41 protein-coding genes and 7 pseudogenes are annotated in these 40,671 nt (G+C 69.0%); 21 read left to right on the top strand and 27 right to left on the bottom strand.

Annotated elements, in window-relative coordinates:
• Positions 1 to 172, bottom strand: a pseudogene (locus ACZ5ON_RS33555) (IS5/IS1182 family transposase); the annotation flags it as partial.
• A 35-nt stretch (positions 173 to 207) separates the two neighbouring features.
• Positions 208 to 819: pseudogene (locus tag ACZ5ON_RS33550) on the bottom strand (UDP-glucose 6-dehydrogenase); the annotation flags it as partial.
• Positions 820 to 829: 10 nt separating this feature from the next.
• Here ACZ5ON_RS33550 and ACZ5ON_RS33545 point away from each other — a divergent pair.
• A pseudogene (locus ACZ5ON_RS33545) lies at positions 830 to 1,486 on the top strand (IS6 family transposase).
• Between the two features lie 111 nt (positions 1,487 to 1,597).
• Here ACZ5ON_RS33545 and ACZ5ON_RS33540 read toward each other — a convergent pair.
• The gene (locus ACZ5ON_RS33540) at positions 1,598 to 2,173 is read right to left on the bottom strand and encodes an alpha/beta hydrolase (protein WP_465600665.1); all 576 of its coding nucleotides are present in this window, start codon (positions 2,171 to 2,173) and stop codon (positions 1,598 to 1,600) included.
• Positions 2,174 to 2,484: 311 nt separating this feature from the next.
• A complete protein-coding gene (locus ACZ5ON_RS33535; RefSeq protein ID WP_465600662.1) occupies positions 2,485 to 3,672 on the bottom strand; it encodes an alpha/beta hydrolase family protein in 1,188 nt (395 codons plus the stop codon).
• A 228-nt stretch (positions 3,673 to 3,900) separates the two neighbouring features.
• On the opposite strand from ACZ5ON_RS33535, the gene ACZ5ON_RS33530 reads away from it, so the two are divergent.
• Together ACZ5ON_RS33530 and ACZ5ON_RS33525 are read left to right on the top strand one after the other, a co-directional pair.
• Positions 3,901 to 4,038, top strand: coding sequence for a hypothetical protein (locus ACZ5ON_RS33530; protein ID WP_465600660.1), 138 nt, complete (start codon positions 3,901 to 3,903; stop codon positions 4,036 to 4,038).
• Positions 4,039 to 4,104: 66 nt separating this feature from the next.
• On the top strand, positions 4,105 to 4,446 hold the full coding sequence (locus ACZ5ON_RS33525) for a DUF6191 domain-containing protein (protein WP_465600657.1): 342 nt from the start codon (positions 4,105 to 4,107) through the stop codon (positions 4,444 to 4,446).
• 28 nt (positions 4,447 to 4,474) lie between these two features.
• Here ACZ5ON_RS33525 and ACZ5ON_RS33520 read toward each other — a convergent pair whose 3' ends face one another.
• Complete coding sequence (locus ACZ5ON_RS33520) at positions 4,475 to 6,955, bottom strand: NACHT domain-containing protein (RefSeq protein WP_465600654.1); 2,481 nt, start codon at positions 6,953 to 6,955, stop codon at positions 4,475 to 4,477.
• A gap of 228 nt (positions 6,956 to 7,183) precedes the next feature.
• On the opposite strand from ACZ5ON_RS33520, the gene ACZ5ON_RS33515 reads away from it, so the two are divergent.
• Entirely contained in the window at positions 7,184 to 7,693 is a 510-nt protein-coding gene (locus ACZ5ON_RS33515; RefSeq protein ID WP_465600651.1) for a hypothetical protein, read from the top strand.
• 289 nt (positions 7,694 to 7,982) lie between these two features.
• Here the strand turns inward: ACZ5ON_RS33515 and ACZ5ON_RS33510 are convergent, their stop codons facing one another.
• Entirely contained in the window at positions 7,983 to 8,123 is a 141-nt protein-coding gene (locus tag ACZ5ON_RS33510) for a hypothetical protein (RefSeq protein ID WP_465600649.1), read from the bottom strand.
• Between the two features lie 359 nt (positions 8,124 to 8,482).
• Between ACZ5ON_RS33510 and ACZ5ON_RS33505 the strand changes: the two are divergent.
• Positions 8,483 to 8,788: pseudogene (locus ACZ5ON_RS33505) on the top strand (IS6 family transposase); the annotation flags it as partial.
• A gap of 32 nt (positions 8,789 to 8,820) precedes the next feature.
• Here the strand turns inward: ACZ5ON_RS33505 and ACZ5ON_RS33500 are convergent.
• Positions 8,821 to 9,219 (bottom strand): annotated as a pseudogene (locus ACZ5ON_RS33500) (integrase core domain-containing protein); the annotation flags it as partial.
• Between the two features lie 545 nt (positions 9,220 to 9,764).
• Between ACZ5ON_RS33500 and ACZ5ON_RS33495 the strand changes: the two are divergent.
• Positions 9,765 to 10,907: a metalloprotease gene (locus ACZ5ON_RS33495; RefSeq protein WP_465600646.1), complete on the top strand. Its 1,143-nt coding sequence runs from the start codon at positions 9,765 to 9,767 to the stop codon at positions 10,905 to 10,907.
• 60 nt (positions 10,908 to 10,967) lie between these two features.
• The gene (locus ACZ5ON_RS33490; RefSeq protein ID WP_465600643.1) at positions 10,968 to 11,972 is read left to right on the top strand and encodes an IS4 family transposase; all 1,005 of its coding nucleotides are present in this window, start codon (positions 10,968 to 10,970) and stop codon (positions 11,970 to 11,972) included.
• Between the two features lie 2 nt (positions 11,973 to 11,974).
• On the opposite strand, the gene ACZ5ON_RS33485 is transcribed toward ACZ5ON_RS33490, so the two are convergent.
• The 5 genes from ACZ5ON_RS33485 to ACZ5ON_RS33465 form a co-directional block, all read right to left on the bottom strand.
• Positions 11,975 to 12,106 carry a hypothetical protein gene (locus ACZ5ON_RS33485; RefSeq protein WP_465600640.1) on the bottom strand — a complete coding sequence of 44 codons (132 nt, stop codon included), beginning with the start codon at positions 12,104 to 12,106 and terminating at the stop codon, positions 11,975 to 11,977.
• Between the two features lie 43 nt (positions 12,107 to 12,149).
• Positions 12,150 to 13,352 carry an MFS transporter gene (locus tag ACZ5ON_RS33480; protein ID WP_465600637.1) on the bottom strand — a complete coding sequence of 401 codons (1,203 nt, stop codon included), beginning with the start codon at positions 13,350 to 13,352 and terminating at the stop codon, positions 12,150 to 12,152.
• A 774-nt stretch (positions 13,353 to 14,126) separates the two neighbouring features.
• Positions 14,127 to 14,993 (bottom strand): NmrA family NAD(P)-binding protein, encoded by an 867-nt coding sequence (locus ACZ5ON_RS33475; RefSeq protein ID WP_465600634.1) that lies wholly within the window; start codon positions 14,991 to 14,993, stop codon positions 14,127 to 14,129.
• A gap of 36 nt (positions 14,994 to 15,029) precedes the next feature.
• Complete coding sequence (locus tag ACZ5ON_RS33470; RefSeq protein WP_465600632.1) at positions 15,030 to 15,473, bottom strand: hypothetical protein; 444 nt, start codon at positions 15,471 to 15,473, stop codon at positions 15,030 to 15,032.
• Between the two features lie 120 nt (positions 15,474 to 15,593).
• Entirely contained in the window at positions 15,594 to 16,112 is a 519-nt protein-coding gene (locus ACZ5ON_RS33465; protein WP_465600629.1) for a MarR family winged helix-turn-helix transcriptional regulator, read from the bottom strand.
• Between the two features lie 412 nt (positions 16,113 to 16,524).
• Between ACZ5ON_RS33465 and ACZ5ON_RS33460 the strand changes: the two genes are divergently transcribed.
• The 3 genes from ACZ5ON_RS33460 (at position 16,525) to ACZ5ON_RS33450 (ending at position 19,883) form a co-directional block, all read left to right on the top strand.
• On the top strand, positions 16,525 to 16,989 hold the full coding sequence (locus ACZ5ON_RS33460; RefSeq protein WP_465600626.1) for a MarR family winged helix-turn-helix transcriptional regulator: 465 nt from the start codon (positions 16,525 to 16,527) through the stop codon (positions 16,987 to 16,989).
• Positions 16,990 to 17,779: 790 nt separating this feature from the next.
• Entirely contained in the window at positions 17,780 to 19,036 is a 1,257-nt protein-coding gene (locus ACZ5ON_RS33455) for an ISL3 family transposase (RefSeq protein WP_465600670.1), read from the top strand.
• Between the two features lie 247 nt (positions 19,037 to 19,283).
• Complete coding sequence (locus ACZ5ON_RS33450; RefSeq protein ID WP_465600623.1) at positions 19,284 to 19,883, top strand: choice-of-anchor C family protein; 600 nt, start codon at positions 19,284 to 19,286, stop codon at positions 19,881 to 19,883.
• A gap of 426 nt (positions 19,884 to 20,309) precedes the next feature.
• Here ACZ5ON_RS33450 and ACZ5ON_RS33445 read toward each other — a convergent pair whose 3' ends face one another.
• Positions 20,310 to 20,807 carry a hypothetical protein gene (locus ACZ5ON_RS33445; RefSeq protein WP_465600621.1) on the bottom strand — a complete coding sequence of 166 codons (498 nt, stop codon included), beginning with the start codon at positions 20,805 to 20,807 and terminating at the stop codon, positions 20,310 to 20,312.
• Between the two features lie 160 nt (positions 20,808 to 20,967).
• On the opposite strand from ACZ5ON_RS33445, the gene ACZ5ON_RS33440 reads away from it, so the two are divergent.
• The 3 genes from ACZ5ON_RS33440 (at position 20,968) to ACZ5ON_RS33430 (ending at position 22,702) form a co-directional block, all read left to right on the top strand.
• A complete protein-coding gene (locus ACZ5ON_RS33440) occupies positions 20,968 to 21,426 on the top strand; it encodes a hypothetical protein (RefSeq protein WP_465600618.1) in 459 nt (152 codons plus the stop codon).
• 447 nt (positions 21,427 to 21,873) lie between these two features.
• Positions 21,874 to 22,314: a hypothetical protein gene (locus ACZ5ON_RS33435; RefSeq protein ID WP_465600615.1), complete on the top strand. Its 441-nt coding sequence runs from the start codon at positions 21,874 to 21,876 to the stop codon at positions 22,312 to 22,314.
• Positions 22,315 to 22,369: 55 nt separating this feature from the next.
• Positions 22,370 to 22,702 carry a hypothetical protein gene (locus tag ACZ5ON_RS33430; RefSeq protein WP_465600613.1) on the top strand — a complete coding sequence of 111 codons (333 nt, stop codon included), beginning with the start codon at positions 22,370 to 22,372 and terminating at the stop codon, positions 22,700 to 22,702.
• Here ACZ5ON_RS33430 and ACZ5ON_RS33425 read toward each other — a convergent pair.
• Positions 22,694 to 22,978, bottom strand: a complete 285-nt coding sequence (locus ACZ5ON_RS33425) for a hypothetical protein (RefSeq protein WP_465600611.1) — start codon at positions 22,976 to 22,978, stop codon at positions 22,694 to 22,696. The genes ACZ5ON_RS33430 and ACZ5ON_RS33425 overlap by 9 nt on opposite strands.
• A gap of 183 nt (positions 22,979 to 23,161) precedes the next feature.
• On the opposite strand from ACZ5ON_RS33425, the gene ACZ5ON_RS33420 reads away from it, so the two are divergent.
• Complete coding sequence (locus ACZ5ON_RS33420; protein WP_465600609.1) at positions 23,162 to 23,536, top strand: nuclear transport factor 2 family protein; 375 nt, start codon at positions 23,162 to 23,164, stop codon at positions 23,534 to 23,536.
• On the opposite strand, the pseudogene ACZ5ON_RS33415 reads toward ACZ5ON_RS33420, so the two are convergent.
• Both ACZ5ON_RS33415 and ACZ5ON_RS33410 read right to left on the bottom strand, forming a co-directional pair.
• Positions 23,533 to 23,826, bottom strand: a pseudogene (locus ACZ5ON_RS33415) (hypothetical protein); the annotation flags it as partial. The gene ACZ5ON_RS33420 and the pseudogene ACZ5ON_RS33415 overlap by 4 nt on opposite strands.
• Positions 23,826 to 24,002 carry a hypothetical protein gene (locus ACZ5ON_RS33410; protein WP_465600676.1) on the bottom strand — a complete coding sequence of 59 codons (177 nt, stop codon included), beginning with the start codon at positions 24,000 to 24,002 and terminating at the stop codon, positions 23,826 to 23,828. The pseudogene ACZ5ON_RS33415 and the gene ACZ5ON_RS33410, both read right to left, overlap by 1 nt.
• Positions 24,003 to 24,300: 298 nt before the next feature.
• On the opposite strand from ACZ5ON_RS33410, the gene ACZ5ON_RS33405 reads away from it, so the two are divergent.
• A complete protein-coding gene (locus ACZ5ON_RS33405; protein ID WP_465600606.1) occupies positions 24,301 to 24,591 on the top strand; it encodes a transposase in 291 nt (96 codons plus the stop codon).
• 5 nt (positions 24,592 to 24,596) lie between these two features.
• Complete coding sequence (locus ACZ5ON_RS33400; RefSeq protein WP_465600668.1) at positions 24,597 to 25,499, top strand: IS3 family transposase; 903 nt, start codon at positions 24,597 to 24,599, stop codon at positions 25,497 to 25,499.
• 341 nt (positions 25,500 to 25,840) lie between these two features.
• Here ACZ5ON_RS33400 and ACZ5ON_RS33395 read toward each other — a convergent pair whose 3' ends face one another.
• Positions 25,841 to 27,274: a hypothetical protein gene (locus ACZ5ON_RS33395; protein WP_465600604.1), complete on the bottom strand. Its 1,434-nt coding sequence runs from the start codon at positions 27,272 to 27,274 to the stop codon at positions 25,841 to 25,843.
• Positions 27,275 to 27,496: 222 nt separating this feature from the next.
• Here ACZ5ON_RS33395 and ACZ5ON_RS33390 point away from each other — a divergent pair, with 222 nt between their 5' ends.
• On the top strand, positions 27,497 to 27,817 hold the full coding sequence (locus ACZ5ON_RS33390; RefSeq protein WP_465600601.1) for a hypothetical protein: 321 nt from the start codon (positions 27,497 to 27,499) through the stop codon (positions 27,815 to 27,817).
• 158 nt (positions 27,818 to 27,975) lie between these two features.
• Positions 27,976 to 28,551, top strand: coding sequence for a hypothetical protein (locus tag ACZ5ON_RS33385; protein WP_465600599.1), 576 nt, complete (start codon positions 27,976 to 27,978; stop codon positions 28,549 to 28,551).
• A gap of 63 nt (positions 28,552 to 28,614) precedes the next feature.
• Here ACZ5ON_RS33385 and ACZ5ON_RS33380 read toward each other — a convergent pair whose 3' ends face one another.
• Positions 28,615 to 29,052 (bottom strand): hypothetical protein, encoded by a 438-nt coding sequence (locus ACZ5ON_RS33380; RefSeq protein WP_465600598.1) that lies wholly within the window; start codon positions 29,050 to 29,052, stop codon positions 28,615 to 28,617.
• 445 nt (positions 29,053 to 29,497) lie between these two features.
• Here ACZ5ON_RS33380 and ACZ5ON_RS33375 point away from each other — a divergent pair, with 445 nt between their 5' ends.
• Positions 29,498 to 30,484 (top strand): serine hydrolase domain-containing protein, encoded by a 987-nt coding sequence (locus tag ACZ5ON_RS33375; RefSeq protein WP_465600595.1) that lies wholly within the window; start codon positions 29,498 to 29,500, stop codon positions 30,482 to 30,484.
• Between the two features lie 771 nt (positions 30,485 to 31,255).
• Here the strand turns inward: ACZ5ON_RS33375 and ACZ5ON_RS33370 are convergent.
• Positions 31,256 to 31,447, bottom strand: coding sequence for a hypothetical protein (locus ACZ5ON_RS33370; protein WP_465600592.1), 192 nt, complete (start codon positions 31,445 to 31,447; stop codon positions 31,256 to 31,258).
• Between the two features lie 339 nt (positions 31,448 to 31,786).
• Here ACZ5ON_RS33370 and ACZ5ON_RS33365 point away from each other — a divergent pair, with 339 nt between their 5' ends.
• Entirely contained in the window at positions 31,787 to 32,182 is a 396-nt protein-coding gene (locus tag ACZ5ON_RS33365; RefSeq protein ID WP_465600590.1) for a hypothetical protein, read from the top strand.
• A gap of 210 nt (positions 32,183 to 32,392) precedes the next feature.
• On the opposite strand, the gene ACZ5ON_RS33360 is transcribed toward ACZ5ON_RS33365, so the two are convergent.
• The 8 genes from ACZ5ON_RS33360 to ACZ5ON_RS33325 form a co-directional block, all read right to left on the bottom strand.
• On the bottom strand, positions 32,393 to 33,418 hold the full coding sequence (locus tag ACZ5ON_RS33360) for an IS110 family RNA-guided transposase (RefSeq protein ID WP_465600588.1): 1,026 nt from the start codon (positions 33,416 to 33,418) through the stop codon (positions 32,393 to 32,395).
• A gap of 5 nt (positions 33,419 to 33,423) precedes the next feature.
• Positions 33,424 to 33,930 carry a hypothetical protein gene (locus tag ACZ5ON_RS33355; protein WP_465600586.1) on the bottom strand — a complete coding sequence of 169 codons (507 nt, stop codon included), beginning with the start codon at positions 33,928 to 33,930 and terminating at the stop codon, positions 33,424 to 33,426.
• Positions 33,931 to 34,147: 217 nt separating this feature from the next.
• Positions 34,148 to 34,525 (bottom strand): hypothetical protein, encoded by a 378-nt coding sequence (locus tag ACZ5ON_RS33350; protein ID WP_465600673.1) that lies wholly within the window; start codon positions 34,523 to 34,525, stop codon positions 34,148 to 34,150.
• Between the two features lie 130 nt (positions 34,526 to 34,655).
• Positions 34,656 to 35,339: a transposase family protein gene (locus ACZ5ON_RS33345; RefSeq protein ID WP_465600585.1), complete on the bottom strand. Its 684-nt coding sequence runs from the start codon at positions 35,337 to 35,339 to the stop codon at positions 34,656 to 34,658.
• 133 nt (positions 35,340 to 35,472) lie between these two features.
• Positions 35,473 to 35,904, bottom strand: a complete 432-nt coding sequence (locus ACZ5ON_RS33340) for a VOC family protein (RefSeq protein ID WP_465600582.1) — start codon at positions 35,902 to 35,904, stop codon at positions 35,473 to 35,475.
• Between the two features lie 364 nt (positions 35,905 to 36,268).
• Positions 36,269 to 36,814, bottom strand: a complete 546-nt coding sequence (locus ACZ5ON_RS33335) for a hypothetical protein (protein WP_465600579.1) — start codon at positions 36,812 to 36,814, stop codon at positions 36,269 to 36,271.
• A complete protein-coding gene (locus ACZ5ON_RS33330; RefSeq protein WP_465600577.1) occupies positions 36,814 to 39,318 on the bottom strand; it encodes a helix-turn-helix domain-containing protein in 2,505 nt (834 codons plus the stop codon). The genes ACZ5ON_RS33335 and ACZ5ON_RS33330 overlap by 1 nt, the downstream gene beginning before the upstream one ends.
• 13 nt (positions 39,319 to 39,331) lie before the next feature.
• On the bottom strand, positions 39,332 to 39,970 hold the full coding sequence (locus ACZ5ON_RS33325; protein WP_465600574.1) for a hypothetical protein: 639 nt from the start codon (positions 39,968 to 39,970) through the stop codon (positions 39,332 to 39,334).
• A gap of 190 nt (positions 39,971 to 40,160) precedes the next feature.
• On the opposite strand from ACZ5ON_RS33325, the pseudogene ACZ5ON_RS33320 reads away from it, so the two are divergent.
• A pseudogene (locus ACZ5ON_RS33320) lies at positions 40,161 to 40,499 on the top strand (HEPN-associated N-terminal domain-containing protein); the annotation flags it as partial.
• Positions 40,500 to 40,671: the final 172 nt, after the last annotated feature.

Below are 40,671 nucleotides of genomic sequence, written 5' to 3'. Positions count from 1 at the left end.
CGGGCGTCTTCTTGTTCGCGTCCAGTCCCGTCGTCTCCTTCGGCACCCCCGCCGCCACGCGCACGGACTGGGTGTCGATGATCACCGGGGACGGGACCTCCAATCGTCTGGCCCGCTCCCGCGCCTGGCAGCGCAGGATCTCCTGGATCCGCTGGTCAAAATCTTGGAGACGTCGCCGCCGGCCTTCTCGCACATGTCCGCGACGCTGTTGATGTAGCTGATCTTGAGGCCGAGGAAGGTGTTCGCCGCGCCCTTCGCCAGCTCGGCGGTCGCCGAATCAGTGATGAAGATCGGGACGCCGGCGTCCAGGATGCCGGCGTACACCGCCCGGATCGCCTTCTCACCCTCGGCGTTGACGACACCGGCGATGATCCGGTCCGGGCGCAGCGTGTCCTCGACGGCGTGGCCCTCGCGCAGGAACTTCGGGTTCCACACGACCGTCACGTCGCTGCCGGCGGGCGCCAGGCGCTGCACGAGGGCGGTGACCTCCGCAGTGGTGCCGACCGTGACCGTTGACTTGCCGATGATGGTGCACGGCCGGTCGAGGTGAGGTGCGAGCTGGCGGATGGCGCCGAAGACCTGGCCGTTGTCGTAGCTGCGGCCGTCGGCGTCGATCGGGGTGCCGACACCGATGAAGTGCAGTTCGGCGAATTGGGCGGCTTCGGCGATGTCGGTCGTGAAGCGCAGGAGGCCGCTCTCGGGCACTGTCACGTTGGCGGATGGCTTGGGATGATCTTCGGGTTGACCACGCCGGGGAGGGCTTGCCGTGGAGAGCGTGTCGTCGTCGTACAGGGGGCACCGGTACCCGGCGGAGATCATCGCGCACTGCATGTGGCTGTACTTCCGCTTCCCGCTCTCGTACCGCGAGGTCGAGGAGCTGATGCTCCAGCGCGGGGTGATCGTCTCCTACGAGACGATCCGCCGCTGGTGCCTGAAGTTCGGCCAGGCGTACGCCGACGGGCCGCGCCGACGCCGACCCGCGGCCGGGGACAAATGACACCTCGACGAGGTCTTCGTGAAGATCAACGGTGAGCGGCACTACCTGTGGCGGGCGGTCGACCAGCACTGCCACGTGCTGGACATCCTGGTCCAGTCCCGCCGGGACGCGAAGGCCGCCAAGCGGTTCCTGGCCAAGCTGCTGAAGAAGCAACGGCGTGTGCCGCGCGTCATGATCACCGACAAGCTCCGCTCCTACGGCGTCGCACACCGCGAGCTCATGCCCTCCGCCGAGCATCGCTCGCACAAGGGACTGACCAACCGGGCCGAGAACAGCCACCAGCCCACCAGGCAGCGCGAACACGCCATGAAGGATTTCCGCTCACCCGGCGCCGCGCAACGGTTCCTGTCCGCGTTCAGCGGCATCTCACCCCACTTCCGACCCCGACGCCACCTGCTCACCGCCACCGGCTACCGCCTCGAGATGACCCTCCGCTTCACCATCTGGGACCACATCACCGGCAGCGCCACCGTGCCCGCGGCGGCCTGACCACACGCCGGCACCAGGCCCCAACACGCCCCGACGACCCGTCAGGCGATCACACACCCACCAACGTGACAGCGCCGAGGGCAGCATTCTCGGGGCGGCCGCGATGGCCCGTCAGCGGATTGAGCCGTTCCCGGTCCGCTCACTGATGAAGGCGCGGACATCGATGATCTCCTGGTCGCCGATGCCGTGGGCGAGCCCCGGGTAGACCCGCTTGGTGAGGGTCGAATGGGCGGGCAGCCACTTCTGCGTCCGCTCGATCGCGTCCGCGGTGACCCCGCGATCCCCGGTTCCCCTTCCCCAGAACACGGCTGGGCGTTCGGCGGCCAGCCGCTCGTCCGCCGGCTGTGGTGCGTCCTGGACCCAGCCGGAGAGCAGGACCGTGGCCGCGACCCGGTCGGGACGGGTCCGCAGCAGCTGGGTTGCCATGAGGCCTCCCATGGAAAAGCCGACGGCGATCACCTTCGCGTCCGGGGTCAGGTGAGCGTCGATCCACTGCCAGGCGGAGTCGGTGGCCCGGGCCGGGTCCTGGTCCCCGAAGGCGATGAGCGGGAACCATGTGTAGCCGCCATGTCGCATCTCGATGGGGGCGCGCAGTGCTGCCCACGGCAGGGTCGGCGCGAGCATCGGCCCGAGCGGGGTGATATCGCGCTCGTCTGCGCCGAAGCCGTGGAACAAGATCAGTGCCAAGGGTGCGTCCGGCGCCCAGTGCGCGGATGTCTCGGCGTACAACGTGACCGGCCCGACGCTGCCTGCCATTACCACCCTTCCCGGCTTCTGGACGACCAGAGCCCATTTGTCCATTTGTTGCAACGATTTCGTGAGCCCACTCAGCTCAGTCCCGGTCCGGTTCGCTGACCGTCTCGGGTGATCTGGTCCGCGTGCGGTCGGCCGCGGCAGGGTGAGTTGGTCACCTCCGCCGCGGCCGACACTGGCGGGCCCGCCCGAGGGAGCCCGTTCATGTGGGGTCCGCTGGCCTGTCGCCGGGGTCGACGGCGGGATCAGGGGTGCTGGAAGGTGACCTCCGGATTGGCCGGTGAAGGGCCGTTGAGCACAGGCTGCGGGATGCCTTTCAGCTGCTGGTCGAAGAAGGCGCCGACGTAGATGCGGGTGATCTCCAGGGCGCGGAGCGCGGGAATCGAGCCGTTGGCGCCGGGTATGCCCGCTTGTGTGGCGAGAACGGGCACGTCGGTGAAGCTGACGTGGGTGGAGCCGGTGATGGTCAGCCAGCGCTTCCAGCCGTCCAGGTTCGGCCAGGCGGTGGACCAGCTGGGTTCGTCGCCGCCCACGTTGTGGTTGACCGGGTTGCCGAGCAGCAGCAGTGGGCGGCCGTCGAGGCCGCCGGCCGGTATCGGCGCGTCGATGGAGCCGTCCAGGTCGATGCCGGCGCGTACTCGTTTGTCGGCGACCATGGTGGTGATCGCGGCCGCGCCACCGATGGAGTGTCCCGCCATGCCGATCCGCTTCGGATCGATCATGTGCGCGTAGGGCCAGACCGGGTGACTTCCGGTCAGCTGATCGAGTGCGAATGAGATGTCCTTGGCCCGGCTCTCGTCGATGGGCAGCGGATCGTGCGGGGCCCCGTCGCAGAGGGCGCAGGTGAGTGTCTGCCCGTCGGGGAACGTCGTGCCCGAGTCCTCGTAGGTGTGGTTGACGAGTGCGACGACGTAGCCGCGGCTGGCCAGGTCCACGGCGAGGCTGGTGAGGGTGGCACGTGGCAGCGTGAAGCCGGGCGACAGCACGATAAGGGGGTACTTGCCGTGCTCCGGGCGCGCGGCGCTGTACGCATAGGTACGGGTGTCGACCAGATCCTTGGCCGGCACGGTGGTGCCGGGAACCTTCTCCATGCTCAGGAACAGGCGGGCCTCCTCGGTGGTCATGTAGGGGGCGGGCAGGCCGGTCCCGGGCCGGGCGGGGTAGTACATCGACACCATTAATTGCCTCGGGCCCGCGGCGGGGACCCAGGGGTCCTGGCGGTGCTCGTCGACAAGGTGCAGCGTGCTGCGGCCGACCGCGTGCGGGCCCGTAGGACGGGGAAGTTCCAGTCGGTCATTGGACCCGGCCAGGGGCGCGGAACGGGAGGCTGCCGAGGACCCGGGGGTGGCGAACGCCGTACCCGCCGCGGCGATCGGCAGCGGCAGGAGGAGCGCGAGTACGGCGGCTACGGCAGTGCGACGGAGTCTGGTCATGGCACCAACGCTAGGGAGACGAAGGGATGCTGACGTCAGCTCAGAGTCTGACGGCGGCCCTAGGGAGTACGGGCTCCGAGGCGGACAGGGCCCTTAAGGGGCGCGGGGACGGGAGCAGGTCCTGCCCTGTGCGCGCCGACGGCAACACAGGGGGCGGGACCGGCGCGAGAGGTCGACTGAGACGACAGCGGGTGTCCGTTCATCCGGGAACAGGCCAACCGCGCTTTCGTGGCCCGCATCGGCTGCTGGGCCCACGTCGAGCGGGTGCTGCTCACCAACGAACAGCGGCTCGCCTACGGCCTGCCGCCCGCCAAGGGCAGTATGCGCGACCCGCGCTGGCCGGGTTCTACGCCTGCGGGAGCGTAGTGGCGTTTCCTGACAGCTTCGGCGCGGGTCTTGGAACAGTCGCCTGCGCTGAACCGTTCCACCTTCATGGTGAGCTTACTGACCGGCCCGTTCGCCGTGCTGCTGATCGTGGTCCCGCTCTTCCTGGCCGCGGCCCTGAAGACGGGCGTCGCCCGTGCCCAGCGCCGTGGGCTGCTTCCCGGCCGACTGTCGGTGCACGCCGAGCCCGGGACGCGCGGCGCCGGGGCCACGGCCACCGAGGAGCTGCACGCCCTGCTCTACCCGGGCAAGCGGGTCCAACTGGAGGAACGGCGGATCGCCCTGGTGCTGCGCGACGACGAGCACGACGGCGCCCCGAAGCGCACCGGCATCGACCTCGCCGCGGGCACCGCCAGGATCACCCGGCCCTCCGGCCCCGAGCGGTCCTGAGCCCTTAGGTAAGGACCGTGAGCGCTGATCAGCCGTGTTCCGAGGTGTGGCGAGCGGGGCTGAGGCGGTTTTGGAGGCGGGCGTGGCGGAACTGGTAGACGGCTCCGACCCGGCGCAGGACTCCTCGGTGGTAGGCGTCGTCGAGGAAGGCCATGGGCGCCCAGGGGAGCCGCCCCGTCAGGGGAAGCCAGATACGGGTGAAGAGCACCCACTGGCCCCAGGCGGTGAACGCGAGGACGTAGGAGGCGGTACCGATGAGCCCGCACTCGATCCCGAGTGCCAGCCATCCCCCACGCAAATCCGGTGGGCCCAACAGGCCCTGCTTGAAGAAGAGGCCTTCGAGTGTTCTGCAGGTACCGGCGACGGCGATGGTGATCACCGGCGCGACGAGCAGGGCCTGGCGGATGACCGTGTTGCGGTTGATGGCCAGCAGGCCTGCCGGGGTCGCGGCGGACCCGACATCGAGTGGTGTCTCCAGGGCAGCCATGAGCCCGAAGGCCAGGCCTCCCGCCGTTCCGCAGATGACCGCGTACAGGAGCGAGCGGATCAGTACGGCTTCGATGCCGAGCCGTGGCCCGTGAACCAGCCCTGGGACCAGCAGCAGCCACGTGGGTCCGTACGCCAACCCTGCGGCGAGGCCGACCAGCAGTCCGGCGCCGAACGCGGTCGGGAATCTGCGGGCGGGCGTACCGGCCTTCTGCCGGCCTCGGCCTGACAGTTGCAGCCGCACGCGGGACGGCTCGAACGCTTCCTTGCCGAACGCGACGGCGATCCCGTAGCCGAGTCCCGAAGCCAGGCCGATGATCGGGCCGAGCGCGAGTCCGGTGAGAAGGCCGGTGCTCGGTTTGAACCGGGGGTCGGTACTGATCAGGTTGATGGTGCTGGACCCGAGCAGGATGAACGCGGTCGTGACTGCGGTGCAGGCGAGGACGATGGCGAGGATGCGCACGGGCAGGCTCAGGGCGCTGGACAGTTGCCACCAGGCCAGGTCCTGGCGATTGCGTTGTTCGGGCCGCTCGAGGTGCCCGGCGAGGTGGCCCAGGTAGTGTCGGGCGCGCTGTGTGTCCCACGGCCGGCGCGGGCGTGCGAAAGCGGCGTCGGGCGGGGCTGGCAGGCGCCGGTCGTAGACGGTGGGGACGAAGCCGGCCAGCAGCTGCTCTTCGATGGCTTCCGGTGTCGGGAAGCGGACGGTGTCCAGCAGGTCGGCCGGGTCCTGTCCCGGGGTGTCGCCGTAGAGGGTCCGGGCGAGCAGCACCATCAACGGGGTGCTGAGCACCGTGGCGAGGTTGGCGCTGCAGCGGCTGTCCGGCCGGCTGCGCAGCTCGTCCAGGACCGGGTCCCACACGGTCGCGGCTCGTCCGGCCTGCTCGCCCTGCCCATTCGGGCGTGCGGTGCGCGGCAGGTAGTGGGCCAGGTCGTCCGTGGTCAGGTCGGTCAGTTCAATGCCGGCGGCCTTCCTCAGCACCTCGGTCGCGACTGCGTCGGCGAACTGCTCGGTGCGACTGGTCACAAGCAGTGGCAGGGATATCGCGTTGAGTTCGCATAGGGCGGCCCCGTGAAGTCCCGTGGCGATCTCGTCGAAACCGTCGAGCACCGGCAGGATCCAACCGGCGTCGACCAGAGCGGCCGCCAGGGTCGAGCGGCCAGGAGCGCGTGCGGCGAGGTTCGGGTGATCGCGCAACAACCGGTCGATGAGCCAGTCACGCAGCCCGCTCACGGTCGGGTCCCACGATCCGACGCTGAAGACGACCGGAACGGGATCACCGCTGGAGCGCATTCCCAGATAGTCGAGGACGAACCGCAACATCAGAACGGTCTTGCCGGAACCGGCCCGGCCCAGCACCACCAGCCGTCCGGACCCAATGCGCCGGTATAACTCCGTGACCTGGGCCAGCCCGCCGTCCATGGACAACGGGCCAGACGTGGCCCCCGGGGCAGCACCGCTGATGTTGTCCCAGTGGTCCAACAGCCCCTCAGGCGCCGACCGCCACCGCACCGGCAGCGGAAACGGATCATGGATCCGACGCTGCTCCTCCTCACGCATCCAACGGCTGCGCACATCGTGTGCCAACGACTGGGCGACGTCAGCCAGGGCGCCCCAGGGCAGCAGCGCGCCGAATCCGACCGGGTCGGGCACCGGCGCGGTCAAGGGTCCGCTCACTTCGGAGGCATCCTCCGTGGTGGCACGGCCGGCAGCGGCAGTCGTGTCGCGGTACGCGGTCAGCAGGTCCTGCAAAACGTCGTCACGATCGCGCCCCAAGGCATCGGCCACGGCGTAAGCGACCTGTTTCACAGTTCCCAGCCGGGCGTCAGTGGGCTTGCCGGTCTCCAACCGGTGAAGGGTCCGCACCCCCAGCCGGGCCTGCAAGGCCAACTGCTCCTGCGTCAGCTTCGCCTCAAGCCGTAACCCACGAAGCAGAGGACCGAACTGGCTGCTCATTTCGACGCGCTCGCTCACGTCACGGATCTTCCCTTTACGGCAGATGATCACTCTACTGGGCCCGAGCACCGTACCGGGCTATCCGGCCATATCTGGCTGGTCGAATGGCATGGTGCGCTGACCGGCCAGACCACCAGCATGGTCACCAGATCCACTGGCTCACCGCCGTGCCTGGAACAGGCCCGGCTCCTGGCACTGCCTCACCGATGCTGAAGGCGCGGCCTCACCCGGGCACGCCCGCAGCATCGTCCGCCGCAGGACCCGACACCCGCGCAACCTCAAGGAGGGACACCAACCATGCGCACACACACCTGGAAACGCCGCACCGCCGCCCTAGCTCTGGGCGCGGCTGCCGCCCTTGCCCTGACCGCCGGTTCCGCCAACGCAGCCACGCCGGCAAAGGCCACCGCCTCACACGCCGCCAATTCGCAGTCTCACGCGTATCCGGCCCGCTGCACGGCCACGAGCGGTTCCAACCTCTACATCTATGGCGGGACCACCCTGCTCACCGGACTGGGCTACTGCGTCCCTGACCACGAGTTCGTGATGCAGGCGGACGGCAATCTCGTGCTGTACAACGGTTACAACCGGGATATCTGGCGGCAGCGCACCTGGAACGCCGGCGCTCACGCGGAGTTCCAGACTGACGGCAACCTCGTGATCTACAACTCCAGCGGCACTGCGCTGTGGTCGACCGGCACGTGGGGCAACCCCAACTCCCGCCTGGCCGTCCAGGCGGACGGCAACGTCGTCATCTATAACTCCAGCGGGGCAGCGATCTGGTCCACCAACACCTGGGGTCAGTGATGACCCCATGAACGGTTGACCCCGGCACGTCGACCACCAGTTCTTGAGCTCGCCAATCAGGCGACTCATCTGGTAGCCGGCGGCAGCGAGGAACAGCTCGGGGCCGGTTGGCTAGGTCGGCCTGAAGCGAGGCCCGGCTGACCTGGGAGCCGGATCACGCTGCTGTAGGCGCTGGCCGCCATCGTTGCCCACCAGTCCGCCCACCGTGTCTCGGGCGCTAGGGGACAGCAGCCCAACAGACATCGAACACGACGAAGGCCCACCCCGCTTAGGGTGGGCCTTCGTCGTTTTACTGGGATGGCAGGTATTTCTCCCAGTGCTCCTTGAGCCTGATGGCTTCGGCCAGCGCGTCCTGGTGCTCGTCCGGCTTCTCCCGGCCTGTGAGGCGGGAGCGGAGGTCGCTCCCCAGGAGGTATGCCAGCTTGTCCATCGCGGAACGAGGAGCGGCCATCTCCAGGAGCTCATGGATGCCGCAGGGCCTCCAGCTCGGAGACGCGCAGCGGGACGTTCACCCACCGCTCGTCGGGCGTCGCCGTCATCGCCGCCAAGCCGCTGCTTGGCCACCACGTCCAGAGCCTGGCCACACTGAGGCATCAGCCGCGCCCTGCGCTGCTTCGATCGCCACGTCGCAGGTTACCCGGAGGCGGACCTGCTCCTCCGTCAGATCCGAGTCGTCGTCTTCGGCCACTGCGGCCAGCGCTGATGGGTCGGGGAGGCACTGTCACGTTGGCGGATGGCTTGGGATGATCTTCGGGTTGACCACGCCGGGGAGGGCTTGCCGTGGAGAGCATGTCGTCGTCGTACAGGGGGCACCGGTACCCGGCGGAGATCATCGCGCACTGCATGTGGCTGTACTTCCGCTTCCCGCTCTCGTACCGCGAGGTCGAGGAGCTGATGCTCCAGCGCGGGGTGATCGTCTCCTACGAGACGATCCGCCGCTGGTGCCTGAAGTTCGGCCAGGCGTACGCCGACGGGCCGCGCCGACGCCGACCCGCGGCCGGGGACAAATGACACCTCGACGAGGTCTTCGTGAAGATCAACGGTGAGCGGCACTACCTGTGGCGGGCGGTCGACCAGCACTGCCACGTGCTGGACTGAGGTGACCCCCGGAACGTGGACACAGGGGTTCATGCTGCGAGCGAGAGTCTAGCGTGCGTGTGGTGTTGCTGTTCGAACTCGATCGGTGAGAGGTAGGACAGGGTGCTGTGGCGACGGCGGGCGTTGTAGTAGGTCAGCCACCGGAAGATCTCCAGTCTTGCCTGACTCATCGTCAAGAACAGCTTTCTGTACATCACCTCTCGCTTCAGTCCTTGCCACAGGCTCTCGGCCAAGGCATTGTCGTAGCTCGAGCCGACCCGGCCCATGCTCCTGCGGATCCCGTGCTGGTCGCAGACCTCGGCGAACGCGGCCGAGGTGTATTGCGAGCCGCGGTCCGAGTGGAAGATTACCCCGGTCACGTTCCCGCCCCGGGCGGCCACGGCGGCCTCCAGGGCGTCGATGACCAGCTCGGCGCGCATGTGCTTGGCCGAATCGGCACATCGAAGTGGCGGACCGAGACCGTCTACGCCGTCACCGATCTCGCTGCCCACCAGGCATCTCCCGCTGAGATCGCCGCCTGGGCGCGCGGCCACTGGCTCATCGAGAAGACCGTCCATTGGACCAAAGACGTAACCTTCGCCGAGGACTCCAGTCAGATCCGCCGCCACCGCACCCCTGCCGTCATAAGCGCCCTGCGCGACCTCGCCCGTGCCACCCTCCACCGCTCCGGACGGCCAATATCGCCAGGGGCCGACGAGCCACACCCACCCCGCAGCCGCCCTCACCCTCCACGGGGTTCCATGATCAAATCGGGCGAACGCGACTCTCCCCGGGGCCCTGTGGTGGGACCGGCCACCGACCACGGCGATCTGGTGAGCGGATCGGCCGTCCGCGCAGCAGGACTTCACGCTGGTAGGCGCCTTCGCGTGACTCGCATCATTGTGCGCAGCCAGTACCATCCTACAGAGTGTCAGTCCCTTTGTGAGATCGCCCGCATGTGGCGGTCCATCTCTGTTTATTTGAAAGGAAGCTCATGGGCAGTGGAATAAAATTGCCGCGCGCCTTCGCCGTCTTCAGTGCGGCCCTTCTTGCCGGTATGGCCGCGGTTCCGCTGTCGGCTGCCGGCGCGGCGGCAGCTGCGGCTCCTATCTGCTTGAGCGGAAATCTCCTGTATGACTACCAGTCGGCCGAAGCGGGAACGATGAAGCCGGCGAGGGTGAACCCGGTCCGTAGTGCGAACGTCGAGCTGTGGGGCAATGAGAAGCCCACCGACTCCCCGCACCAGCTCACTGCCGATTTCCAGTACACGGCGGGTGACGGAGGTTTCAACCTCTGCTATACGCCCACGACGACGACGCCGATGAGCAGTATGTGGGTGCGGTTCAAGGCCGAAAGTACAAAGCTGTGGCGGGTCAATGACACCAGCGGCGCGACTTACACGCTGGACTCCCGGACCTTGTACAACGTCTCATCCAGCGCTTCGCTGGGCACGATCAAGCCTACCTCTGACACCGCCCGGGCCTGGCACGCCTTCGACACCGTCAATCTCCTTTGGTGGAATCGCAACAACCCTGCCAGCATCTGCTGGTCATCTCACGAGACGGACGGAAACCACTGCACTGAGCTCAACATCCAGTGGACCGACACATCGACGGACGGTCCGTACTACGACATCGGTAGCCACACCATCCATCTCTCCGCCGCGGACCCTGACTCCGAGCACACCGTCCTCCACGAGTCCGGTCACTTCTTCATGAACCGCTTGTTCAATGGCTTCCCGAGCTACACAATCTGCAGCTCCCAGTACATCTACAGTCGCACTGGCAGCGGTACGTGTGCGTGGGTCGAGGGCTTCGCCGACGCCGTCGCGGCCTACCTTCTGGGTGACTACCGCTACGTCTGGTCAACCGGCACCGAGATGTCCTTCACTTACTCATCGGGCTGGGGTGCCGGCGACCAGGTCGAGGGCAATGTGACCGGCTCGCTGCTCGACCTGTGGAGGAACGTCGACGGTGGCAACTGGAACAGTACGATCACTCTGTTGACCTCTAACTCCCCGTCCACTTTCTCCGAATATTTTAATATCGACCGACCGAAAGCTGGCCCTCTGCTTTCCACCGGTTCAGACGCGCTTTCCTACCTCCACAGCCACTCCATCCAGTACGGCACTCACTAACCTCAATACCAGTGACTTAAGGATCTTTGCTGGTGGGCTGCCTGCCCAGGAGGTGCCTGGATGCCACGCCCTGGTCAGGTGAAGCCGGCGACGGACGAGCGGTTGTCGGACCGGATCGCGATCGGACTGCTGACGCGGACGTTCCCGCCCGAGTTGGTGGACCGGATCGTCGAGGAGTCCGGGAGGTCCGGGCAGCGCCAGCGGCTCCTTCCGCCCCGGGTGGTCGTCTACTTCGTCCTGGCGATGTGCCTGTTCTCCGGACAGGGCTACGAGGAGGTCGCGCGTCTGCTGACCGAGGGGCTGGCCTGGGCCAGGCGCTGGTCGGGCTCGTGGCAGGTGCCAACCACCGCGGCGATCTCGCGCGCCCGGGTCAAGCTGGGACCGCAGCCCCTGAAAGCCCTGTTCGCCGAGGTGGCCCGCCCGATGGCGACACCGTCAACTTCCGGTTCCTGGTATGGAAGTTGGCGGGTCATGGCGATCGACGGAACGACCTTCGACGTCCCCGACAGCGAGGAGAATGCCGCCCGGTTCGGCCGTCCGAAAACGCACCATGGAGAGCGGTCCGCCTTCCCGCAGGTCCGAGTAGTCGCGTTGGCCGAGTGCGGCACGCACGCGATCACCCATGCGACGCTCGGACCGTTCACCACCGCCGAAACGGTGCTGGCCCGCGAACTGTTCGGTGCCCTGGGGGAGGGCGACCTGCTCCTAGCCGACCGCGGCTTCGCCGGCCTGGACCTGTGGCGGGCGGCATCGGCGGGCGGTGCGGACCTGCTGTGGCGCATCAGGTCCCACTCCGTGCTGCCCGTCCGGCAGGAACTCCCCGACGGCTCGTACCTCTCGGACATCGTGGCCGCCCGTGACCACCGCAAACGCGCCGACCCCACCGTGGTGCGGGTCATCGAGTACACCCTCGATGACCCCGGCCGCCCGGCCCAGAGTGCCCCCTACCGCCTGATCACCACCGGGCGCAGCGCCCGCCGGGGTCGTACAGCGGTACCTCGCGTACCCACATTGCGGCGAAGCCGAGCTGGTCCGCGAGTTGGGCGAGCCGGGTGTGCCCGGTGAGGTCAGGGGCGGGCGGCGTCGCGGTGGGCCGACTGCCGTTTGGGTCCCCAGTCGTTGTCGAGGGGTGGTTCCAGCCCGAGGGTCAGTCGGCCGCCGGGGGCTGTGATCCGGTCCAGCGTGGGGTGGGTGGCCATGACGGGAGGGTCCTTCGGTCAGGGGGCGGGGTTGGGTCGTGGGTCAGCGGCCGATGAGCTTGCTGTGCATCGGATTGGGGGCGGTATCCGGGGCGGTGTGCTGGTCGCGGCGCTCGAGGGCTGCGGAGCAGAAGGCGAGAGCAAGGGCGGAGGCGGCCAGGAGTGCGCCGACCCAGTTCGGAGAGGTGTAGCCGAGGCCTGCGGCGATGACGATGCCGCCGAGCCACGCGGACAGGGCGTTGCCCAGGTTGAAGGCGCCGATGTTCACCGCGGAGGCCAAGGTGGGGGCGCCGTGGGCCTGGTCGAGAACCCGCTTCTGCAGCGGGGGCACGGTCGCGAAGCCGAGTGCGCCGACCAGCAGTACGGTGATCGCGGCCAGGATCTTGCTGTGCGCGGTCAGGGTGAACAGAGCCAGTACCAGGGCCAAGCCGCCGAGCGTGGTGTAGAGCATCGGCATTAGCGCGCGGTCGGCGAACTTGCCGCCGAGGAGGTTGCCGATGACCATGCCGAGGCCGAACAGCACCAGCAGCCAGGTGACGGATCCGTCGGAGTAGCCGGCGACGTGGGTCATCATCGGGGCGATGTAGGTGATCGCGGCGAAGACACCGCCGAAGCCGAGCACGGTCATGGCCATCGCGAGCAGAACCTGCGGGTTGCGCAGGGCGACGAGCTCATGCCGTAGGTGCACGCCTTCGGGTCGGGGAAGGGCGGGGACGAGCCTGGCGATGCCGAGAAGGCCCACGACGCCGAGGCCGGCGACGATGGCGAAGGTGCTGCGCCAGCCCGCTGCCTGGCCGACGTAGGTGCCCAGCGGCACGCCTACGACGTTGGCGACGGTCAGGCCGGTGAACATGGTGGCGATGGCTCCGGCCTTCTTCTCCGGAGCGACGAGGTCGGCGGCGACGACCGAACCGATCCCGAAGAAGGCGCCGTGCGCGAGTGAGGTGACGAGGCGTCCGACGAGCATCAGTCCGAAACTGGGTGCGAGCGCGGACAGCAGGTTACCGGCGACGAACAGGCCCATCAGCAGCATCAGCATCCGCTTGCGGGGCACCTTGGTGCCGAGCACCGTCATCAGCGGGGCACCGAAGAGCACACCGAGTGCGTAGCCGGTGACCAGCAGCCCGGCGGTGGGGATGGTGACGTGGAAGTCGGCGGCGACCTCGGGCAGCAGCCCCATGACGACGAATTCGGTGGTGCCGATCCCGAAGGCACCGATGGCCAGAGCGAGAAGCGCGAGAGGCACGGGCCAACCCTTCTTGTTTCTTGAGCGAGCTCATAACGTGCTCAAACAATAATTGCAGACGCCTGTTAGTTGCAAGCGCGGGCTAGATGCGGCTTGAAGTACTGGGAGACGGTGCCCGGGCAGGACTCCAGCCGCTTCCCGGCGCCCAGTGAGGCCCTGCCTGTGGCGCCGTACGGGGCCCGTTGAGTCCGCCTTGAGTCGGCAGACTGTGTGCGGCGAGTTCGGCCAAAGCGCGACATCGGGCGGGACAAGTGGCGCCCGGCCAGCGTCAGGGGAATGCCGTTTGAGGGGCGGGGCGCGCTGGCCGTGGGCGCCGAGGCGTCCGGTTGCGTCGCCGTCGAACGGCTCCGGGAGAGCTACCTCTGGCACGCCCGTGGGTGGCTACTCCGGCAAATGCGCGAGGCCCTCGCGCCAGACGCCGACCCTACTCCCGGACCTGACCGGCAGAGTGAACGCGGCCCGCCCCACCTCGAGGGCCCAACCACTGGGCTGTTGCAACCTGCGTCTCAGCGTCGCACCCGGCCGTCGGTCGTTCACCGCCGGACCGCTGACAAGAGGGCTGGGAACGGGGCATCGGCACCGCGCCAGTCCCCGACCCCGCTCAGGTATCACTGCCTGAGCGGGGCCAACGGGGGCGACCGTCCCCGGCGCGCCCCCGCATCATTTTGAGATCGGGCTGGCACCCCAGTCCCCGTCACTGCACCGGATCGGGTGGAGCGACGCGGTTTGCGACCTGGGAGTGCGGTGGGCCGGCCCCTTGGGCCGATGTGGTGATCAGTGGAATGCGTTCAGGTGCTCACGCAGGAATGCCTCCATGGTGCGCGGCACGCGCCCGGTCAGGCGGGTGGCGGTGTCGTCGGGGGCTTCCGGGCGAAGCACGGCGAGTTGCTGGATCTCCACCACGTGGGCGGCCAGCCAGGTGGGCATCCCGGCACGCTCGACCAGGTGCGTACGGAGCTCGGCCGGCGGCAAATCGAGGTAGCGGACGGGGCGGCCGAGCAATTCGCTCAGCAGGGCGGTGAGTTCCGGGTAGCTGTATGCCTGACCGCCGGTGAGCGGATAGGTGCCGCCGGCGAGTCCGGGATGGGTGAGGACGGCCGCCGCGACGTCGCCGATGTCACGGCAGTCGATGTAGTTGCAGCGCGCCTCGCCCATCGCCCCTTGCACCAGACCCGCGGCCGCGACACCGGGCGCGAGCAGCAGCAGTTTCTGCATGAACGCATAGGGCCGCAGGATCGTCGCAGTGACGCCGGATGCCCGCAGGTGCTCCTCGATCCGGTGGTGACCACGTGAGACGACGACCGGGGAGTCGGCTTCGGCGGCCGGCGCGGACACCTTGACGATGTGTTCGACGCCGCTGAGCAGCGCCTGGTCGACGGCCTGCAGCTCGTGCTCGACCTGGCGCGGCCCGTTGGACATGGTGAGGAAGAGCTGCCTCGCGCCGTGGAACGCCGCGCGCAGTGACCCGGGGTCGCCTGCGTCTGCGGGCACCACCTCGACGAGGCGGCGGGTGCGCTCGTCCAGGCCGGCGAGCAGACGGGCCGGCTCGCGACTGAGCGCGCGGGCCGGGACGCCGAGGTCGGCCAGGCTGCGCAGGGTGGCGCCGCCGGTGGCGCCGGAAGCTCCCATGATGACGATCATGTCGTGTTCCTTTCGGGTGGTGGGTGACGGGATCCCTCAGGGGTGTCGGCGGGTGCCGCGCCAGCGCCAGGTGATCACGGTCGCGGCGATCGCGGCGGAGACCGGCAGGTCGAGGCGGAGCCGGCCGGGCCAGGAGCTGCCGGCGAGTGCCGGGACGTGCGGCAGCCAGTGCGAGCCCGCCGAGCCGAGGAGGAACGCCAGCGCGGCGGCGCAGAGTCCTGTCCCGGCCGTCAGCAGTGCGCGTGGCGCGCGGAGCGTCCAGGATCCGTCCGGACGGTGCCGAAGCCGGGCGCCGAGCACGGCGGCGACCACGGCCGAGGTGCCGGCGATGGTCGTGAGGGCGGCGATCACCAGGTTCGGCTGGTGGGTGGCGAGACCGCCGACTCCGGCCATGGCGGCCGGCATGACATAGGCCACCAGCACCTCGCGCCACAGGACGAACGGCGGTGGTGTTCCCGCTGAGCGGTGTTTCTTGGACATGAGCCTTTCCCGAACAAGGTAATTAGGTGCCTAACTATTTGCGATTAGGCAACTAACTACATGGCTAAAAAAAGAAGGCGGGAGGTGCACGGTAGGTGCTCCCGACCCGCCGATGGGCCGTCAGTCGGCGGTCAGCGCGTCCATGCCTTCGACCAGCCTGGCCAGCAGGTCGAGAAATGTCGCACGCTCCTCGGTCGAGAGTCCGCCGACCATGTCCTGCATCCGCCGATAGTGCTCCGGCGCCAGTTCACGCAGCCGCTGGGCGCCGCGTGCGGTCAGGATGACCACATTTCCCCGGCCGTCCTCGAGCGCCGGGCGACGGGCGACCAGGCCCTCACGCTCCAAGCCGTCGACCAGGCCGGTCACCGTCGCCCGCGAGACGCCGAGACTGGCGGCCAGCTGCGAGGGCGACTTCTCTCCGCCGTGGTCCTCCAGGTCGGCCAGCAGGCGATAGCGCCCGGTGGACAGGCCGAACCGCGCGAAGTGCGCCTCCCCGGCCTGGGCCAGTCGCGCCCCCGCCGCCATGAGCCGCGCCGCGACCAGGACCGCCTGAGGGTCGGCTGTGAGACCGTAGCGGGCGATCTGCCGCCGGACCTGCTCGAGGGTGGGAGTGCCGTGCGCGGCGCCCTGCTGTGTCATGTAGATAATATGGTGCCTAATCAGTTGCCTGTCAAGCATGCGGTCTACGGCGGTCTGGCAATGCACCTTCCCGGTCTGCTCGATCATGTGAGCGCCATACACCGCGTCTTGCTGTGTCATGCAAGTAATATGTGGCCTAATTAGTTATGCTGTCAAGCATCGGCAGTCCGGTGTCGCGGATCCCCCGCTACCTTCTTCGTGGCCCCGCAGCGGGGCTCCCGGTCTTCGGTCCGACATGACTACCGCCGCTGCCCGCATCGCGATCTTCGAGTGGGTCGAAGCCCGGTACAACACGCAGGCTGCACAAGCAGCCTCGGCTGCCGCTGGCCGACTAATTGCATGCGCGGTATATTGCGATGTGATCGATGTCGGGCGATACCAAGAACGCCCGCCCGCTGCGGAGGAGAGTGCCATGACAGCCACGGACACCGCCGCGACCGGCCTTGCCCACGGCTGGTACGCCCTCTCCCTGCTGTACGGCCGGATCGAGGCGCACATCGAGCGTGCCCTGCAGAGCGGACATGACCTCAGCGTGCGGGAGTACTCCCTGCTCGATGTCCTCAGCCACCAGCACAGCGGTGAGGGCGGCCACCTGCGCATGAACCAGGTCGCCGAGGCTGTGGTACTCAGCCAGAGTGCGACCACCCGGCTCGTCACGCGCCTGGAAGACCGCGGCCTACTCACCCGCTACCTGTGTGCGACCGACCGCCGGGGCATCTACACCGACGTCACCGACACCGGACTCGCCCTGCTCGCCGCAGCACGCCCCACCCACGACACGGCCCTGCGCCAGGCCCTCGACCGCGCCAGTCACGATCCCCGGCTGGCGCCTCTGGTGGACGCCGTCGCGGCGCTGAACGGCCCTGTGTCTTCCTGACATGACCCCTGCAGGCGTTGTGGGCATCGCCGTGCAGCCCGCCACGACGTGGAGGAGGGCGGGGCACGCGTCCGGGCCTGCTCGACCAGGCGGCGGTCGTTGTCGGTGAAAGCCGAGACGGCGGCCGTGGTCGTACTCGTCCTGATCCTTCCAGCGCGCCGAGGACAAATCGGGATCCACCACCGGATCGACGAGCAGGTCCAGGATGTCGATCCCGATCCGCGTCCTGGTGGCCCGCTCCTCGGAGGTCACGTACAGGCGCAGCGGCTGAGCCGTCGCCGGGTCCTGTTGGAAGCGGGCGCAGGAAGAACATCTCCCCGTGTTCGAAGCGGGCCTGGACAAGCGTGTGCTGCCACGCCCACGGTTCCAGGGGGGCCAGGTGCCGGCCGCGAGGCCGTTCGTGCGGGCCGTGTCGTCGCTGGTGCGCAGCGCGGTGGTCCAGGTGGTCGGGGCGAGGGAGCGGATGCCGGGAGCTCGCCGTGCGCGAGGCAGTGAGTGCGCAGGCCCCCGAGACGCGCCGGTCGATGTTCTGCTGCTCGACCACCACGACCCAGCGGCCGAGAACGGCCGGGAGCTCGACCGGCGCCCAGTCGCGTCCCGCACTCGGCCAACAACTCCATTGAAGCCCCGGTCACTTTGGCTATGTTGACGAGAACCGGTTCTGGCTCAACTTCCGTGATCTGCACACGTTGAGTGACGATGTGGCGGTGTTGTCGGTGTCGGGAAGTTGCCCGGAATTCGCCAGTGGCCGGGTCGTGGTGGCCGACAGTGCGGGACCGTGGATGAGCTGATGCCCCGGTTCGAGGGGTTGCTGTTTCCGTCGGTCGCGAGTGTCGCGGTGCTGTCGGTCGACGTGGATGTCGAGTCGGTGAACGTGAGGGTCAAGTCCGCGGCGGCGGGGCACAATTGCCCGGGGTGCGGGGGCTGGTCGACCCGGGTGCACAGCTCCTACCTGCGATTTTCCGTTGATGGGCCGGTCGGGGGCAGGCGGGTCCGGTTGAGTCTGCAGGTGCGGCGTTTCGTGTGCGGCGACCCGTCGTGCGGGCGGCGCACGTTCGTCGAGCAGATCGAAGGGCTGACGCGGCGCCACGGTCGGTGGACCGAGCGGCTGCGGTCGACGGTGGCCTCGGTGGGCCTGGCGCTGGCCGGGCGGGCCGGTTCCCGGCTGGCCGGGGTGTTCGGGGTGTCGGTGAGCCGGAGCACGGTGCTGCGGCTGGTCGAGGAGCTTCCCGATCCGGAGCCGCCGGCCCCGAGAGTGGTGGGCGTCGACGAGTACGCGACGCGCAAAGGCCGCGCCTACGGGACGGTGCTGGTCGACGCCGAGACCCGCAGGCCGGTGGACCTGCTGCCCGACCGGGAGGCCTCGAGCTCGGCGGCCTGGTTGGCTGAGCGGCCGGGCGTCGAGGTCGTCTGCCGGGACCGCGCGCCGTTCTTCGCCGAGGGGGCCACCGCTGGAGCTCCGCAGGCCGTTCAGGTCGCGGACCGCTGGCACCTGTGGCACAACCTCAGCGAAGCGGCCGAGCGGGCCGTCACGCGCCACCGGCAGTGCCTCCGTGCGGTAACTCCAGCTCCAGGTAAGGCTGTTACCACCAAACCCGTACTCCAGGAAGACAACGCGGACCAGCCGTGGCCGACAGGCTTCCGGTTCGCCGACCGCACCCGGGCCCGGCACGCCGCAGTGCACGCCTTACTGGCTGCGGGCCACAGCCGACGCGCCGTCCAACGGCAGCTCGGCATGACCTACCGCACGGTCAAGGCTTTGGCCGACGCCGCGACGCCGGAGGACCTCTTCCAAGGCCAGTGGCAGAACCGGCCGTCCGTCCTCGACGACTACAAGCCCTACCTCGATGACCGCTGGAGCGAGGGCTGCACCAACGCCTGGAAGCTCTGGGAGGAGATCGTCCCCCTCGGCTACAAGGGCAGCTACCAGCGCGTTCAGGCCTACATCCGGCTCAAACGCACCTCGCCGCGGCCGGTGACCGCACCGGCGCCCTCGCCCCGTACTGTCACCAGCTGGATTCTCCGACGCCCTACGTTGCCCAGGTGAAATGACTGGCTGTTACCACGCCACGGAAGTTGAGCCAGAACCCGTTCTCGTGACTAAAGCCACGGGCCTCACGCACTAAGCCAGGATGCGGACCAGCGGCCCGGTAAACCGGCGCGCGGGAGCCCTGGGCATCACGCGAACGCCGCTGTGCCCATCTTGGCGCCGCCTGTGGCACTGCCCGACTCTTCTGTATGCGCCTGAGCCTTCGGTCACCATATGACCTGTGCTCCTCTCAGAAGGAGAACCCATGCAGTCCTCACGTACCCGCACCGCTGTCGCCGTCGCCGCTCTGCTCCTGGGCAGCGCTACCGTGCTCGCCGCCCCCTCCCACGCCGCCACCCGCGCCCTGAGCCGCTTCAACGACGGCAGCTTCGAGACGCCGACGGTCGCAGCGAACACCTTCGTTCGCCTCGGCACCGGCCAGAGCATCGGCCCGTGGCAGATCACCAGCGGGAACGTCGACCTCATCGGAGCTGGCTTCTGGCAGGCCGCCGAAGGCGACCAGTCCGTCGACCTGGCCGGCTCCGTCCCGGGCGCCATCGCCCAGACCTTCACCACCACGCCGGGCACCACCTACACCGTGACGTACGACCTCGCCGGCAACCCCCAGGGCGCACCGACCGTCAAGACCGGCCAGGTGCTCATCGACGGCCAGGACTTCCAGGACTTCTCCTTCGACACCAGCGGTAAGACCACCACCAACATGGGCTACGTGGGACGTCAGTTCACCTTCGTCGCACTCAACACCTCGACCACGCTGTCCTTTGCCAGCAACACGCCCGGCGGCTTCGGGCCGGTTGTGGACAACGTCCAGGTCCAGGCGTGCAAGGCGTGCCCGAGCTGTTAGCCGAACCTCGCTGGTGACCCGCCGCGTCGGTGGGCCAGAGGCATCCTGCTTCGGCCCGCCGACGATGGGGATCGCTGATGCGGGCGCCTGTACTACTGCCGTTCGCAAAACGGCCAGTCAGCAGCCGGGTGCGGCGTCGTCCAGGGCGGCGACCAGGCGGGCGTGGACGTCGGTGGCGGCCTCGCGGGCGGCCGGGTCCGGGGTCCTCCAGGTGGGCGGCGATCAGCTCGGCTGCCGCGGCGAGCGCGGGCGCCGGGACGGTGGCGGTGCGCAGGTGGAGCATCTGGGCGGCGGGCCGCCCACCGGGCGTGGCGGCCTGGCGGGCGGTGTTGCCACGTCAGGTATCGGCGGCGGCCGCACCGTCCGGTGTCAGGTCTGCGCGATCTGGTGCAGCATGACGGCGGTCAGGGCGGTGGCGGGGTTCGGTCAAGCGCCTGCGAAGGCACTTCTGCCGCCTGTCCACCGCGGCTGATTCTGGCCCCGGTTCCGCCGCGCCGTGAAGCGCTCGTCGAGCTCTGCCAGATATCCGGCATCGAGGCTCGGCAATGGCTCAGCGGCCAGCCAGTGCTCGACGTTCCGGATCGGGAGCCCGCACATGTCGATGTCGATGTAGATGCCGCTACAGTCCCGCGCCCACCCACCACCGCGCTCGTACATCAGGACCAAGGGCTCAAAGGGATCGGGGAGTTCCGGCGGCTCCACCCCGCGGTCGCGCAATACGGCGAAGCGCAGTGCGTAGACGCAGGTCTTCCCGACCACCGGGTAGCCGCGTGCCACTGCCAAAACCCGCTCCACCAGCGAGCCGCCTCCGCCCCGGCGCGCACGGGACGCGGCGTCGGCGCTGCCCTCGATCAGGCGAGCCGTACCCGCCGCCTCCCAGCCGACGGCCCAGGCCGTGATGCCGCAGGTGGCCCGAGCCTGCACGATCAGTTGCGGGCGCGGTGAGGGGAAAGGTTGGATCCGGGGCGCAACGCAAAGGGCCGCCCGCGGCGTCTAAGTAAGTGAGGCGCTCCGCTGCGGACGCCCTACTGACCTTATGGGGGATTTCTTGACGATTCGTCACTTCGGTTTTGCCACCGCTGGCATGGCCAGTGCCGCCCTCGCCCTGACCGCGTTCGGCGCCACCGCCGCGTCGGCCGCCCCGCAGGCCGCCCGCTCGAGCAGCGCCGTCTCGGCGGCCCCGTCAGCGAACGACTGCGGGGGCAACCCGTACCACCTGCGGATGCTGCAGGCCATCGACGCGAGCCCCGCCAGCAAGTCACTGACCGCCTGGAACACCAAGTACTTCTGCGGCGACGACGACGGCTACTTCAGGCCGATTGGCAAGCCCAAGAAGTTCACCTTCGCACCCGGCGCCAAGGCCACCCTGTTCAACGGCCTCCACGGCAAGAAGGTCAGCGTTACCGACCTCCTCCGTTGGGTCCACACCTGCAAGACCAACCCCAATGCCGCGCACTGGCCGTCCTCCTGCCGCAACCAGTACGTGATCACCGTCAACAAGGCCGGCGCGATCACCAGCATCACCCAGCCGTACCACCCCTGATCCACTCATCCGTCCGGGTGCAGGCGGGCACCCGGGCGGAGAGTTATGTGAGCGGAGGCGGGGGCCCGCCGGCATGGCGGGCCGCCGCTTCCGCTCCGGCCGTCCGGTCCGGGGCGCCTGCCAGCCTCGCCAGCGACCCGGGCGAGCACTCCGAACCCCGATCGCGGTCGCCGCGAGGCCGGACCGAGCTACGGCATCCACGCTGGCCTCGGCCTCTGGCGCGCCCGCTGGGGCACCACGGTACTGCGCCCGGCGCCCCTGGCCTCCCCGGGGACTGGACCGCGTTCCTGAAGCGGAAAGCCCGGGCGCACCATGACGTGCTGGGGCGGTCAGCGGTCGCCTCTGCTGCGGGGATCCGTAGTTGATCTTCGGGGGGATCCATGTCGTACCAGGAAGCGCCGCGGTCGGATAAATGCCGGTCCGCTGCCCAGGCGGTCGGCGGTCGGGGTGTGGACGCACTTCGTCCTGCTCTGGGTGTTCTGGCTGGCTCCGCGCTACCTGTTGCTGGTGGTCACGTTCGTCGGCGCGTTCCTCGGAGCGGGAGACGGCGGCGATGGAAGCATCATCGAGGCCGGCAAGGACGCGATCGAGCGGTTCCGCCTGGAGCGTCGAGGAACGCCCGAGCAGTGGGGGGACCGGGCCCGGAAGACCATCCAGGTAAAGGGCTACGAGATGTTGGAGGCGGTGCGCTCACGTCGCGACCGGGCCGCCGAGAAGGGCGATCCGTACCAGGAGTACGAGCCCTCCATCGAGCTCCGGCCGAAGGCCTACCGGCTCGCCGGCGCCGCCGGGGTGGCGGCCGTCGCCGCGCCGCTCGGCTGGGAGGTCGACTGGACGCGCACCGACCCCACGAACCAGATCCGTCTGGTCTACCGCCTGCCATTGTAGGACGAGATTTTCTCGGTCCCGGGTCTCACGCGCTCTGGGCTCTCGGGACCCTCTGATGAGAAAGCTCGAAGAGCCTGCGCTGGCCGCTGACAGCTTCGACGAACGTTTTCACTTCATCGGCCCCTCGATGGGCAGGCGCGAGCAGGCCGAACAGTGGTCACCGCAACTGGCCGTCCGCGAGCGCTTCCTCGTCGTCCAGTACGACCGGGTCACCCGACTCGACACCGTGCCCGAGCCGGAGATCGACGCCGCCGAGCGCACCTCCGTGTCGCACTTCTCCTTCCACAGCGGCACGGGATGGTCGCGGGCGCGGACAGCATCGACGACCTGGACGGGGTTGCCGCCGCAGCGGTCGAGACGCCGTCAAGGTATCTGTCGGCTACCTTGACGGCCCACTCGGCGTCCCGCCTGGCCCAGCTCCTCGATGAGGGCGGCGCGGTCGGGTCGGCCCGGCGTAGGCGCTACCAGCGCTGTTCGCGTTCGGCGCGGTGCTGTTCGCGGGGTGCTGTTCGGCGGCGGCGAAGCGGTCGGCGGTGACGCCGAACTTCGGCGGCGCCCATTCCTCCCAAGGAATCCACTGGTCCTCGTGGTAGTCGTAGCGGCTGCGGGCGAGCTGGCCCCGCTCGCCGGTGGTCTCCAGCTGCCGGTAGGTCTCCTCGGCCATGCCGAGCTCCCGGGCCATCGCGGCCCGAGAGCGGCCGGTGAAGATCCGCAGGTTCGCCAGCGTCTCGGGATCGGTGCCGACCGCCTTCGCTAGTGCTGTGAAACGGGAAGGTTCACCGTGATCGGAAGGCGGCTAGTGGGATAGTGGGACGAGCGCACGCGAACCGGCTGGTATTACTGGGGCATGCAGGAAGAGACCGCACGCTCCGCGATCGACACGTTCATCTCCGCGTTCAACGCCTCGGACGACAGCTATGTGACTGCCCTGCTCCCGCAGGCCCTGACCTCAGACGTGGTCTTCTGGGGGCCGTTGGGTCGCAGCGAAGGAATCGGGGCGGTCGAGCGGTTCGTGCTGGACATCCGACGCCACCCGGCGGGGACCGGCACGATGGTGCGCTGCTCAGCGGTGGACATGCCTGACGAATGGGCCCGGTACCAGTGGGTCTTCACCACGCCTGATGGAGGCCCCCGCCTGGCGGGAACGGATGTCGTCCATCTGCGACGGAGCCTCATCGACCAGATCATCGTCTTCGCGGGGGAGATCGAGCCGTTCGCCTAGTCATCCTTCTGTCGCTGTCCTTCTCCTGAACTTGCCCCGTTGGCGTTCGGGGGCTGCTGTTCGCGGTTGGTCAGGCCGCGGTGTTGAGGCGTTCCGCGCTGGGCGGCGAGTACGTCGGGGTGGTGGGCGTTGGTGTTGCGCCGGCGCAGGTGGCGGTGCAGTGCCTGGGTTTGCGCAGTGTGGCTGCGGTGGTGGGAGTTGGCCAGGGTGAACTGCCGCAGCGGGCCGAAGTGGGCCTCGAGCGGGTTGGCCCAGGAAGCGTAGGGCGGGGTGGAGCACGGCTCGACCTTCAGAGCCCTAGGCGCGGCAGCACTTCCGGGCGCGGGGTGCGGGTGCTGGCGAGATGGAGGGACACCGTGCGCTCGCTCACCCCGGCCCCCCTGGCGATCTTGGCGACCGAGGCCCCAGCAGTGGTCCGGGTGGCGCGAAACTTGGTCGCGTCGAAGCCGTACAAAGTCTCGCTCACACCCGGCTCCTACCCGCCGAGCGGATGGTTCGTTCATCCTGAACGAACCATCGTGAACCGCCGACATGAGCCGCCGTGAAAGCTTGTTCAGGGTGAACGAACCTTGAGTGACCCGAGGAACCGACGGTTCCGGGCGCACTTGGTTCGGCGGTCTGTCAGAGGTTCTGCCGGTAGGCGGCGTGGACGGTGAGGGCGGCCTGTTCCGCAGTGTGAAGTTCCCCCGCTGAAGTGGACAGCCTGATACTGGGACGGTTGAGTCCCGGAGGAAGCAGTCCAGGTAGTGAGTGGCAAGAGCAATATGAGCAAGCGGTACACGGCTGAGTTCAAGCGGGATGCGATCGCTCTCGTCCGGTCCTTGCCGCATCGGAACGTCACCGAGATTGCCCGGGAACTGGGAGTGAGCCCCGAGGGGCTGCGGGGCTGGGTCAAGCAGGACCGAACCGACCGCGGTCAGGGACCGGCGGGTGCGCTGACCAGCGATGAGCGCGAGGAACTGCGTCGCGTCCGCCGCGAGCTGGCCGAGGTCAAGAAGGCGAACGAGATCCTGGTAAAAGCCGCCGCCTTCTTCGCCAAGGAGATCGTGAAGTAGGCGCTCTGTGCCTGTTCATCGATGCGGAGAAGGCCACCGAGGCGAACCCGGACGGCTACAGCGTCGCGCGGCTGTGCCGCGTGATGGGCGTGGGTCGCTCCACCTATTACTCGTGGCTCGCGTCACGACCCGCGATGGCCGAACGGCAGCACGCTGAGGACGAGTTGGCGGGGCGGATTCGGGAGATCCACGCCGGCTCCCGGGGCGCCTACGGTGCCCCGCGCGTGCATGCCGAGTTGCGGCGGGGCGGCCACGCGGTCAACCGGAAGAGGGTCGAGCGGATCATGCGCGAGCGCGACATTCGCGGCATCACCCGCCGTCGGCGCCGTCACCTGACCAGGCAGGATGCCAAGGCTGCCCCGGCTCCGGACCTGGTCGGCCGCGACTTCACCGCCGCTCGGCCCGGCACGAAGCTGGTTGGCGACATCACCTATCTGCCGACGATCGAGGGCTGGTGGTATCTGGCGACGGTCATCGACCTGGCGACCCGCGAGGTGGTCGGGTACGCGATGGCCGACCACCACCGGGCCGAGCTGGTCACCGATGCCCTGCGCATGGCCGGCGGCCGGGGCGATCTGCAGCCCGGCTGCATCATGCACACCGACCGCGGAAGCGAGTACACGAGTGGCGAATTCCGCAGCGAGATAAGGAAGTTGAACCTGAGGCAAAGTATGGGAAGAACCGGCATATGCTACGATAACGCCGCAGCCGAGAGCTTCTTCGGACTGCTCAAAGCAGAGATTGGCACCACCGTCTGGGAGAGCCGCGAGGCCGCCCGTGCCGACGTCTTCCGCTTCATCGAGGTCGAATACAACCGCACCAGGCTCCGCAAACACCCCGAGTTCGGGTACCTCACCCCGCTCGAGACCCGAGCCAGGCTGCAGCACGACTTCACCCTCGCAGCGTAAGCACCCGCTGTCCAGGATCAGGGGGGAACTTCAGTGTCATGGAGCTTCGGCTCCTGGGTGATGATGTCGGCCGCTGCGACCCAGGGTTCTCCGGCCGGGCTGCGTGGAGGGTCCCGAGGCTGCCGAGCTCGGAGCTGTTCAGCACGACGATGTCCACGCTTCACACCCTCGCCCGAATCCGAGATCAGGGCGAGAGGGGCGGGTGACCCTGGGGAGCCGGGGCCACCCACCCCTGTGGCAGCAAAGGTGAGTATGCGTACTAAGGCGGGCGGCGTTCTGACCGATCAAGACTGGTTGCCAGACCGGGTACCGATTCCGCCGCGCGTTGACGGCGAGGGTGGTCAGTTGTTCTGGGTCCATAGGGTGGCGGCGACAGTCAGGCCCTGCTGGTCACTGCCGGGTTTCGCGGTGACCTTGAACCAGGCCAGTGAGCCTTTCGTGGTGATGACGCAGTAGGCCGAGCCGATGGTGATCTTGCTGAGTGGGACGGTGTTGGGCATGCCGTGACGCATGGCGTCGTTGCGGCACTGGACGGGGTCGGGTTCGGGTGCCGTGGACGTTCCCCATGCCCGGACCTGCGAGTAGACGATGGCGACCGAGTTGAGTGTGGAACACGGCTGCCGGATGGTGAGGTCGTCGGTGGCCATGAGGTTCGTGAAATCGTCTGGGTCGTGTGCGGCCCCGCGTGCCGGATCGAAGTCCAGGACGCCTTGCTGGCACGGGCCTTCCAGCGGTGGCACGTTGATGGCCGTATCCCGGTACTGAGCCGTCCACCCCGGTGCATCGACTTGCGGAGCGGACGCGGACGGGGACGGGGAGGGAATGGAGGTTTGGCCGCCGGCCGGAGCGGACGGGGAGGCAACGGCTGTTGGCGGGGCACTGGCCGCGCCGCCGGAGGGCACCTGCTGACCGGCGGGCGTGGCGGCCTGAACGGCACGCGGCGTGCCGGCGTCATGGAGCAGCAGAGTGATCCAGATGCCCGCCGCGCCGAGCAGGCCGAGCAGCACCCCGATCAGAATCCACGGAGCCCGTCGGGAAGATGTCCCGGACCCTAACTGGCGGCCCATTTCGTGCCGCGCGAACCGTGCGGGAGCGGCCGGCATGGGCTGGGGCCACCACGGGGGCACCTGTTGGGGCACCTGTTCCCGGAGAGGAACTTGCAGGTCAGGGTCGTTGAGGAACGTGAGCCTGGGGGGCAGGCGTTCCTCGGCCTCGGCGACCTGGGCCCGGATCAGGTGCCGTTCAGCGGCCAGGCGCTCGACCACCAGCTGCGCGGCGTGCAGTTGCTGCCGGGCTTCGGCAGGCATCGTCTGGCCGGACTGCCGCAGCCGCTTGAGGTGCTCGTTCAGTGTCCAGATCTCGTAGTAGGCGCGGGACAGTTCGGCGTCCTTGCCCAGGCCCTTTCTCACCAGCTCGAAGATCTCGCGTAACTCCGGATTGTTGCTCACCTCCATCACCGCGCCGTACAGGGTGAGCGTGAGCCCGCGCACGTCATCCGTGAGCGGGCCGCCCGCCGCCTTCTCCACATCGATCATCAAAAGTTCCATGAACCGCCACGGCCACGTGCGCTCACCGGAGGCGTAGCGGGAGGCGGTCGACTTGGGAATCCCATGTCTCTTGAGGAACTCCGAGCGCGTACTCATGCCGGCCTGCCGCAGCATCTGCCCGATGTGCGCGTTCAGGGCCAGCTGCGCCGCGGCACGCGGCGTGGCGACGACCTCGCCCCCGGCCTGTCCCGCTCCCCCAACGCCGTCGTGGTGGTGTTTCGGCTGCACCGCGCCCCTCCCCGATCAGTGGCCCAGGCCAGGCCACGAACCCGGGTTGCCGGTCGGCAACCCGCCCCCGCGGAATCCTACTTGGGCACACCGGAAGCGTCCCCGGCCGGGAAGTGGGCTGTTCCCCTTCCACAACCGCACCACGGGCACCGAGGCTCGAAACACGTCCCGCCCATCAAGCCCCAAGGGACATCCACCGACCACGCCTGGGGAGAACTGTTGATGCTGCCCGTATCCCTGTCACGCACCCTGCTCGCCCCCGCCCGCACCGCCACCATCCTGGCCAGCGCCACACTGCTGCTCATCGTGCTCCTGGCAAGCGCGCCGTCCCTGCTCGTGCTCTCCTTCAAAAGCACCGGCGCCACACGCGCCCACAAACTGGTCGAACTGATCACCGACTGGACCCGTGTCCTGCTCACCACCCCCGACGACACCACCCGCCAACCCCACACCCCGCCTGCCGCCGCTACGCCATCTCCGGAGACGTCCGGGCGATGGACGGCTGGTAGAACCGCAGGCCAGCGGCGGGGACTTGACTGGTGAGCTCGCATGTTCAGGTGTCGCGCATTCGCGGCCGAGCCCCAGACGAGGCTCGCGCTGGGTGACCTGCGCAACCTTGGCGGCACCCGGCGGTCTGCTGGTCGGCGATTGACATGATGAGCGGCGGCAAGTCTCAGGTGTCTGTCTCTGGAGGAGCGACCATGGTGTTCACGACCGAAGCCGATCTCGAAGTCGTCGAACGGGACGAATGGTCCTATTCGCCGGCTGTCGGCGTCGGACCGCTCCGGTTCGGCATGACCGTCGACGAAGCGGTTGAGGCGGCTGGGATTCTCGGCCAGACGACGGTCAGCGAGTGTGCACGGGACCACGCCATCTTCGCGCCGGGTTGGAAGGTCGAGGTCCACCGTCGCGGGGTGGCTCCTTCACCACCTGCCGTCACGGCCTATGTGACCCAGGCGGCGGGGCTGTTCTGCATCGCTGCCGATGCTGTGCACGGTCCCCAGGTCGCGTACGGGGGAATCCCGTTGGTCGGGAGGGACTTGTCGGAACTGGAGAGCGACATGATCGCGTATGCCGAGAAAATGGACGTGCACTTCCGCTACACGCCTGAGGGCTACGCAGGGCCGGATGATTCCGGGGTCCTGATGCGCGGCCAACTGGTCCGGCGGGTTCTCCGATCGCGTCCGCTGTTCATGGTGCCGCGCGACGGCGCAAATACCGAATGGGACTCGATGCCCTCCGAGGAGTACCGCGTCAACGGCCAGTCCACGGCCTGACGTGGTGTAACTCGGCCCCCATCATGCAGGCGCGATCGGAACCATGTTCAGAGAGTGCCCCCATCACGAACGCTCGCCAGCGGCGTATCGGCTCCTGGTGGCCCCGATGTCCGTCGCGGCCTGCTCGGTTGTGAAGTTGGTGTAGCCGAGCGCCTTCGCGGGCACGGGCGGCGGCGTGTGCGCGACGAAGCGGCGTAGCGCCTCGGCTCGGCCGGTACCGGGCGCGATGCCGGCCGGGACGAAGTCCTCGGCGAGCATGGTTGCGTAGGTGTCCGCCGGGAAGACAGGGCTGATGTTCCCGCTGGCCATGCGGGCCAGCGGACGGAAGCGGACCAGCGCCCGCGTCACGCCCATGGCACGGTCGACCTTCCTGGCGGTCTGGTCGAACGTGTCGTAGACGGGCGCGCTCTCCGGTGTCGGATCGAGCAGCAGCAGCAGTCCTCGCAGCTTCGGTCCCGGGCTCTCCGCAGCGCGGCGCGCGACCAGGGTGGCGAGGTCCAATAGGAACTTGTCGCGTGCCGCGTATGAAGGCAGGGCCCCTGGTGCAGCTCGGGTCTGTCGAAGACCGCAGGCTCGGGCCTGATGGGTGGTCACCCCAAAGTGGTGGTGGGGCTGGTCAGGGGTAATTCAGGGTTGATCCCGATACCCGCCCGGGGTGGTGGCCGACCATGATCGATCCTGTCGCCAAGAGGCCGCCGGCCGCGGATCATCCAACGGAGTGTCACATGAGGCCCCTCGCCTGTCGTGCCGCCGCCCTCGGTCTGGCCTGTTCTCCTCTCGTCGGCCTCACCGCCGTGTCGGGTGCCCAGGCCTTCGCCGAGGGCGGCTCAGGCCCTACGTCGGCCTTCCCGCCGCTGAACCCCGCCGCGCTGGAGGCCGCCATCCAGACCCACCCCGGTGACGACGCCGCCGGCGCGATCGCCCGGATCGTCGAACCGGGACAGCTGTGGAAGGGCTCCACCGCCGAAGCCAGACCGGCCGGAAGATCCCGGAGAACGCGCACTTCCACGCCGGCAGCATCTCCAAGGTCTTCGAGACCACCGTCATCCTCCAGCTCGCCGCCGAACGCCGGATCGACCTCGACCGGACCGTCCAGCACTACATGCCCGGCCTGCTCCCCAAAACCTTCGCCCCGATCACCATCCGCCAGCTGGTCAACTACACCAGCGGCCTCCCGAACGTCGACGAGGGCAAGCCCGCCGACAGCGCCGACGACACCATCGCCAACCGCTACACCTACCGGACCTTCGACGAGATCATCCAGGACACCCTGCGGCCCGCCCACCGTCCGTGGCCCGGCCCGCACTTCGACCCCGGCACCAAGCAGGAGTACAACTCCCTCGGCTTCCGCATCGCCGCCAAGCTCATCGAGCAGACCACCGGCAACTCCTTCAAGGACGAGGTCACCAACCGCATCCTGGACCCCCTGCACCTCGACCAGACCACGGTGCCCGAGGACGACCCCGAGATGCCCCGCCCCTACCTGCACGGCTACATGACCGACAACAGCGGCCAGGCGGTCGACGTCAGCGAGCAGGGCGGCGACCCGTCCAACATGATCTCCACCCCGGCCGACCTGGACCACTTCATCACCGCCCTGTTCCAGGGCCGCCTGCTGCCCGCCGCGCAGCAGAACGAGCTGTTCACCCTGCCCAAGGACAACGAGGGCAAGCTCGTCCCGTTCGTCGGCGGCACCTCCTGCAACAAGGTGGCCTGCTTCGGCGCCGGCCTGATGTCCACCCCCCTGCCGGGCGGCACCGTGCTCTGGGGCAAGACCGGCCACGACGACGGCTACGCCAACGGCGTGTTCGCCACCCGCGACCTGTCCCTCCGCGCCGTCTACTCCATCTCCAACCTCGGCCTCGACGCCCCCACCCCCCTCTCCAACCGCCTCCTCGCAGCGGTCATGAATCCGTCCGCCCTGCAGCACTGACGCGACCGCGACGTGGAAGCTGATCGGCTTCTTCGGGGGCAGGCCGCCTCCCGACTGCCCACCCTCGCTGACGGCCCGACACCCGGCCACGTCGGCAGCCTCCGGCACCGCCTGCGCTTGCCGCCGTTGGGCCTGGCAGGACTCCGTGCTTGCACGGGTCCCGCCAGGCCCGACCCTGATCTTCGGCGACGAGATCAACTACGTTGATGGCAGGCGGTTGACCGTGTTTCAACACAGCGGCCGTACCGCCGAATCCACCCTCCTGTCCACGCGTGCCGACCGCGCGTCGCAGCGCCGTGCCCGCATGCATCCCGAATCGGAGAAGCAACCATGACCACCCACGCAACTGTCCTCCGGCCGTCGGCCTCCCGCAGAACCGCCCGCCGAATGCTCGTCGGCGGCGGGGCCCTCGCGGCGGTCGCCGCCTGGTGGGCCTTCGATTCCGCACCGTACCCCTACGCGCAACGCCGACTGCTCGACCTGCCGCTCCCTTCCTCACCTGCGGGCGGCTGGACGACCTGCTGCAAACGCGGCCCGGTGAGCGGATCCTGGAGATCGGGCCGGGCACCAGCCAGTGCGCGTAAGACCTGGCGGACGGCTCGTTGGTGACGCTGGCGAGGTAGAGGGAACGCATCCGAACGCCGCGATCCAGTACGGCCAGGTCCTGGGGCTTGCTCATCTCCATGGACGCGGCGGTCGGCGGTCCGCCGGGGATGACGGCCATGACCTCGCTCACGCAAGCCCCGGAGAGAGCCTGAAGCCTGGTCCGGATCATGTCGATCCCGTACAGGCGCTCGACGTCCGTCTCCCCGCCCCTCCGGTGCGCTTGAACTCGGCGTACTCGATGGCGAGCCGCTCGACCGCAACCCGCCCCGCGTCGACCACCTCCTGACGCCTGTGCAGCTCGGCCTCCTGCTCCGCCAGCCTGGCGCCGAGCCCGACCTCAGGCTCGACCGGGATCAACGCGCCGGTCTCCTGCCAGGAGGCCCGCACCAGCGAGAGACGGCGCAGCTCGTCGAGCTGTTCACGGACGGCGCTCTCCTCGCTGCCCAGCCGCCCCGCGAGCCCCGCGGGGTCACCCGGCCCGCCCCTGAGCAGTTCCTCCTACACGGCGGCGGCCGTCGCTCCGACGCCCGCTGCCATGAGCGTCCTGACGACGTCCACACCATCCCCCCTCTTCCGTGCTCCGCCGGCATCTATCGGATTCCGGCAACGGCGCAGGTCACCGGGTGTCCCTGGGCTATTGGGCGCTGACAGCAGAAACCTTCAGATCATTCGGATCAACAGAAAGCCTGATCGGACATGTTCAGCGAGAAGACGACACACCGCACGGCTCTCATGCTGACAGGACTCGCACTGCTCCTCGTCGTGTGGATCTTCATGATGGGAGCCGCACCCAGCGATCACGTGGAGGTGCGCAACTGGTCGTCCTCCTGGATCGGCCTCGACACGCTGGAGGTGCTCGGGCTGGTCGGCACGGCGGCTCTGCTCGTCCGCGGCTCGTGCTACCTGGCCCCGCTCGCCGCCGCCTCCGCAACCCTGTTCGCCGTCGACGCCTGGTTCGACATCATGACCGCACTCACCAGCTCGGACCGCTCCACCGCCCTGATCTTCGCCGGTATCGCCGAGATTCCCCTGGCCGGGCTGCTGGGCACGCTCGCGGCGATAGCTGCCCGACCGCGCCACCATGGGCGCTGAGCGCCTGGGCTGAGCTTCCCCCGGGGTGCGGATCAGCTGGTCAGAATGGGTTGACTGGGTTTGAGGTTCACTTGTTCGGCCGTTGCCTGGTTGGTGCAGTGCTTCTCCTCGTACTCGATGGGGCTGAGGTAGCCGAGTCGTTTCTGGATGCGGCGTGGGTCGTAGAAGCCGTCGGTGACCCTGAGGTGAAAACCCTCCCGTAGGTGATCGTCAGGATGCGGAAGGCGGGGCGGTGGTGACGTCGTAGCCGAGCTCGCGGAGCCTGGCGAGGTGGTGGACCACTTGGCGTTCTGGGGAGTGGCGCTGGGTGAAGTAGTCGGCGCCCAGGTCGTGGTAGGGCTGGTTGCGGTCGAGCATGTGGTAGGTGGCGACGACGATGGAGTGCTCGATCGCCTTGATCGCTTTGGCGTGTCCGCGCCGCGGTTTGAGGCGCATGTACTGTGCGTGCAGGTAGGTGCCCTTGGAGTGGATCGCGGCCACCGCGCACTCGTGCAGGCACGCTCCGAGCCACTTGGGGCCTTTGCGGGCCCGTCCCGTGCGGGACTTGCCGGCGGACTCCCAGTTGCCCGGGCAGACTCCGGCCCATGAGGCGAGGGCCTTGGCCGAGCCGAACCGGCCCATGTCCGCGCCGATCTCGCCGATCAGCATCTGCCCGCTGCGGGGCCCGACCCCGGGGATGGTGGCCAGCAGTTCGACGGCGGCGGTGTGTGCGGCCAGGGCCTGGCCGATCTCTTCACCGAGGCGGGTGATCGCTTCGTCGAGGTACTCCAGCTTGGCGAGGATCTCGGCGACCAGGACCGCGTGCACATGCCCGAACCGGCCGTCCAGAGCACGTCGCAGCAGCGGGATCTTGGAGCGGAGTTTGCTCTTGGCCAGGTCGGACAGGGCGTGCGGGTCGCGGGTGCCCTCGATGAACGCGTTCATCATGGCGCGCCCGGAGACGCCCAGGATGTCGGTGGCGACCGAGGACAGCTTCACGCCGACGTCCTGCAGGAGCTTGTCCAGTCGCTGGGCCTCGCGTCCTCGTTCGTCGATCTGGGCCTTGCGGTACCGGGTGAACATCCGCGCCTCACGGATGTCCTTGGGTGGCACGAAACTCGGCTTGCCCAGGCCGTGCTGGAGCAGTTGGGCGATCCAGGCGGCGTCGGCGACATCCGTCTTACGACCGGGCACATTGTGCATATGCCGGGCGTTGAGCAGCCAGCACTCGGACGTGCCTTCGATGGCGTAGTACACGGGCTTCAGTAGACCCCGGTCGATTCCATGCCGACCAGGGTGATCTGGTAGGAGGTCAGCCAGTCGCGCAACGCGAGCAGGTCCGGCCAGGTGGTGCCGAAGGTCTGGGTCACCCCCTCGGGCGGTTCCTCGGGGACCCGCACGTTGGCCACCACGGTGTCCCGGTGCACGTCCAGTCCAGCACAGCGCTCGACGAGTTGCTCCACGATCCCTCCCTGCCGCGGTCCATCCGGACAAGCCGGCGCCCGCCCCCTGGAAGGCCCCTTCTCGAAGAGTCGGCCGCCCGCAGCCCGGCAGTCGTCGCGGTCGATGTGGAAGCGCGGCACCGTTTCGCTGTCCTGGCCGGGCTCGGACAGCGGGCCGAACCAGACGTGGCCCTCTCCGGTGATCCGGTCCCCGCAGTGGGCGCAGCGCCACCGCGCCGGCGTCAGCTCCCACCCCGCTTCGAGGTTCTCCAGCTCCTGGGCAGCGTCGCCCTGGCCGTGGTCGTCCCGGTGGCCGTCGTGCGTCATCGCGGTTCCGCCCCGTCTGTCGTTGGAATTCCGGTCGGCTTTTCTGTGGTCGCATGCTTCGCGAATTGCTGCGGAGTAAGGCTCCGGCCAGCACTGTGAATTCGGATTCGGAAATTCTGGCTGCTCTCGGGCACGCCCCGCTCCCGTGCCCGGATTCCCCGGTAATCCCCCGCCATGCCCAGGGCTTCGGCGTAGTCGCCTGATGTCCGTTTTGTGGTCACGCGAGGCCGAGGAGGGCCAGCGGACGTAGTGGGTTGCGGGCGTTGCGACGGAGCGCGGCGGCGATGTTGGTGACGCCGTTCAGCTTCAAGGCGCCGATGGCCAGGTTTCGCCAGGCAGCCATCGCGCGGGGAGCGTTGCCTGTCCGCAACTGCGAGGCGTCCTCGGCGAACGTGGTGTCCCGGACGTGGTGCAGGGCCTCGATGTTCCAGTGATCACGAACCAGCTTCGAGAGCTGGGCCGGGGTGGCCTTCTCGGCAGCGAGGCTCGTGACCGCGTAGACGGTTTTGATCGTGGTCTTGCCGGTCTTGCGGTCGGTGCGGCGGCGCTTGATCTGGATGGCCTGGCGGGCGCCGGGGAACAGCAGGTTATCCACGGTGGCGACCTTGATCCGGCGGATCTCGGACCGTCCGTGGCGGTCTCCTTCGTGCGGCCCAGGAGCGGGATGTCCATCCAGGGAAGGGACTTGAGCTGCTTGCGCAGGCTCTTCTGGTTGCCCTTGACGATCACGATGTAGTGCGCCTTGCGGCCGAGGAGATAGGTGGCGTGCTCGCGCTGGGTGTGCAGCGCGTCGCCGGTGACCACCGTGTCGGCGAGGTCGGCGACACGGTGTCCAGCAGCGGCTGGAAGCAGGTGATTTCGTTGGTCTTCTCGCCGACGTCCAACTGGGCCAGGACCAGGCCCGTGGTGTGCTCCACGGCAGCGAGCAGGTGGACCTTGCGTCCACGGGCCTTGGCCGCGCCGCGCAGGCTCTTGCCGTCCACGGACACGCCGCGCAGGCCGGCGCCACCGCTCGGTCGCGGGCGGCGGTCCGCGAGCCAGCGGCCGACCGCCTGGTCCAGTGCGTCGCCGTCGATGCGGGCAAGCAGTCGGCGGACCGTCGACTCTGCAGGCACCGGCCGCCTGGACATCAGCGGATCGAGACGGAGACCGAGGCGCTCCAGGACGTGGGCCGAGGCGTCGGCGATCCACTCACCGACCGCCAGAAGCGAGGTGGCCCCGGGCAGCACGGCGCACGCGGTCAGTGTGAGCACGACGGCCGGGGCGTGGCGCACGCCGCGCGGGTCACGCGGGTCCGGCACCTCGGCCAGCCGCTCCAGCAGCCCCGGGATCTCCTCGGGCCGGGGTTCGGGCTGACAGCGGAGCCGGTCAAGAGCAGGCGGGATCGGCGATGATGCGTCGACAGGCACGGTCTTCCACTCGGATCACGGGGCGTGGAGAACTCCATGATCTTGGAAGCCCGTGCCTGTCTCATCCCCGGGGCTTCCTACCCGACTTACTGGCACAACCTGACCATGCGCCAACTCGCCCCGCTGTCCCGCATCAGTCGAGGCAGAACTCGTTGCCCTCGATGTCCTGCATCGTGATGCACGACTCGTTGACGCCATCGGCGCGCTGCGTCAGCACGTGTTTCGCGCCGAGCGCCATCAGTCGTGCGCATTCGGCCTCGAGTGTGGCCAGGCGCTCGTCACCCACGAGCCCGGCGCCGACCCGCACATCAAGATGCACCCGGTTCTTGACGACCTTGCCTTCGGGAACTCGCTGGAAGAGCACGCGCGGGCCCAGACCCGAGGGATCAGTGCACGCGAAGTAGATCTCATCCTCAGGCGGCAGCGAGCGGTGGTACTCCTCCCACGTGGCAAAGCCCTCCGGGACTGTCGGTACGACGTACCCCAGCACCTCGCACCAGAAGGCGGCGAGGCGCGCAGGTTCCGCGCAGTCGAAGGTCACCTGGAACTGCTTGATCGTTGACATCGGCGTACCATAACAGGGGTCCTGCTCATCTCCTCGGGCGGGTGGATCCGCACGTTGCCGGGAGGACGGCCCTGTCATCCGCTGCTGTGTCGTGCGGTTAGCCTCGCGCTTCCACGAAGCGGGCTGTCGAGAACTCCATGATCTTGGAATCTTGGAAGCCGTGCCTGTGATGCTTCCCAAAGCTTCGGTTGAGCTGACAGATCGCCATGAACCGGACGTCACTCGACTATGCCGAAGCCCTGCCGCCATGCCCCGTTGAGCCGGTCGCGGTCGGACCGGGCGCCCGCCCGGATCACGACCGCCTCCCCGGCCACGCCTGGCCTGAACCAACCCTCTGGGTAGGTCAGTTGGGCATCTGTGGCGGTCAGCTCAGGTCGAAGTCGTTGGGGTCGAAGTCGAAGTCTTCGGCCGAGAAGCCGCCGTAGCCGGCGCCGCCGTTGAAGTAGTCCGCGAGGGCCTGGCCGACGATCTGCCGCACCTCGTCCTCGTCCTCGGCGAGGGCCAGGGCGGCGGCCTGCTCGCCCGTCAGGCTCAGGTGGATGTCGCGGGCCCGGACCGCGTCCGAGCCGCGGATCTCGAACGACACGGCGCGGCCGACCCGGGCCCCGATCCCGGAGACGGTGCCGCGCTGGGCCAGCTGCTTGGCCTTGCGCTCCCGGCCCCGCTCGGTGGTCTGCACGTCGACCGCCTCGCGCTGCAGTCGCTCGGCGTCCTCCCCCTTGGGGTGGCGGGTGCCGTCGATCCAGCGCAGCACGGTGCGCGGTGCGACGCCGTAGGCGGCGGCCATGGCCTTGGTGTTCCCGCCGTACTTGCGCTCGCGCACCTGGCCGGCCTGCGTCGTGGACTGCACCGGCGCCTTCCGCGAGGGGAACAACGCCTCGCGCACCCGGCCGAACAACCCCTTCGCCATCAGTTCCCGCCTTCCTCATCGTCGTTGTCGGTACCGGCGGCCCCGCCGTCGGTGCCGGCCTGCGCCTGGCCGATCGGGGTGCCGTCGGTGGTGTAGTGGTGCACCAGCTTGGAGGGGTGCTCCCGACGCTCCATCGCCTCGAGCACCGCCGTGAGCGGGATCGAGGACTCGTGCTTGTGGCTGCCCGGGGCGATGCCCAGGCGCAGCGCTCCGGGGACCGGGGTGCCGTCGTCCTTGACCGGGAGCAGCTCCAGCGGGGAGGGGGCGTCGGCGGTGTACAGGTAGGAGTCGACGTTGACGGCGAAGGGGGCGCGGCCGGTCAGCTGGAGGGTCTTGCGCAGGCGGCGGTGGGCGGCGATGCGGGCGGCGGCGATGATGTGGAAGCGGATCTCGGGGCGGTAGGACCAGGAGCTGGCGACCTTCTCCAGCCAGGTCTGGTCGTCCAGGTGGCGGGCGGAGTCGGCCCACTTGCCGATCCCGCCCTTGTAGATGTTCTTGTACAGGCCGGCGAGGACGAGGGCGTCGGCGCGGACCGGGTCGGTGGCGACGTCCTTGTGCACGGCGTAGGCGGCGAGGAACTCGGTCGGGGCCTGGCCGTCCACTAGACCCAGGGCAGCGTAGGCACGCTTGTAGCCCGAGCGGATCCGGCCGGTCCACTCCTTGAGCAGCGGTGCGGTGTGGGTGGACAGGTAGGCGTCGGTGATGGTGGCCGGGTCGAAGCCGTAGGTGGTGGCCATGTAGGCGACGGTGGGGGTGGCGTACCAGCCGGGCCCGGTCGGGGGCTGGCCGTGGAAGGTGGCCGGGTGCGGCAGCAGGTCGTCGACCGGGGTGGTGGTGAAGTCTGCCCACCACAGGCCGGCGGTCTTGCCGCTGTCCCAGGCGGGGTTCTTCACGTGCTCCAGGGGACCTGCGGGCAGGCGCAGGGAGTCGGTGACGGACAGGTAGGAGGCGCAGACGTCGACCGCGACCGCGTACCGGCGCCCGGTCTCCTGGTCGGTGAGGTCGCGGGCCCACCACTTGTAGTCCTCCTCCTCGCACACCGCCTCGCCCCGGGAGAGCAGTTCGCGGGTGAGCGGGTGCCGGGCTCCGGCGGCCGGGGGCACGCACAGGTCGCCCTTGGGGAGGGCGCCCTCGCGCGGGTGGGAGGACCACTCCCCCGTCGTCTCGTCCTTGACCCACTCCACCCGGGGGCGGACCGCGTCCAGGAGCAGCATCGCGGTGGAGGCGGTGGTCGCACCTGGTGCGGCGCCCAGGTCGGTGGTGAAGGCCCTGCTGCGGCGGGCGAGGGTGAGGCCGTCCTTGGTGCCGTCGGGGGCGGTGGCGAGCGGGCCCGCGAGGGCGCTGGTGGCCTGCTGGCGGGAGTCGCCCTGGCCGAGCCAGGGCGCGATGGTGATCCGCACCGAGGTCTTCGGGCCGCCGGCCGAGCCCTTGCGGCGGAAGACGTGGAAGGCCGGGCCGATGTGGTCGCTGATCTCCATGCCGACGGATCCGGCGGCCTTCGCCATCTTGGCGTGGAGCGCGGTCAGGGCCTTCTCGGTGCCGGGCAGGGTGGCGGGCAGGCCGAGCTGCTTGAGTGCGGCGGCGGTCAGGCAGACCGTGCCGTCGCCGCCGCGCCCGGCCGCGTGGGCCCGCTCGACGCGCAGCGGCAGCCCGGTGCCAAGCCACGCGAACCAGTCCGGCAGCTTCGGCCCGGCCGGGGCCGGGACCTGCGGGACGTCCAGCACCCAGCCGCCGTCCTCGGCGACGTCCAGCGCGACCACCGGCCACCACCGGGCAGCAGCAGCCGCGGCGGCCGGGCCGGCGGGACGCGCCGTGGCCGGACGGTTCGGGGTACGGGCCGCAGGCGGGCGCTGGCTTCCCCGTGCCGCCGGGGCCGACGGCGAGGCGGACGCGGGCCGGGACGGCGCCGTAGCAGCGGGAGCAGGAGCAGCCGCGGGCGCGGTGACCGGCGCGCTGGTGACAGGCGCCGGGGCAGCCAGGGCGGGGGCCAGCCGCTCGGCCTGGGGGACAGCGGGCGCGGGCGCCGGGGCGACAGCGGGGCGGCAGAACCCGCCCAGATGCATCGGGCGGCCGTGGGCACGGTAGACGGAGGGCTGGCCGCACTGCACGCACGGCGCCGCCTGGCCCATCACCAGCGAGCCGTCCGGGTTCTGGTCGAGCATCGGGACCGCCGGCTGTTCGGCGATGTGCTGCGCGGGCGCCGGACCGGTGAACGCCTGCGGTACGGCCGAGGCCGGAATGGCGGCGGGCTGTACAGGGACGGGGAAGCGCTCCGCCAGACCCGCGAGCAGGCGCGCGTAGGCCGGGGTGATGTCCGGGCCCGGGACGGCGGAACCATCTTCCCAGCCCTGCACCAGGGCCGAGTTCACCCGCAGGGCCGCAGCGATCTGCGCGGGAGTAAGCCCGGCCGCCAGGCGCAGCCGCTTGCGCTCCGCCGGGAGCGGCAGACCGGTGTTCACGGCCGCGAGCAGGGCATCGACGGAGTTGAACAGGTCGTCGGACATCGGGCGTTGCTCCTCAGCGTCCGTTGGGTCGGGTCGGGTCGATCCGGGGGTCGCCGAACAGGGCGTCGAAGACCGGCTCGGTGACGCAGGCGATCAGGCCCTGCTCAGCGTGGCGCAGGGTGTAGCCGGCGGTGCGCCCGAGGTCGGCCACCGCGATCGGGACCTGGGGCCGGTAGTAGAAGGTCAGCTCCCGGCCGCCGAACTCCGTCGACTCCGTCGCGTTCGGTGCGGGGGTGAACGGCAGGGTGAACGAGGGCAGGCCCGCCACGTCGGCCTCGGCAGCCAGGTGCAGCACACCGTCGTCGGTGGTTCGGAACGCGAACACGAGGTTCACGCCGCCGCTGCGGCGGTCCCGCGGCAGCCCGTGGCCCTGGAGGACGCGGCCGAGCTGGGAGGGGGCCATGGCCGCCGCGATGCCCAGCGCGCGCCGGTTGGAGTAGCCGCCAGTGGCATCCGCACGGGACATCGCCAGCTCCTTCACCACGTTCAGGTGCTGGGTGACGTGGCTGATCCGGGCGACCAGAGCGGTCAGGTCGTCGAAGCCGGAGGCCTGCGGCGGCTCCACCAGCCGCTCCTCCCGCAGCGCCGCGAGCAACGCCCGGCCCAGGTCGTCGGGCACCTCGACCCGCTCGCCGCCGATGCTGATCCTCACGAGACAACCCCCAAACAGTAGAACATAACCAAATGCTACGCCCGTCCACTCTTGGCGTTAAAGAGGAAAGGGCGCGCGGCACCCGCCGCGCGCCTCGATGTGACGGAGCACCGTAGCTTGCGAGTGGCGCAAACGGGATTGCGAGCTCCCTGAACGCACCCGGCCGAAGCCGCTGCGTAGGCTGCCGGACATGGGTGGAGCGAAACGGCAGATGGATCTGGAGTTCGAGCGGGGCTGGACCTCCAGGAGCGATCACGTATGTGCGGAATGCCTCAGCGACCCGGCGCTCAAAAAGGTGGTCTCGGATTCCGCCCAGGACGATGAGGAATGCGCCTTCTGCGGCGAGAGCCTTGCCGCAGAGCTCGACGTTCTCACCGAAGCGTTCGTCAATGGGCTGAGGACCGAATACGCCAACGCCGACGACGAGGGAGTCCCCTACGACAGCGGGGAGGGCGGCTACCACGTCGCCACCACCTGGGGCACCTGGGACCTGGCGAGTGACCACTGCGAAGTCTTCGCGAACATTGAGGTCCTGGAAGCCGTCCGCGACGCGATCGGCGAACAGACTATGTCCCGACCGGGGTGGTCGCGGAGTTCCTCCTCAAGGCGGCATTGGATGTCTTGTCCCGCTTTCGGGTCGAGTTCTACGACTGCATTTACGCCCGCCAGGACGCGCTCTTCGAGCTCACCGACGCGGTGCT

Source organism: Kitasatospora sp. NPDC032150 (assembly GCF_055579945.1).
The sequence above is the reverse complement of the archived record's forward strand: the minus strand, read 5'-3'. Positions and strand labels throughout refer to the sequence as shown.

Bases quoted from the DNA above. Each gene is read 5' to 3' on its own strand.
- ACZ5ON_RS33535 (WP_465600662.1), bottom strand. From the start codon at position 3,672: ATGACCAGACTCCGTCGCACTGCCGTAGCCGCCGTACTCGCGCTCCTC.
- ACZ5ON_RS33525 (WP_465600657.1), top strand. From the start codon at position 4,105: ATGGTGAGCTTACTGACCGGCCCGTTCGCCGTGCTGCTGATCGTGGTC.
- ACZ5ON_RS33515 (WP_465600651.1), top strand. From the start codon at position 7,184: ATGCGCACACACACCTGGAAACGCCGCACCGCCGCCCTAGCTCTGGGC.
- ACZ5ON_RS33510 (WP_465600649.1), bottom strand. From the start codon at position 8,123: ATGGACAAGCTGGCATACCTCCTGGGGAGCGACCTCCGCTCCCGCCTC.
- ACZ5ON_RS33495 (WP_465600646.1), top strand. From the start codon at position 9,765: ATGGGCAGTGGAATAAAATTGCCGCGCGCCTTCGCCGTCTTCAGTGCG.
- ACZ5ON_RS33490 (WP_465600643.1), top strand. From the start codon at position 10,968: ATGCCACGCCCTGGTCAGGTGAAGCCGGCGACGGACGAGCGGTTGTCG.
- ACZ5ON_RS33485 (WP_465600640.1), bottom strand. From the start codon at position 12,106: ATGGCCACCCACCCCACGCTGGACCGGATCACAGCCCCCGGCGGCCGA.
- ACZ5ON_RS33475 (WP_465600634.1), bottom strand. From the start codon at position 14,993: ATGATCGTCATCATGGGAGCTTCCGGCGCCACCGGCGGCGCCACCCTG.
- ACZ5ON_RS33470 (WP_465600632.1), bottom strand. From the start codon at position 15,473: ATGTCCAAGAAACACCGCTCAGCGGGAACACCACCGCCGTTCGTCCTG.
- ACZ5ON_RS33465 (WP_465600629.1), bottom strand. From the start codon at position 16,112: ATGACACAGCAGGGCGCCGCGCACGGCACTCCCACCCTCGAGCAGGTC.
- ACZ5ON_RS33460 (WP_465600626.1), top strand. From the start codon at position 16,525: ATGACAGCCACGGACACCGCCGCGACCGGCCTTGCCCACGGCTGGTAC.
- ACZ5ON_RS33455 (WP_465600670.1), top strand. From the start codon at position 17,780: ATGCCCCGGTTCGAGGGGTTGCTGTTTCCGTCGGTCGCGAGTGTCGCG.
- ACZ5ON_RS33450 (WP_465600623.1), top strand. From the start codon at position 19,284: ATGCAGTCCTCACGTACCCGCACCGCTGTCGCCGTCGCCGCTCTGCTC.
- ACZ5ON_RS33440 (WP_465600618.1), top strand. From the start codon at position 20,968: ATGGCCAGTGCCGCCCTCGCCCTGACCGCGTTCGGCGCCACCGCCGCG.
- ACZ5ON_RS33430 (WP_465600613.1), top strand. From the start codon at position 22,370: ATGAGAAAGCTCGAAGAGCCTGCGCTGGCCGCTGACAGCTTCGACGAA.
- ACZ5ON_RS33425 (WP_465600611.1), bottom strand. From the start codon at position 22,978: ATGGCCGAGGAGACCTACCGGCAGCTGGAGACCACCGGCGAGCGGGGC.
- ACZ5ON_RS33420 (WP_465600609.1), top strand. From the start codon at position 23,162: ATGCAGGAAGAGACCGCACGCTCCGCGATCGACACGTTCATCTCCGCG.
- ACZ5ON_RS33405 (WP_465600606.1), top strand. From the start codon at position 24,301: ATGAGCAAGCGGTACACGGCTGAGTTCAAGCGGGATGCGATCGCTCTC.
- ACZ5ON_RS33390 (WP_465600601.1), top strand. From the start codon at position 27,497: ATGCTGCCCGTATCCCTGTCACGCACCCTGCTCGCCCCCGCCCGCACC.
- ACZ5ON_RS33385 (WP_465600599.1), top strand. From the start codon at position 27,976: ATGGTGTTCACGACCGAAGCCGATCTCGAAGTCGTCGAACGGGACGAA.
- ACZ5ON_RS33365 (WP_465600590.1), top strand. From the start codon at position 31,787: ATGTTCAGCGAGAAGACGACACACCGCACGGCTCTCATGCTGACAGGA.
- ACZ5ON_RS33355 (WP_465600586.1), bottom strand. From the start codon at position 33,930: ATGACGCACGACGGCCACCGGGACGACCACGGCCAGGGCGACGCTGCC.
- ACZ5ON_RS33340 (WP_465600582.1), bottom strand. From the start codon at position 35,904: ATGTCAACGATCAAGCAGTTCCAGGTGACCTTCGACTGCGCGGAACCT.
- ACZ5ON_RS33335 (WP_465600579.1), bottom strand. From the start codon at position 36,814: ATGGCGAAGGGGTTGTTCGGCCGGGTGCGCGAGGCGTTGTTCCCCTCG.
- ACZ5ON_RS33330 (WP_465600577.1), bottom strand. From the start codon at position 39,318: ATGTCCGACGACCTGTTCAACTCCGTCGATGCCCTGCTCGCGGCCGTG.